This window comes from Micromonospora sp. CPCC 205561 (assembly GCF_036906775.1).
GTDB lineage: Bacteria > Actinomycetota > Actinomycetes > Mycobacteriales > Micromonosporaceae > Micromonospora.
The window spans coordinates 1-56,716 of record NZ_JBAKHV010000040.1; the positions used below are offsets into that span (position 1 = coordinate 1).

General features: G+C 73.3%; 50 protein-coding genes and 1 tRNA gene (1 of these 51 cut by a window edge). 35 read left to right on the forward strand and 16 right to left on the reverse strand.

Annotated elements, in window-relative coordinates; translation table 11 throughout:
* The first annotated feature begins 214 nt into the window (after nt 1-214).
* Nucleotides 215-1,012 (forward strand): ErmE/ErmH/ErmO/ErmR family 23S rRNA (adenine(2058)-N(6))-methyltransferase, encoded by a 798-nt coding sequence (gene erm / locus V6V16_RS20065; RefSeq protein WP_334564223.1) that lies wholly within the window; start codon nt 215-217, stop codon nt 1,010-1,012.
* Between the two features lie 23 nt (nt 1,013-1,035).
* Here the strand turns inward: erm and V6V16_RS20070 are convergent, their stop codons facing one another.
* The gene (locus V6V16_RS20070) at nt 1,036-1,227 is read right to left on the reverse strand and encodes a DUF2795 domain-containing protein (RefSeq protein ID WP_334564224.1); all 192 of its coding nucleotides are present in this window, start codon (nt 1,225-1,227) and stop codon (nt 1,036-1,038) included.
* A 115-nt stretch (nt 1,228-1,342) separates the two neighbouring features.
* Between V6V16_RS20070 and V6V16_RS20075 the strand changes: the two genes are divergently transcribed.
* On the forward strand, nt 1,343-2,599 hold the full coding sequence (locus tag V6V16_RS20075; RefSeq protein WP_334564226.1) for an erythromycin esterase family protein: 1,257 nt from the start codon (nt 1,343-1,345) through the stop codon (nt 2,597-2,599).
* A 115-nt stretch (nt 2,600-2,714) separates the two neighbouring features.
* On the opposite strand, the gene V6V16_RS20080 is transcribed toward V6V16_RS20075, so the two are convergent.
* The 3 genes from V6V16_RS20080 to V6V16_RS20090 form a co-directional block, all read right to left on the reverse strand.
* On the reverse strand, nt 2,715-4,919 hold the full coding sequence (locus V6V16_RS20080) for an MMPL family transporter (protein WP_334564228.1): 2,205 nt from the start codon (nt 4,917-4,919) through the stop codon (nt 2,715-2,717).
* A gap of 37 nt (nt 4,920-4,956) precedes the next feature.
* Nucleotides 4,957-5,502 (reverse strand): TetR/AcrR family transcriptional regulator, encoded by a 546-nt coding sequence (locus V6V16_RS20085; RefSeq protein WP_334564231.1) that lies wholly within the window; start codon nt 5,500-5,502, stop codon nt 4,957-4,959.
* Nucleotides 5,503-5,602: 100 nt separating this feature from the next.
* Nucleotides 5,603-6,076, reverse strand: a complete 474-nt coding sequence (locus V6V16_RS20090; protein WP_442934113.1) for a winged helix-turn-helix transcriptional regulator — start codon at nt 6,074-6,076, stop codon at nt 5,603-5,605.
* A gap of 562 nt (nt 6,077-6,638) precedes the next feature.
* Here V6V16_RS20090 and ligD point away from each other — a divergent pair.
* Entirely contained in the window at nt 6,639-7,598 is a 960-nt protein-coding gene (gene ligD / locus V6V16_RS20095; RefSeq protein WP_334564235.1) for a non-homologous end-joining DNA ligase, read from the forward strand.
* Between the two features lie 234 nt (nt 7,599-7,832).
* Nucleotides 7,833-8,351, forward strand: a complete 519-nt coding sequence (locus V6V16_RS20100; protein WP_334564237.1) for a DUF1772 domain-containing protein — start codon at nt 7,833-7,835, stop codon at nt 8,349-8,351.
* Between the two features lie 134 nt (nt 8,352-8,485).
* Here V6V16_RS20100 and V6V16_RS20105 read toward each other — a convergent pair.
* From V6V16_RS20105 to V6V16_RS20120, 4 genes are all read right to left on the reverse strand, one after another.
* Nucleotides 8,486-8,560: transfer RNA gene (locus V6V16_RS20105), tRNA-Arg, on the reverse strand.
* A 181-nt stretch (nt 8,561-8,741) separates the two neighbouring features.
* Complete coding sequence (locus V6V16_RS20110; protein ID WP_334564322.1) at nt 8,742-9,434, reverse strand: winged helix-turn-helix domain-containing protein; 693 nt, start codon at nt 9,432-9,434, stop codon at nt 8,742-8,744.
* Between the two features lie 210 nt (nt 9,435-9,644).
* Nucleotides 9,645-10,307 (reverse strand): DUF305 domain-containing protein, encoded by a 663-nt coding sequence (locus tag V6V16_RS20115; protein WP_442934114.1) that lies wholly within the window; start codon nt 10,305-10,307, stop codon nt 9,645-9,647.
* A gap of 8 nt (nt 10,308-10,315) precedes the next feature.
* The gene (locus V6V16_RS20120; protein WP_334564240.1) at nt 10,316-11,116 is read right to left on the reverse strand and encodes a DUF3105 domain-containing protein; all 801 of its coding nucleotides are present in this window, start codon (nt 11,114-11,116) and stop codon (nt 10,316-10,318) included.
* 100 nt (nt 11,117-11,216) lie between these two features.
* On the opposite strand from V6V16_RS20120, the gene argS reads away from it, so the two are divergent.
* The 6 genes from argS (at nt 11,217) to V6V16_RS20150 (ending at nt 21,768) form a co-directional block, all read left to right on the forward strand.
* Nucleotides 11,217-12,881, forward strand: a complete 1,665-nt coding sequence (gene argS, locus V6V16_RS20125) for an arginine--tRNA ligase (RefSeq protein ID WP_334564243.1) — start codon at nt 11,217-11,219, stop codon at nt 12,879-12,881.
* A gap of 117 nt (nt 12,882-12,998) precedes the next feature.
* Nucleotides 12,999-14,411 (forward strand): diaminopimelate decarboxylase, encoded by a 1,413-nt coding sequence (lysA, locus tag V6V16_RS20130; protein WP_334564245.1) that lies wholly within the window; start codon nt 12,999-13,001, stop codon nt 14,409-14,411.
* 8 nt (nt 14,412-14,419) lie between these two features.
* On the forward strand, nt 14,420-15,733 hold the full coding sequence (locus V6V16_RS20135) for a homoserine dehydrogenase (RefSeq protein ID WP_334564326.1): 1,314 nt from the start codon (nt 14,420-14,422) through the stop codon (nt 15,731-15,733).
* A gap of 147 nt (nt 15,734-15,880) precedes the next feature.
* Nucleotides 15,881-16,930 carry a threonine synthase gene (gene thrC, locus V6V16_RS20140; protein ID WP_334564247.1) on the forward strand — a complete coding sequence of 350 codons (1,050 nt, stop codon included), beginning with the start codon at nt 15,881-15,883 and terminating at the stop codon, nt 16,928-16,930.
* A gap of 187 nt (nt 16,931-17,117) precedes the next feature.
* Nucleotides 17,118-20,423: an efflux RND transporter permease subunit gene (locus tag V6V16_RS20145; protein WP_334564250.1), complete on the forward strand. Its 3,306-nt coding sequence runs from the start codon at nt 17,118-17,120 to the stop codon at nt 20,421-20,423.
* A 112-nt stretch (nt 20,424-20,535) separates the two neighbouring features.
* Nucleotides 20,536-21,768, forward strand: a complete 1,233-nt coding sequence (locus tag V6V16_RS20150; RefSeq protein WP_334564252.1) for an MFS transporter — start codon at nt 20,536-20,538, stop codon at nt 21,766-21,768.
* A 12-nt stretch (nt 21,769-21,780) separates the two neighbouring features.
* On the opposite strand, the gene V6V16_RS20155 is transcribed toward V6V16_RS20150, so the two are convergent.
* Complete coding sequence (locus tag V6V16_RS20155) at nt 21,781-22,260, reverse strand: hypothetical protein (RefSeq protein WP_334564254.1); 480 nt, start codon at nt 22,258-22,260, stop codon at nt 21,781-21,783.
* A gap of 116 nt (nt 22,261-22,376) precedes the next feature.
* On the opposite strand from V6V16_RS20155, the gene thrB reads away from it, so the two are divergent.
* The 3 genes from thrB to V6V16_RS20170 all read left to right on the forward strand — a co-directional run bounded on the left by thrB (nt 22,377) and on the right by V6V16_RS20170 (nt 29,978).
* Nucleotides 22,377-23,321, forward strand: a complete 945-nt coding sequence (gene thrB, locus V6V16_RS20160) for a homoserine kinase (protein WP_334564255.1) — start codon at nt 22,377-22,379, stop codon at nt 23,319-23,321.
* Between the two features lie 296 nt (nt 23,322-23,617).
* Nucleotides 23,618-25,792: a transcription termination factor Rho gene (rho, locus tag V6V16_RS20165; protein WP_334564256.1), complete on the forward strand. Its 2,175-nt coding sequence runs from the start codon at nt 23,618-23,620 to the stop codon at nt 25,790-25,792.
* 688 nt (nt 25,793-26,480) lie between these two features.
* On the forward strand, nt 26,481-29,978 hold the full coding sequence (locus V6V16_RS20170; protein ID WP_334564257.1) for a phosphodiester glycosidase family protein: 3,498 nt from the start codon (nt 26,481-26,483) through the stop codon (nt 29,976-29,978).
* Between the two features lie 42 nt (nt 29,979-30,020).
* On the opposite strand, the gene V6V16_RS20175 is transcribed toward V6V16_RS20170, so the two are convergent.
* Entirely contained in the window at nt 30,021-30,917 is an 897-nt protein-coding gene (locus V6V16_RS20175; RefSeq protein ID WP_334564259.1) for a phosphatase domain-containing protein, read from the reverse strand.
* Nucleotides 30,918-31,213: 296 nt separating this feature from the next.
* Here V6V16_RS20175 and rpmE point away from each other — a divergent pair, with 296 nt between their 5' ends.
* Nucleotides 31,214-31,438, forward strand: a complete 225-nt coding sequence (rpmE, locus tag V6V16_RS20180; protein WP_088998650.1) for a 50S ribosomal protein L31 — start codon at nt 31,214-31,216, stop codon at nt 31,436-31,438.
* Between the two features lie 97 nt (nt 31,439-31,535).
* Nucleotides 31,536-32,624, forward strand: a complete 1,089-nt coding sequence (gene prfA, locus V6V16_RS20185; RefSeq protein WP_334564264.1) for a peptide chain release factor 1 — start codon at nt 31,536-31,538, stop codon at nt 32,622-32,624.
* Between the two features lie 75 nt (nt 32,625-32,699).
* Here prfA and V6V16_RS20190 read toward each other — a convergent pair whose 3' ends face one another.
* A complete protein-coding gene (locus V6V16_RS20190) occupies nt 32,700-34,250 on the reverse strand; it encodes a GGDEF domain-containing protein (protein WP_334564266.1) in 1,551 nt (516 codons plus the stop codon).
* Nucleotides 34,251-34,331: 81 nt separating this feature from the next.
* Here V6V16_RS20190 and prmC point away from each other — a divergent pair, with 81 nt between their 5' ends.
* From prmC to V6V16_RS20210, 4 genes are all read left to right on the forward strand, one after another.
* Nucleotides 34,332-35,270, forward strand: a complete 939-nt coding sequence (prmC, locus tag V6V16_RS20195; protein WP_442934116.1) for a peptide chain release factor N(5)-glutamine methyltransferase — start codon at nt 34,332-34,334, stop codon at nt 35,268-35,270.
* Nucleotides 35,270-35,914 carry an L-threonylcarbamoyladenylate synthase gene (locus V6V16_RS20200; RefSeq protein ID WP_334564328.1) on the forward strand — a complete coding sequence of 215 codons (645 nt, stop codon included), beginning with the start codon at nt 35,270-35,272 and terminating at the stop codon, nt 35,912-35,914. The genes prmC and V6V16_RS20200 overlap by 1 nt, the downstream gene beginning before the upstream one ends.
* Nucleotides 35,915-36,526: an arsenate reductase/protein-tyrosine-phosphatase family protein gene (locus V6V16_RS20205; protein ID WP_334564270.1), complete on the forward strand. Its 612-nt coding sequence runs from the start codon at nt 35,915-35,917 to the stop codon at nt 36,524-36,526.
* Between the two features lie 116 nt (nt 36,527-36,642).
* A complete protein-coding gene (locus tag V6V16_RS20210) occupies nt 36,643-38,754 on the forward strand; it encodes a transglycosylase domain-containing protein (RefSeq protein ID WP_334564272.1) in 2,112 nt (703 codons plus the stop codon).
* A gap of 13 nt (nt 38,755-38,767) precedes the next feature.
* Here the strand turns inward: V6V16_RS20210 and V6V16_RS20215 are convergent, their stop codons facing one another.
* Nucleotides 38,768-40,261, reverse strand: a complete 1,494-nt coding sequence (locus V6V16_RS20215) for an SDR family oxidoreductase (RefSeq protein WP_334564274.1) — start codon at nt 40,259-40,261, stop codon at nt 38,768-38,770.
* 35 nt (nt 40,262-40,296) lie between these two features.
* Here V6V16_RS20215 and V6V16_RS20220 point away from each other — a divergent pair, with 35 nt between their 5' ends.
* The 13 genes from V6V16_RS20220 (at nt 40,297) to V6V16_RS20280 (ending at nt 50,167) form a co-directional block, all read left to right on the forward strand.
* Nucleotides 40,297-40,494, forward strand: coding sequence for a hypothetical protein (locus V6V16_RS20220; protein WP_334564276.1), 198 nt, complete (start codon nt 40,297-40,299; stop codon nt 40,492-40,494).
* On the forward strand, nt 40,491-40,922 hold the full coding sequence (locus V6V16_RS20225; protein WP_334564277.1) for a hypothetical protein: 432 nt from the start codon (nt 40,491-40,493) through the stop codon (nt 40,920-40,922). Before V6V16_RS20220 ends, V6V16_RS20225 begins: the two co-directional genes overlap by 4 nt.
* Before the next feature lie 164 nt (nt 40,923-41,086).
* On the forward strand, nt 41,087-41,308 hold the full coding sequence (locus tag V6V16_RS20230) for a hypothetical protein (protein ID WP_121399596.1): 222 nt from the start codon (nt 41,087-41,089) through the stop codon (nt 41,306-41,308).
* On the forward strand, nt 41,309-42,130 hold the full coding sequence (atpB, locus tag V6V16_RS20235; RefSeq protein WP_334564280.1) for a F0F1 ATP synthase subunit A: 822 nt from the start codon (nt 41,309-41,311) through the stop codon (nt 42,128-42,130).
* Between the two features lie 92 nt (nt 42,131-42,222).
* Complete coding sequence (gene atpE / locus V6V16_RS20240) at nt 42,223-42,450, forward strand: ATP synthase F0 subunit C (RefSeq protein ID WP_121399594.1); 228 nt, start codon at nt 42,223-42,225, stop codon at nt 42,448-42,450.
* A gap of 31 nt (nt 42,451-42,481) precedes the next feature.
* The gene (locus V6V16_RS20245; protein WP_334564284.1) at nt 42,482-43,012 is read left to right on the forward strand and encodes a F0F1 ATP synthase subunit B; all 531 of its coding nucleotides are present in this window, start codon (nt 42,482-42,484) and stop codon (nt 43,010-43,012) included.
* Nucleotides 43,012-43,833, forward strand: a complete 822-nt coding sequence (locus V6V16_RS20250; protein WP_334564286.1) for a F0F1 ATP synthase subunit delta — start codon at nt 43,012-43,014, stop codon at nt 43,831-43,833. The genes V6V16_RS20245 and V6V16_RS20250 overlap by 1 nt, the downstream gene beginning before the upstream one ends.
* Nucleotides 43,834-43,922: 89 nt before the next feature.
* Complete coding sequence (gene atpA / locus V6V16_RS20255; RefSeq protein ID WP_334564289.1) at nt 43,923-45,578, forward strand: F0F1 ATP synthase subunit alpha; 1,656 nt, start codon at nt 43,923-43,925, stop codon at nt 45,576-45,578.
* A 10-nt stretch (nt 45,579-45,588) separates the two neighbouring features.
* Nucleotides 45,589-46,518: a F0F1 ATP synthase subunit gamma gene (locus V6V16_RS20260; protein WP_334564291.1), complete on the forward strand. Its 930-nt coding sequence runs from the start codon at nt 45,589-45,591 to the stop codon at nt 46,516-46,518.
* Nucleotides 46,518-47,972 carry a F0F1 ATP synthase subunit beta gene (gene atpD, locus V6V16_RS20265; RefSeq protein ID WP_334564294.1) on the forward strand — a complete coding sequence of 485 codons (1,455 nt, stop codon included), beginning with the start codon at nt 46,518-46,520 and terminating at the stop codon, nt 47,970-47,972. The genes V6V16_RS20260 and atpD overlap by 1 nt, the downstream gene beginning before the upstream one ends.
* 213 nt (nt 47,973-48,185) lie before the next feature.
* The gene (locus V6V16_RS20270; protein ID WP_334564296.1) at nt 48,186-49,325 is read left to right on the forward strand and encodes an LCP family protein; all 1,140 of its coding nucleotides are present in this window, start codon (nt 48,186-48,188) and stop codon (nt 49,323-49,325) included.
* A gap of 89 nt (nt 49,326-49,414) precedes the next feature.
* Nucleotides 49,415-49,699, forward strand: coding sequence for a F0F1 ATP synthase subunit epsilon (locus V6V16_RS20275; protein ID WP_334564299.1), 285 nt, complete (start codon nt 49,415-49,417; stop codon nt 49,697-49,699).
* 12 nt (nt 49,700-49,711) lie between these two features.
* A complete protein-coding gene (locus V6V16_RS20280; RefSeq protein ID WP_334564302.1) occupies nt 49,712-50,167 on the forward strand; it encodes a DUF2550 domain-containing protein in 456 nt (151 codons plus the stop codon).
* A 58-nt stretch (nt 50,168-50,225) separates the two neighbouring features.
* Here the strand turns inward: V6V16_RS20280 and V6V16_RS27920 are convergent, their stop codons facing one another.
* Both V6V16_RS27920 and V6V16_RS20290 read right to left on the reverse strand, forming a co-directional pair.
* Entirely contained in the window at nt 50,226-50,426 is a 201-nt protein-coding gene (locus V6V16_RS27920; RefSeq protein WP_442934115.1) for a hypothetical protein, read from the reverse strand.
* A gap of 201 nt (nt 50,427-50,627) precedes the next feature.
* Nucleotides 50,628-51,200, reverse strand: a complete 573-nt coding sequence (locus V6V16_RS20290; RefSeq protein ID WP_334564305.1) for a cob(I)yrinic acid a,c-diamide adenosyltransferase — start codon at nt 51,198-51,200, stop codon at nt 50,628-50,630.
* On the opposite strand from V6V16_RS20290, the gene murA reads away from it, so the two are divergent.
* Both murA and V6V16_RS20300 read left to right on the forward strand, forming a co-directional pair.
* Nucleotides 51,199-52,641 (forward strand): UDP-N-acetylglucosamine 1-carboxyvinyltransferase, encoded by a 1,443-nt coding sequence (gene murA / locus V6V16_RS20295; RefSeq protein WP_334564307.1) that lies wholly within the window; start codon nt 51,199-51,201, stop codon nt 52,639-52,641. The genes V6V16_RS20290 and murA overlap by 2 nt on opposite strands.
* 98 nt (nt 52,642-52,739) lie before the next feature.
* Nucleotides 52,740-53,588 carry a 3-hydroxyacyl-CoA dehydrogenase family protein gene (locus V6V16_RS20300; protein WP_334564309.1) on the forward strand — a complete coding sequence of 283 codons (849 nt, stop codon included), beginning with the start codon at nt 52,740-52,742 and terminating at the stop codon, nt 53,586-53,588.
* Nucleotides 53,589-53,802: 214 nt separating this feature from the next.
* Here the strand turns inward: V6V16_RS20300 and V6V16_RS20305 are convergent, their stop codons facing one another.
* Together V6V16_RS20305 and V6V16_RS20310 are read right to left on the reverse strand one after the other, a co-directional pair.
* Nucleotides 53,803-54,648, reverse strand: coding sequence for an ABC transporter permease (locus V6V16_RS20305; protein WP_334564311.1), 846 nt, complete (start codon nt 54,646-54,648; stop codon nt 53,803-53,805).
* On the reverse strand, nt 54,645-55,493 hold the full coding sequence (locus V6V16_RS20310; protein ID WP_334564313.1) for an ABC transporter ATP-binding protein: 849 nt from the start codon (nt 55,491-55,493) through the stop codon (nt 54,645-54,647). The genes V6V16_RS20305 and V6V16_RS20310 overlap by 4 nt, the downstream gene beginning before the upstream one ends.
* Nucleotides 55,494-55,643: 150 nt before the next feature.
* Between V6V16_RS20310 and V6V16_RS20315 the strand changes: the two genes are divergently transcribed.
* Nucleotides 55,644-56,716, forward strand: partial view of a protein meaA gene (locus V6V16_RS20315; protein ID WP_334564315.1) — the 5' portion only. It continues 934 nt past the right edge of the window; only the first 1,073 of its 2,007 coding nucleotides appear in the window; the start codon lies at nt 55,644-55,646; its stop codon lies off the right edge, out of view.

A 56,716-nucleotide genomic window follows, 5' to 3' on the forward strand; every position in this document is an offset into this window, starting at 1 on the left:
CCCCGCCCGCCCGGGCGCCGACCCGGGGCCGCGCGCCGCCTGCCGGCGCCCGCCCCGCCACCGGCCCCCGGCGTGGCGGTTCCGCGTGCGCCACCGATCCGCGTCCCCGCGCCACGCACAGGGCCGTCCGAGTCCCCGGACCACTCGGACAGGCTCCCGATCGCGGCTGCCTGTCCGCTCCGTCGCCGCACGGCGACAGACAGGACGACGACCCGTGGCGCCCCGCCGTACCCGAGAAACCGAACGCGACCGGTCCCGTCGCGTGCTCTCCCAGAACTTCCTCACCGACCCGGCCGCGATCGCCCGGCTGGTGCACGCCGCCCGCCCCGGGCCCGATCGGCTCCTGCTGGAGGTGGGCGCCGGCCGGGGCCAGCTCACCCGGCCGCTCGCCGCCCGCTGCCGGCGCCTGATCGCGTACGAGGTGGACCCGGCCGCCGGCGTCGAGCTGGCCCGGGTCTGCGCGGCCCTGCCGAACGTGACGCACCGGCAGGCCGACTTCCTGACCGCCGCGCCGCCGCCGGAGCCCTTCGACGTGGTCGGGAACATCCCCTGGTCGCTGACGTCGGCTGTGGTGCGCTGGTGCCTGACCGCGCCCGGCCTGCGCGCGGCCACCCTGCTCACCCAGCTGGAGTACGCCCGCCGGCGCGGCGGCGACTACGGCCGGTGGACCCGGCTGACCGTGCTGACCTGGCCGGAGTTCGGCTGGCGGCTCGCCGGACGGGTGCCCCGCACCGCGTTCCGCCCGGTGCCCGGGGTGGACGCCGGCATCCTGCGGCTGGAGCGGCGGCCCGAACCGCTGCTGGCGGTGGCGGCGCTGCCGGCGTACCGCCGGATGGTGGAGGTCGGCTTCGACGGGGTCGGCGGCTCGCTCGCGGCGTCGCTGGCCCGGCACCACCCCCGCGCGCGGCTGTCGGCGGCGCTGCGGGCGACCCGGCTCGACCCGGCCACCCCGGTCGGCCACGTCTGGCCCGAGCAGTGGCTGGTGCTGTTCCGGCTGCTGCATGCCCGCTGACGGCTGCCGCTCGTGCTGAGCGGTCAGCCCAGCGGGTTGAGGGCCTCGCCCAGCTCGGCGGGGGAGCCGAACCGCTCCGCCGGCAGCGCCCGGAGCGCCCGGAGCGTCTCCGTGTCGACCCCGTTCTCCTGGCCCCACCGGACCAGGTCCTCCCGGGAGACCGGGTAGTCGAGCCCGGCCAGGTACTCCTGCAACTGAGCGCCGGTGACGGTCATGCCGGCGGGCTACCCGCTCAGCCCGCCGGCACACCGCCGTGTCGTACGCCCGCCCGGCCGCCCGGTGGATCGACGGCGGACGGTTTGCCCGGCGGCGCGCCGGGTAGCCGCCGGCATGCTGGTTCAGCGGCTCGGCGCGCCGAGCGACTTCGACCCGTTGCTGGAGCGCGTCCGGAACGCCCGGATCGTGATGATCGGCGAGGCGACGCACGGCAACCACGACTACTACCGGCTGCGCGAACAGCTCACCCGGCGGCTGGTCGCCGAGTGCGGGTTCTCCTTCGTCGCGGTGGAGGGGGACTGGCCCGACTGCGACCGGGTGCACCGCTCGGTGGTCGCCGCGCCGGGCGGGGCCGTCGAGCCGCGCACCGCGCTGGAGCGCTTCGAGCGCTGGCCGACCTGGATGTGGGCGAACGCCGAGGTGGCCCGGTTCTGCGACTGGCTGCGCGCCTGGAACGTCGAGCGGCCCGCGGACTCGCGCGCGGGCTTCCACGGCCTGGACGTCTACAGCCTCTGGGAGTCGATGCAGGCGATCTTCGACTACCTCGGCGAGGAGGATCCGGCCTCGCTGGAGGCGGCGCAGGACGCGTACCGCTGCTTCGAGCCGTACGGCAAGCGGGTCGAGGAGTACGGCATGGCCAGCCGGTTCGTCTCCGCCCGTTGCGAGGAGGAGGTCGTGCGGCTGCTGGCGCGTACCCGCGAACAGGCCACCGGGGACGGCCCCGACAGCTTCTCGGCCTGGCAGAACGCGGAGGTGGTGGCCGGCGCGGAGCGCTACTACCGGGCGATGGTGCGCGGCGGCCCGGAGTCGTGGAACATCCGGGACACGCACATGGCGGACACCCTGGACCGGCTGCTGGAGCGCTACGGGCCGGGCGCGCGGGGCGTCGTCTGGGCGCACAACACGCACGTCGGCGACGCCCGGGCCACCGACATGACGGCCGACGGAATGGTCAACATCGGCCAGCTGGCCCGCGAGCGGCACGGCGCCGACGAGGTGGTCCTGGTCGGCTTCGGCGGCTACCGGGGCACGACCATCGCCGCGCCCCGCTGGGGTTCGCCGGCCGAGGCGATGGTGGTACCGCCGGCCCGCCCCGGCTCGGTCGAGCACCGGCTGCACGAGCTGCTGCCGGAACGGGCCGTGCTGGTCTTCGGCGGCGACGACCAGCCCGGCTGGGTCACCGGGACCGCCGACCACCGGGCCATCGGGGTGGTCTACGACCCGTCCTTCGAGGCGTGGGGCAACTACGTGCCGACCCGGCTGGGGGAGCGCTACGACGCCTTCGTCTGGTGCGACGAGACGACCCCCCTGCACCCACTGCCGGCCTCGACCGCCCCGGGCGAGATGGAGACGTACCCGGCCGGCGTCTGAGCGGTCTGCCCGCGCCGCCCGTTCCGCCCGCGACGGGCACGCGGTCGTGGTGCCGGTTCCGCCCGGTGGGGCGGGACACCACGACCGCGCGCCCGGCAGGGGCGTGCGTACGGGGTCAGGCCGGGGTCGCGGCCCTGTCGTCCAGGTGGGCGCGCAGGCCCTCGCCCTCGATGTCGACGTTGGGCAGCGCCTTGTCCAGCCAGCGCGGGAGCCACCAGGCGCGCCTGCCGAGCAGCGACATCACGGCCGGCACGATGGTCATCCGCACCACGAAGGCGTCGATGGCGACGCCGACGGCGAGCGCGAAGCCCATCGACTTGATGACCGGGTCCTCAAGGAAGACGAAGCCGCCGAACACCGAGATCATGATCAGCGCGGCGGCGGTCACCACCCGGGCGCCGTGCCCCATCCCGCTGATGGTCGCCTCCTGCGCGGTGTCGCCGTGCACGAAGTCCTCCCGCATCCGGGAGACCAGGAAGACCTCGTAGTCCATCGCCAGGCCGAACAGGATGCCGATCAGCAGGATCGGCAGGAAGCTGACCAGCGGGCCGGGCGTGTCCAGCCCGACCAGTTCGGCGAGGTGGCCCTGCTGGAACACCGCCACGGTGATGCCGAACGTGGCGGCGACGGTGAGCAGGAAGCCCAGCGCGGCCTTGACCGGCACCAGCAGCGAACGGAAGACCAGCATCAGCAGCAGCACCGAGAGCCCGACCACCAGCAGCAGGTAGACCGGCAGGGCGTCGGAGAGCTTCTCGGAGACGTCGATGCCGATCGCGGTCGCCCCGGTCAGCAGCACGTCGACGTCGGGGAGGTCGCCCACCGCCGCGCGGACGTCGTTCACCAGCGTCTCCGTGGCCTCCTCGGTGGGGCCGGTCTTCGGCACCACCCCGAGCAGCGCGGTGCGGCCGTCCGGGCTGAGCTGCGGCGGCGCCACCGCGAGCACGTTCTCCGTGCGCTGGATCAGCGCGGTCACCTGGGGGATGGCGGCCGAGGTGGCCTGCGGGGTGTCACCGGCGACCACCACCGCGAGCCGGCCGGTGAAGCCGGGCCCGAAGCCCTCGGTGATCACGTCGTTCGACTCCCGGGCGGGCGAGTCGACCGGCGCGGTGCCCGCGTCGGGCAGCGCCAGGCGCATGTCGGGCGCGGGCAGCGCCAGCAGCCCCAGCCCGAGCAGCCCGACGAGGATGACCGGCACCCGGAACCGGGTGACGAGGCGCGCCCAGCGGAACCCGAAGCCGGACCGGTCCTCGGCCCGCGGGGTGACCGCCTCGCCGGCGTCGGCCCCGGCGTCCCCCGCCGACACCGTCGAGCGCAGCTTGCGGGGCAGGACCCGGCGGCCGGCGAAGCCGAGCAGGGCCGGCTGGAGCGTGATCGCGACCAGCACCGCGACGGTGACCGTGCCGGCGGCGGCGAGACCCATGACGGTCAGGAACGGGATGTTCACCACGGCCAGCCCCGCCAGCGCGATGACCACGGTGGCCCCGGCGAAGACCACGGCCGACCCGGCGGTGCCCACCGCGCGGCCGACCGCCTCGTCCGGCGGCAACCCCTCGATCAGGTTCTGCCGGTAGCGGGAGGTGATGAAGAGCGAGTAGTCGATGCCGACCGCGAGGCCGAGCATCAGGGCCAGGATCGGGGCGGTGCTGCTCAGCTCCACCACGCTGCTGAGCGCGAAGAGGCCGGCCATGCCGACGCCCACGCCGATCAGCGCGTTCAGCATGGTCATGCCGGCCGCCACCAGGGAGCCGAACGTGATCACCAGGACGACGGCGGCGACGGCGACGCCGATCGCCTCGGTCGAGCCGACCTCCGGCACGCTGCTGAGCACCTCGCCGCCGGGCGAGACCTGCCAGCCCTGGGCCTCGGCCCGCTCGCCCACCCGCTCGTAGGCCTCGCGCTGGGCGTCGGTCACCTCGTCGGCGCCGGTGGCGAACTGGACCTGGACCAGCGCGTACCGGCCGTCGGGGGAGACCGCCCCCACCTGGAACGGGTCGACGGCGCCGACCACGCCGGGCAGCGTCGCAGCCTCCTGGGCGAGTTCCTTCACCACGGCCTGCCCCTGCGGGCTGCCGAGGGCGCCGGCGGCCGGTGCCTTGACGGCGATCGTGCCGGTCGCGCCGCTGGCCGCCGGGAACTGCTCGGTGAGCAGGTCCAGGGCACGCTGTGACTCCGTGCCGGGCATGGTGAAGTTGTCGGCGATCGGGCCGCGCAGGGTCGCGGCGGCGAGTCCGAGGCCGACGAGTACGACGAGCCAGATCGCCGCGACGAGTCGCCGCCGGCGCATCGAGCCCCGGCCGAGCCGGTAGAGCAGGGTGGCCATGAGTTCCTTGTCCTCGGTCGTGGTTGTTGGGAACGGATCAGTCGACGGGCTCCAGTGCCCGGCGCGCGAGTGCCAGCAGGGCGCAGCGGAGTTCCTCGTCGGGTACGTCGACAAACTGCCCGCACGTCTCGGAGATGCCGGCGAGCAGCACCAGCGCGGCGATCCGGGCGGACGGGCGTTCCGACTGCCCGGCGAGGGCCTCGACAAGCCGTTCGGAGATCCGCTGGATGTGCGCGAAGGCGGGCTGCTGGAGCAGCTCCGGGAACTCGCCCCGGAGCAGGGCGATCTCGCGCCGGAACCGGACCGCGAGGTCGACGAAGCCCTCGGCGGCGACCCGTTGGGCGGGCGCGCCGCGGTGCGCGGCGATCCGCTCGTCGAGCGCCTGGAGGACGGCGATCGCCGGGGCCATCAGCTCGGTGAGGATGGCCTCCTTGTTGGCGAAGTGGTAGAGCACCGTGGCCTTGGAACAGCCCACCTCGCGGGCGATGTCCTGCAACGAGGTGCCCCGGTAGCCGGTCAGCGCGAAGCGCCGGCCCGCCGCCGCGAGGATGTCGTCGTGCGTCTCCGGAACCACCCGTGCCATGCCGGTCCACCTCCCCGCACCAGCATGCCTGACCGATCGGTCAGCATCTGACCGATCGGTCAGATCGGTGACGTGGCGTTCCCCACACGCCGCCCGTGGTTTACCGCCGCGGGGCGCCCGGCGGCGGGGAGGCCGTCGGCCGGTCGGCCGCGTCGCGCGCCCGGTCGTAGGTGGCCCGGGCGTCGGCGATCGCGCCGCGGTGCCGCTCCGCCCAGCTGGTCAGGGCGACCAGCGACTCGTAGAGCTCAAGCGCGATCGGGGTGGCGGTGTACTCCACCTTCGGCGGGACGGTCGGATGGACCCTCCGGTGCAGCAGGCCGTCGCGTTCCAGGTTGCGCAGGGTCAGGGTGAGCATCCGGCGGCTGATCCCCTCCACGCAGCGCTCCAGCTCGGTGAAGCGCACCGGGCCCTGGGAGGCGGCCACGAGGATGCCGATGCTCCACTTGCCGCCAACCCGGTCGAGCACCTCGCGGACCGTGCAGGCCCTGGCCTGGCCGGGGGTGAAGGGCCCGCCGGCCGCCCCGCACGCCTGGGGCGCCCGCCCGGCGGTCACATCGCTGTTCCCCTGGGACATCAAAGTGCCTCCTTACGCTCCGCCTCATGGTCACAGAGATGGCCCTGGTAACAAACCGGGCACCTGAGGGGCGTCCGATGTCCACCCGTACCGACGGTTCCGCTGGCCGGCGCTGTTTCTGCTCTGCGCCGGCAGCCTGACGAGCATCCCTCACCCTGGCCTCGCTGCTCTGCGCGGTCGCCACCGGCCCGGCGGTGCTCGTGGCGGCGCGCTTCGGCCAGGGCGTCGGTGGGGCGCTGACCGTGGCGGTCCGCCTCGGCACGATCGCCGGCTCTTCCCCGCCCCGGCCGAGCGGGCCCGGGCCGTCGTCGTCTTCAGTTTCACCGGCGCCGCCGGCTCCTCGGTCGGCATGCTCGCCGGGGGGCGTCCGCACCGTCCTCGCCGGCTGGCCCGCCATCTTCGGGATCAACCTGCCGATCGGGCCGGGGATCCTGCTGGGCGCCGTACGTCTGCTCGACGCCGACCGCGGCGCCCGGCTGCGCGGGGGGCCTGGACCTGCTCGGCGCGGATCGCCCCGCCGCGTCCGGTTGACCGCCGGCCCCCGGGCCGCGAAGGTGATCGGATGAGTCGCGCTGACGAGACCCGGGACGGGGTGTCGCTCACCAACCTCGACCAGCCGCTGTTCGACGACGCCGACGCGACGAAGCGGGACCTGGTCGACTACCTCGACGCCGTCCACGAGCGGATCCTGCCGCCCCTGCGCGACCGGCCGCTGTCGGTGGTCCGGGTCCGGCCGGGACAGCCCCCGTTCATGCAGAAGAACCTGCCGAAGTACACCCCGGACTGGGTGCGCCGCACGTCGGTGTGGGCCGAGGCGTCCCACCGCGAGATCTCGTACGCGCTCTGCGACGACCGGCGCACCCTGCTCTGGTTAGCCAACCAGCGCGCGGTGGAGTACCACCCCACCCTGGCCACGGCCGACGAGCCGCACCGCCCCACCCACCTGGTGCTCGACCTCGACCCGCCGGAGGGCGACTCGTTCGGGCTGGCGGTCGCCGCCGCCCTGCTGGTTCGCCAGGCCCTCGCCGACGCCGGGCTCTCCGGCGCGGTCAAGACCAGCGGCGCCAAGGGCGTGCACGTCTTCGTGCCGGTGGCGGCGGGCGCCGCCGTGGCGGACCTGGCCGCCGCGACCCGGGCGGTGGCGGCCCGCGCCGAACGGCTCGACCCGGCGCTGGCCACCACGGCCTTCATCCGCGAGGACCGGGGCGGCCGGGTCTTCGTCGACTCCACCCGCGCGGGCGGGGCCACCGTGGTGGCCGCCTACAGCCCTCGGCTGCGGCCGGGCGTGCCGGTCTCCTTCCCGGTGGACTGGGCCGACCTGGGCGACGTCGCCCCGGCGGACTTCACGATCCGGACCGCCCCGGCGCTGGTCGCCGACCGGGACCCGTGGGCCGAGCGGATGCCCGCGCCGCAGCGGCTCCCGGCGGACCTGGTCACCGAGGGGCACACCATCCCGGTCGCCCGGGTGCAGGCCATGCACGAGGGCAAGCGCCGGGCCCGCGCCCGCCGCGCCGCCGGCTGACGTACGCACAACACGTCGCCGGCCCGGTCACCGCGCCGCCCATCCGCCGCCGACAGCACCACCGTGTCGACCCGCACTGTCGCCTCCGGCCGTACCCGGGCCGCGCCCGCGTACGCGTGCAGGCGTCCCGTACGCGCGCCGGCAGGCGGCAGACGGTGCCCGGTGGCCCCCCTAGCGTCGGGGAGGACCAGACGCAGGGGCGCCGGGGCGGTGCCACGGGCAGCAGGAGGAGCCATGACCCGCAGCAGACTGACCTGGGCGGCGGCCGTCGTCTTCGTGTTCGCGGCGATGATGTCGTTCGGCGGTGTCGCCGCCGAGAGCGTGATGCTCTACCCGAACATCTTCGGTGACGCGCCGGCCTCACTGGACCGGGCGCGCGAGTTCCTGGTGGCCGGCGGCCCGAGCGACTACTTCCCGCCGCTGGGGGCCTCGGTGGTCCTCAGCGGCGTCGCAGCGGTGCTGCTCACGTGGCGGGACCGCCGGCTCCGCTGGTGGTTCGCCGGCGCGGCGGCGGTCTTCATCGCCTGCGAGTTCCTGTTCTCGGTCTTCTTCTTCTGGCCGCGCAACGAGATCATGTTCGTCGACCCGGTCGGAACGCACTCGCCGGAGTACCTGCGCCAGATCGCCGAGGAGTTCGTCGCCGGGCACTGGGTGCGCCTCGCCGGCGGCGCGGTAACGGCGGTGCTGGGCCTCACCGCCCTGCTCAGGTGGGCCCGGGCCACCGCACCGGGGGCCGTCGGGGCCGGGCGGTGAGGCAGGCCACCGGCCGGCCGGGCCGCCGCTGACGGGGGCCCGCGTGCCGGTGGGCGTCGCACGCACCAGCGGACGCACGACAAAGGCCGCTGATCAGGTTGCCCTGGTCAGCGGCCTTTCGTGCTGCTCATCGGTGGTGCCCCCGGCAGGATTCGAACCTGCGCCCCCGCCTCCGGAGGGCGGTGCTCTATCCCCTGAGCTACGGGGGCTCAGCGACTGGAGAAGAGTAGCAAACGCCCCCTGCGATCATCGAATCGGTATCCGCCGCCCCGCCGTGTCGGGCATCAGCGGCCGAACTTCGGCTTCGCTCCGGCGGACCGCCGACCGGGGCCGGGTACGCCGCCGGTCACCGGCCGGTCCGGGCGGTCACCCGGCCGACCCGTCGCGGGGTCAGGCGGCGAGCGCCCGGCCGCAGCTCGGCAGCGGGTGCAGCACGATGCGGCGGGGCAGCCGGCGGGGCCACTCGCTGCGCGGCCAGGAGCCGTCGACGATCAGGTGCACCGTGCGCTGCTCCGCGCCGCTGAGGCGCAGCACGAAGTCGCGCGGGAGTGGCGGGTCGACCGACGGTGTGGTGATCATGAAGCGGACCCGGCCCCGGGACGAGACGGCGGAGATGACGTCCGCCGCCGGCATCGTGCCGCGCAGGCGTACCCGGCCGATCCAGTAGACCTCGGCGAGGTGCTCCTGCGCCGCCCGGGTGATGGCGGGGTACTCGCTGCGCACCCAGCGCTCCACCGCGCCGACGCAGAGCCCGCAGGCCCGCTCCCGGGGTTCCCTCGGGCCCAACCCCCAGGCCCGCAGGTACGCCCCGACCGCCCCGGCGTCCATCGGCAGGTCGAAGCGGCGCTGGATGAGGGTGTGCAGGCTCTGCCGCGTCCACAGCTCCTCGTCCAGGCCCAGCGCGTCGGGGTAGACGCCCCGCAGGACGTCGATCAGTTCGAGTTCCTGTTCGCGACTGAGCGATCCCGGCTCGCCCTGCCGCTGTCCGCGACGGACGGCTGCCACCGCCCCGTCACCGCCGATGGTGTGGCGCCGGCACCAGCTGGTGACCGAACGCCGTGCGTCTCTCAGTGCGACCCCCACGTCCTGCGCAACGAGCCCGAATCGCAACTGGTCACGATATGTGTGCAGAAAACTCTCTTAGAGCCGTAATCGGGTCAACACCGCGAAGACGGTACGAGAGGGAGTAAACGGGCAAGTCCTCGCCCCCGGACCGGCGCGGGGCCCGCGTCGGCCCGGCGAACCGGGTGGTGACGCGGGCCCCGCGGAGGACCGGGGTGCGGCGGAGACGGGTCAGCCGCCCAGGCGCTTCAGCGCGTTCTGGAGGTTGGTGAGGTCCTTGCGCTGGGTGTTCTTCATGGTCTGCGCCGTCTTCACGACGTCGTCCTCGTCGCTGACGTCGAGGATGCCGTCGATCATGTGGATCCCGCCCAGGTGGTGCTTGATCATCAGTTGCAGGAAGAGGACGTCCAGCTCCCGGCCCTCGGCCGCGCGTAGCCTGGCCATCTCCTCGGGGGTGGCCATGCCCGGCATGAGACCGTTCCTGACCAGGCCGGCGCCGTCGGACATCCACGACATCGACGGCTCACTTCCCGCCGGGTCGAGGCCCCACGAGCGCAGCCAGGTGTGCATGGTGCCGATCTCGCCCTGCTGGGCGGTGGCGATGTCGCCGCCGATGGTGCGGACCTCAGGGTCCGCGCCCTCGTCGAAGGCGATCATGCCCATCTCCACCGCCTGCGCGTGGTGGGTCAACATGTCCCGCGTGAAGCCGGCCTCCGCCGAGGCGTCGCCCGGCCGGGTCAGCCGGGGCGCCAGCAGGCCACCGGCGTACCCGAGGAGCAGCCCGACCACGACGGCCAGGGCCAGCGCGGCCGTCCCCCAGCGGACCGGGGGCCGCCGCTCCTGCGCAGCGGGACCGGCCGGCTCGCCGGTCTGGGTCATGGTCGAGGTGCTCATCGCTCTCCTCAGCCCTGCGGCATCTGCTGTGCGTCGTCACGGGGCGTCTTGCCGGTGGCGGTGATGCCCTGGCTGCACAGCGCGGTCGGGCCCTCCACCGAGGCGTTCACCTTCAGCGTCTTGATGAACTCGTCGATCCGGCTGTCGTCGGCGTTGTCGACCTTGAGCTGGTAGCCCCACGCCTGGAGCGAGATCGGCTTGTCCAGCCCCTCGAACGGGCTGAGCATCAGCTTCTCCTTGCCGCGCACCCTGTCGGCGAGCTTGGTCACCTGGTCGGCGGGCAGGTCGGGGCGGTAGGTGATCCAGACCGTGCCGTGCTCCAGGCTGTGCACCGCGTGCTCGTTGGCGATCTGGGCGGGGTAGACGTCGCCCATGCAGTTCTGCCAGGCCGCGTTGTGCGGGCCGGCCACCGGCGGCAGCACCGTGTAGGTGATGGGGCCCGCCTTGTGGTTGCCGCCCGCCACGAGGTCCTTGTCCTTCTCGCGGAAGTTGACGATGCCGTCGATCGCGTCCGCCCGGTCCTCCCAGGGCTTGGCGCCCTGGAAGGTGGCCCACGCGCCGTAGCCGATGATCGCCACGGCCAGCACACCCACGGCGACGAAGAGCGCGATCGGGCCCCACGAGCGGCCCTGGCTCACCTTCACCGGGGTCACGGGCTTGCGGCCCTTGCCCCCGGCGCCGGGACGGGGACCCGTCGGCTTGCCGGACCCGGCCTTGGCGCCGGCGGCCGGCCGGCCCGCAGCCGGCTTCTTGCCGGTGCTGACCACGTTCGGGCGGCGCTCGGGGCCGCCCGGGGTGCTGATGCTCATGGTGCCTCGTCAGGTCGGTCGGTCAGGGGATCCGGCGGGCCGGTCTCACACACTGGGTCGCCGCCGCGGGTGCCGAGTCTACCCCCGATAACATGGATCGGTGACTCCCGCAGAACTCGCCGAGGTCGTCCTATCCGCAGCCCACGCAGTCTTCACCGAGCGTGGCCTGGACCGCTCCGCCCTGCCGGAGCGCACGGCGGTCGAGCGACCCCGCAATCCCGAGCACGGCGACTACGCCTCCACGCTGGCGCTCCAGCTCAGCAAGAAGGTGGGCGTCCCGCCGCGTGAGCTGGCCACGGCCCTCGCCGACCAGCTCGGCCGGGCCCCGGGGGTCAAGTCGGTGGAGATCGCCGGCCCGGGCTTCCTCAACATCCGGCTCGACGCCGCCGCCGCCGGCCAGCTGGCCCGCGCGATCGTCGAGACCGGCGAGGAGTACGGCCGCAGCGACCGGCTCGCCGGGCAGCGGATCAACCTGGAGTTCGTCTCGGCCAACCCCACCGGCCCCGTGCACATCGGCGGGGTCCGCTGGGCGGCCGTCGGCGACGCGCTCAGCCGGCTCCTGCGCGCCACCGGCGCCGACGTGGGCACGGAATACTACTTCAACGACGCGGGCTCGCAGATCGACCGCTTCGCCCGCTCGCTGCTCGCCGCCGCGAAGGGCGAGCCGGCCCCCGAGGACGGCTACGCCGGGGCGTACATCACCGAGATCGCCGACGCCGTGCGGGGTGCCCGCCCCGACGTGCTGGAGCTGGACGAAGCCGCCGCCCAGGAGGTCTTCCGGGTCGAGGGCGTGCAGCTGATGTTCGCCGAGATCAAGTCCTCGCTGCGCGGCTTCGGGGTCGAGTTCGACACCTACTTCAACGAGAAGGACCTGCACGACCGGGGCGAGCTGGAGCTGGCCCTCCGGCGGCTGCGCGAGCAGGGCCGGGTCTTCGAGTCCGACGGCGCGACCTGGCTGCGCACCACCGACTTCGGCGACGACAAGGACCGGGTGCTGCGCAAGTCCAACGGCGAGTGGACCTACTTCGCCGCCGACTGCGCCTACTACCTGGACAAGCGGGAGCGCGGCTTCGAGCGGGTCGTGATCATGCTCGGCGCCGACCACCACGGCTACATCGGCCGGATGAAGGCCATGTCGGCGTGCTTCGGCGACGACCCGGAGCGCAACCTGGAGATCCTGATCGGCCAGCTGGTCAACCTGGTCCGCGACGGGGCCCCGGTCCGGATGAGCAAGCGGGCCGGCACCGTGGTGACCCTGGAGGACCTGGTCGACGCGATCGGCGTGGACGCCGCCCGGTACGCGCTGGCCCGCTACTCCAGCGACTCCCCGATCGACATCGACGTGGAGCTGTGGACCCGGGCAACCCGCGACAACCCGGTCTACTACGTGCAGTACGTGGCGGCCCGGACGGCCAGCGTCGGCCGCAACGCGGCCGAGGTGGGGCTGACCCGCGGCGACGCGGACGCGTTCCGTCCCGAGCTGCTCGGGCACGAGAAGGAGAACGAGCTGCTCAAGGCGCTGGCCGAGTTCCCCGCCGTGGTCGCCGCGGCGGCGGAGCTGCGCGGCCCGCACCGGGTGGCGCGCTACCTGGAGGAGCTGGCCGGGGCCTACCACCGGTTCTACGACGAGTGCCGGATCCTGCCGCGCGGCGACGAGGAGGCCACCGACCTGCACCGGGCCCGGCTCTGGCTGAACGACGCCACCCGCACCGTGATCGCCAACGGCCTGCGCCTGCTCGGCGTCTCGGCCCCGGAGAGGATGTGAGCGCCGTGCGAGCGCGAGGAGTGAGCTTGCGAGCCCCGCAGTCGCGAAGCGGAGACAGCGTGCGAGCGCGAGGAGTGAGCTTGCGAGCCCCGCAGTCGCGAAGCGGAGACAGCTGAGATGCGAGCTCACGAGGCCGGTGCCCTGCACGGTGACATGGGCAGCCGGGGGCCGTCCTGGCTGCGCACCCCGGCCGACGTCAACGCCCTGGTGCCGCAGCTCTGGCCCCGCAACGTCACGCGCGGCGGCGACGGCGTGCTCGCCGTGGGCGGGCTCGGCGTCCGCGACATCGCGGCCGAGTTCGGCACCCCGGTGTACGTCCTCGACGAGGACGACCTGCGCTCGCGCGCCCGCGACTTCCGCGCCGCCTTCGAGGGCGCCGACGTCTACTACGCCGGCAAGGCGTTCCTCTGCCGGGCGGTGGTGCGGATGATCGCCGAGGAGGGCCTGCACCTCGACGTCTGCACCGGCGGCGAGCTGGCCACCGCGCTCTCGGCCGGGATGGCGCCCGAGCGGATCGGCTTCCACGGCAACAACAAGTCGGCGAGCGAGCTGACCCGGGCGCTGGACGCCGGCGTCGGGCGGATCATCGTCGACTCGTTCGCCGAGATCGACCGGCTCACCGCGCTCGCCCGCGAGCGGGGCGTCCGCCCCCGGGTGATGATCCGGGTCACCGTCGGCGTCGAGGCGCACACCCACGAGTTCATCGCCACCGCGCACGAGGACCAGAAGTTCGGCTTCTCGCTCGCGGGCGGGGCGGCGGCCGAGGCGGCCTTCCGGGTGCTCGACGAGGGCGTGCTGGAGCTGCGCGGCCTGCACTCGCACATCGGCTCGCAGATCTTCGACGCCAGCGGCTTCGAGGTCTCCGCCCGCCGGGTGCTGGGCCTGCAGGCACAGATCCGCGACGCGCGCGGGGTGGAACTGCCCGAGCTGGACCTCGGCGGCGGCTTCGGCATCGCGTACACCACCCAGGACGACCCGGCGACGCCGCAGGACCTGGCGAAGCGGCTGCGCCGGATCGTCGAGGCCGAGTGCGCGGCGGAGCGGCTGGCCGTGCCGCACCTGTCGATCGAGCCGGGCCGGGCGATCGTCGGGCCCGCCGTGTTCACCCTCTACGAGGTCGGCACGGTCAAGTCCGTGCCGGTGGGCACCGGGGGCGACGGGGCGCACGGGCGTCGTGCCTATGTGAGCGTCGACGGCGGGATGAGCGACAACATCCGTACCGCCCTCTACGACGCGTCCTACTCCGCGACGCTGGCGTCCCGGGCGTCGACCGCCGAGCCGCTGCTCGCCCGCGTGGTGGGAAAGCACTGTGAGTCCGGGGACATCGTGGTGAAGGATGAATTCCTGCCCGCCGACGTGCAGCCCGGAGATCTTGTCGCGGTGCCCGGCACCGGCGCCTACTGCCGGAGCATGGCCAGCAACTACAACCACGTGCCCCGCCCCCCGGTGGTGGCGGTGCGGGGCGGCCAGGCGCGCCTGATCGTCCGGCGGGAGACCGAAGAGGACCTGCTGGCATTGGATGTGGGATGACGTCACCTGTGCGCCTGGCACTGCTCGGCTGCGGCACGGTCGGCAGTGAGGTGGTCCGGCTGCTGCACGAGCAGGCCGCCGACCTCGCCGCCCGGATCGGCGCCCCGCTGGAGATCGCCGGCATCGCCGTACGCCGTCCCGGCCGCGACCGGGGTGACCTGCCGGTCGACCCGGCCCTCTTCACCACCGACGCGCTCGGCCTGGTCAAGTCCGACGACGTGGACGTGGTCGTCGAGGTGGTCGGCGGCATCGAGCCGGCGCGGAGCTGGCTGGTGGAGGCGCTGCGGGCCGGCAAGAGTGTGGTGACCGCGAACAAGGCGCTGCTCGCCGAGGACGGCGCGGCCCTGCACGACGCGGCGGCCGAGGGCGGCGGCGACCTCTACTACGAGGCGTCCGTGGCGGGCGCGATCCCGCTGCTGCGCCCCCTGCGCGAGTCGCTGCACGGCGACCGGATCAACCGGGTCACCGGCATCGTCAACGGCACCACCAACTTCATCCTCTCCGCCATGGACGCCACCGGCGCCGGCTTCACCGAGGCGCTGGAGGAGGCCACCGAGCTGGGCTACGCCGAGGCCGACCCGACCGCCGACGTGGAGGGCTTCGACGCGGCGGCCAAGGCGGCCATCCTCGCCTCGCTGGCCTTCCACACCCGGGTGGGCGCGGCCGACGTGCACCGCGAGGGCATCACCGAGGTCACCGCCGCCGACGTGGCCAGCGCCAAGGCGATGGGCTGCACCATCAAGCTGCTCTGCATCGCCGCCCGGGGCGCCGACGCCGCCGGCCGGGAGACGGTCAGCGTGCGGGTGCACCCCGCAATGATCCCGCTGACCCACCCGCTGGCCGGCGTCGGCGACGCGTTCAACGCGGTCTTCGTCGAGGCCGAGGCGGCCGGGCCCCTGATGTTCTACGGCCGCGGCGCGGGTGGCGCACCGACCGCCAGCGCCGTGCTCGGTGACGTGGTGGCGGTCTCCCGCAACCGGCTCGCCGGGGTGCGTTCGGCCAGCGAGAGCGTGTACGCCGACCTGGCGGTGCGGCCGATGGGCGAGGCGCTGACCCGCTACCACGTCAGCCTCGACGTGGCCGACCGGCCGGGCGTGCTGGCGGCGGTGGCCGGGGTGTTCGCCCGGCACGAGGTGTCGATCGCCACCGTGCGGCAGGGCCCGGCGGGCGGCGGCACGGCGGGCCGGGGCGAGGACGCCGACCTGGTCATCGTCACCCACGTGGCGCCGGACGCGGCGCTCGCCGCCACCGTGCGCGAGCTGCGCGGGCTGGACATCGTCCGCTCGGTGGCCAGTGTGCTGCGGGTGGAGGGCGGCCCGTGAGCGGCCTGCCCGCCGCCCCGGCGGGGCGGGCGCCTGACCGTCTCGCCTGATGGTTAACTGCGGGTGCGCCCGGGGTCGGCCGGCGAGACTGGTCCAGGCTGGAGGCACACCGACTCCGCGGGGCGGTCCAGAGGCGAGGAGAGCGACATGTGGCGGGGCCTGATCGACGCGTACCGGGACCGGCTGCCGGTCACCGACGCCACCCCGGTCGTGACCCTGCACGAGGGGAACACCCCGCTGCTGCCCGCGCCCGTGCTCTCCGCCCGGCTCGGCTGCGACGTGCACCTGAAGGTGGAGGGCGCCAACCCGACCGGCTCGTTCAAGGACCGGGGCATGACGCTCGCGGTCTCCAAGGCGGTCGAGGCGGGCAACAAGGCGATCATCTGCGCCTCCACCGGCAACACCAGCGCCTCCGCGGCGGCGTACGCGGCCCGCGCCGGGTTGACCTGCGCGGTGCTCGTGCCGCAGGGCAAGATCGCGCTGGGCAAGCTGGCCCAGGCGCTCGTGCACGGCGCGAAGCTGCTCCAGGTCACCGGCAACTTCGACGACTGCCTGTCGCTGGCCGCGAAGCTCGCCCAGGACTACCCGGTCGCCCTGGTCAACTCCGTCAACGTCGACCGGCTGCACGGCCAGAAGACGGCCGCCTTCGAGATCGTCGAGGCCCTGGGCGACGCGCCCGACATCCACTGCCTGCCGGTCGGCAACGCCGGCAACATCTCCGCCTACTGGATGGGCTACTCGGAGGAGCTGCGGGACGGCAACGCCACCCGGGCCCCCAGGATGTACGGCTTCCAGGCGGCCGGCGCCGCCCCGATCGTCACCGGCGAGGTGGTCCGGGAGCCGTCCACGATCGCCACCGCCATCCGGATCGGCAACCCGGCGAGCTGGACCAGGGCGCTCGACGCCCGGGATTCCTCCGGCGGCCTGATCGCCGCCGTCACCGACCGGGAGATCCTGGCCGCGTACCGGCTGCTGGCCCGCGAGGTCGGGGTCTTCGTCGAGCTGGGCAGCGCGGCCAGCGTGGCCGGCCTGCTCCAGCAGGCCGCCGCCGGCCTGGTGCCGGCCGGCTCGACCGTGGTCTGCACGGTGACCGGCCACGGTCTGAAGGACCCGGAGTGGGCGATCACCACCGCCCCCGCGCCCACCACCATCGCCAACGACGCCCTGGCCGCCGCCCGCCTCCTCGACCTCGCCTGAGCCGCCCGGCCCGGCGGAGCGTCGCCCCGTCGGACCGGGCGGCGGCGGCACCGCCCGGTCCGGCGGGAGGGCGGGGCGCTCCGGTCCCGCGCGGCGAGCACGGCCGGGGCCGACAGTTCCCGGCCAGGGGGGGTGGGGGAGAATCCGTGCCGCCGCCCGTCGCCTTTTTCAGGAGTGAGTCACGCCGATGTCGCTGCTCGCCAGATTCAGCCTCGCCAACCGAGGGCTGATCGCCCTCATCGCGGTGGTGACCACGCTGTTCGGAGTGTTCGCCGTACCGTCACTGAAGCAGCAGCTCCTGCCGTCGTTGGAGTTCCCGGCCGCGTTCATCGTGGCGCCCTACCCCGGCGCCGGGCCCGAGGTCGTCGAGTCGCAGGTCACCGAGCCGATCGAGACCAGTCTCCAGGGCATCCCGGGGCTGGAGCAGATCACCTCGACCTCCCGTGAGGGCTCGGCGAGCGTGCAGGTCCAGTTCGAGTTCGGCACCGACCTGGACGACGTGGTCAACAAGATGCAGACCGCGCTCAGCCGGATCGACGCCCAGCTGCCGGAGGGGGTCGACCCTCAGGTCATCGCGGGCAGCACCGACGACCTGCCCGCGGTGGTGCTCGCCGCCTCCGGCGGGGACGACCAGCGGGTGCTCGCGGAGAAGCTGCGCGCCACGGTCGTCTCCGAGCTGGAGACGATCGAGGGGGTACGGACGGTCGACCTGACCGGCGCCCGTGACGACGTCGTGGTGGTCACCCCGGATCCGGCGAAGCTGGCGGCGGCGAAGCTCCCGCCGACGGCCCTCGGCGCGGCGCTGAAGACCAACGGCGTGACAGTGCCGGCGGGCGCGGTGACCGACGGCACCCGTGCGCTCCCGGTGCAGGTCGGCAGCCGGCTGGCGACGCTCGACGACCTGCGCGGTGTTGTTGTCGCGCCCTCCACGGGCAAGGCGGCCCCCGTCCGCCTCGGCGACGTGGCCACGGTCGAGCAGCAGCTCGCCCCGGCCACCGCGATCACCCGCACCAACGGCAAGGACAGCCTGGGCATCGCGGTCACCGCCTCCCCGGACGGCAACGCGGTGCAGATCTCCCACGAGATCCGCGACCGGCTGGCCGACCTCCGGGAGGCCTCCGGGGCCGAGCTGACCGTCGTCTTCGACCAGGCGCCGTTCGTCGAGAAGTCGATCGAGAGCCTGACCACCGAGGGCCTGCTGGGCCTGGTCATGGCCGTCGTGGTCATCCTGGTCTTCCTGCTGTCGATCCGCTCCACCGTGGTCACCGCCGTCTCCATCCCGCTGTCGGTGGTGGTCGCCCTGATCGCCCTCTGGGTCGGCGACTACTCGCTCAACCTGCTCACCCTCGGCGCGCTCACCATCGCGGTCGGCCGGGTGGTCGACGACTCGATCGTCGTGCTGGAGAACGTCAAACGGCATCTGGAGTACGGCGAGCCGAAGCGGCAGGCGATCCTCACCGCCGTCCGCGAGGTGGCCGGTGCGGTGACCGCGTCCACCCTCACCACGGTCGCCGTCTTCGCGCCGATCGCGCTGGTGGGTGGCTTCGTCGGGCAGCTCTTCGCGCCGTTCGCGATCACCGTCACGGTGGCCCTGCTCGCCTCGCTGCTGGTCTCGCTGACCGTCATCCCGGTGCTGGCGTACTGGTTCCTCAAGCCCTCCGACGGCACGGTGGACGACGCCGCCGTGCGCCGGGAGGCGGAGGAGAAGGAGCTGCGCAACCCGTTGCAGCGGGCGTACCTGCCGGTGATCGGGTTCGCCACCCGTAAGCGGGCGACCCGGTGGATCACCCTGGGGCTCGGCCTGCTCGTGCTCCTGGGCACCTTCGGGCTGTCCCGTCAGCTGGAGACCAACTTCATCGACGACTCAGGCCAGGACACCCTGAGCATCACCCAGGAGCTCCCCCCGGGCACCGGGCTGGCCGGCACCGACGCCGCGGCGCGGCAGATCGAGGCGGTGCTGGAGCGCACCGGGGACATCGAGACGTACCAGGTCACCGCGGGCAGCGGCGACAACCCGTTCGGCGGGGGCGGCGGCAACAACGTCGCCAACTGGTCGCTGGCCCTCGGGGAGGGCACCGACGCCCAGGAGATGCGGGAGGTCCTGCGCCGGGAGTTCGACGCGCTGGGCGCGTCCGTCGGCGAGGTCAGCTTCGGTGCCGGGCAGGGCGGGGCGGCGGCCAACCAGTTGCAGGTGATCGTCCAGGCCACCGAGCCGGAGGCGCTGACCCGCGCCGCCGAGGAGGTCCGGTCGGCGATGGCCGGTCTGGCGGGCGTCGAGGACGTCTCCACAAGCCTCGCCACCCGGGTGCCGCGCGTGGAGGTCACCGTCGACCGGGTCGCCGCCGGGCGGGCCGGGCTCACCGAGGCCGCCGTCGGCCAGCTGGTGGCCCAGGCGTTCCGGGGCTCGCCGCTGGGGCAGGTGACGCTGGACGACGGGCAGCGGGACGTGGTGCTGCGGTTCGCCGGCAAGCCGCCGGTCTCCGTGGAGGAGCTGCGCGCGCTGCCGGTCGGGCCGCTGAAGCTCGACGACATCGCCGACGTCACCCAGACCGAGGGCCCGCAGCAGGTGAGCCGCATCGACGGCGAGCGCAGCGTCACCGTCACCGGTACGGCCACCGGCTCGAACCTCGGGGCCATCTCGCAGGAGCTGCAGAAGAAGCTGGACGGCATCGACGTGCCGGGGGCGACCTTCGCCATCGGCGGGGTGAGCGCGGACCAGGAGGAGGCCTTCGCCGACCTGGGCCTGGCGGTGCTCGCGGCCATCGCGATCGTCTTCCTGATCATGGTCGCGACGTTCCGCAGCCTGACCCAGGCGCTGATCCTGCTGATCTCCATCCCGTTCGCGGCGACCGGCGCGATCGGCCTGCTGCTCGCCACCGGCACCCCGCTGGGCGTGCCGGCGCTGATCGGCGTGCTCATGCTGGTCGGCATCGTGGTGACCAACGCGATCGTGCTGCTGGACCTGGTGAACCAGTACCGGGCCCAGGGAATGGGGGTCCAGGAGGCGGTGGTCGAGGGCGGCCGGCGCCGCCTGCGCCCCATCCTGATGACCGCGGTCGCCACCATCTTCGCGCTGCTGCCGATGGCGTTCGGCCTCACCGGGGAGGGCGGCTTCATCTCCAAGCCGCTGGCGATCGTGGTGATCGGCGGCCTGCTCAGCTCGACGCTGCTCACCCTGGTCCTGGTGCCGACGCTCTACGCGATGGCGGAGAACACCAAGGAGTCGTTGCGGGCCCGGCGGGCCCGCCGCTCCGGTCGGGCGACCCCGGTGGATGACGAGGGGGCGACCGACGGCGCCGGTGACGCCGCCGAGGCGCCCGCCGCCGAGCCCGTCCCGGTGCCCGCCGCCGGTTCCGCGTCCACCGGTGCGGACGGCTCCGACGCCCCGGCCGCGCGACCCGCGCCGTCGGGCGCGCTGATGGACGGCACCGACCAGTTCGAGGTGCTGCGGCTGCCGAGGAGCCGCAAGTCGCCGCTGCCGCCGACCGAGTAACGCACGGCCGCGAACGCCCCCGACGGGTCCCGCCCGCCGGGGGCGTTCGCGTTCGCGCAGCTACCCGCCGTCCGTCCCGGCCCGCCGACCGCCGCCCGGTAGGGTCTCGGTCGTGCCGTCCACCCTCTCGGTCCTCACCCGGAACCGGAACTTCCGCAATCTCTTCCTCGCCGAGCTCGTGGTCTTCGGTGCCGACTGGTTCGTGATGGTGCCACTGCTGGTGCTGCTGCCGACCCTGACGGGCAGCGGCGTGTGGGGCGCCCTGGTGCTCGCGGTCGACACCGGCATCGTGGCGTTGCTGCTGCCCTACACGGGCACGATCGCGGACCGGTTCGACCGACGCAAGATCATGATCACCTCGAACGTCGCGGCCCTGCTCGGCGTACTGCTGCTGCTCGGGGTCCGCAGCGCCGGGACCGCCTGGCTGGCGATGGTCGGGATCGGCGTGGTGGCGGTCGCCAAGGCGTTCTACTCGCCGGCGGCGCAGGCCGCCCTGCCCAACGTGCTCGACCCCGACGAGTTGGCCGCCGGCAACGCCGTCGCGGGTTCCGCCTGGGGCACCATGACCGTCGTCGGCGCCTCCCTCGGCGGCGTGCTCAGCGCCGCCGTCGGCCCGTACGCCTGCTTCTGGGTGGCGGCCGTCGGCCTGGTCGTCGCCGCCGGCCTGGCCGTGCTGATCCGCCGACCGTTGCAGGCGCCCCGCGACGCGGAGCTGCCCGCGCAGCGGACCTGGCCGGCGATCCGCGAGGCGCTGGGCTACATCGGACACCGGCCGAGGGTGCTGGCGCTGGTCACCGTGAAGTCGGCGGTCGGCCTGGGCAACGGCGTGCTGACGGTGTTCCCGCTGCTCGCCGCGGTGTACGGCGTGGGCCCCGTCGGCACCGGGCTGCTCTTCGCGGTGCGCGGGGCGGGGGCGCTGGTCGGCCCGATCCTGATGCGCCGGGTGCTGACCAACCGGGCCTGGCTGCTGCCCGGGTTGGCGCTCTCCATGTCCCTCTACGGACTGGCCTACATCGGCACCTCCGTCGCCGACTGGTTCCCGCTGGTGCTGGTCCTGGTCTTCGTCGCCCACTTCGCGGGCGGCAGCAACTGGGTGTTGTCCAACTTCGCCCTCCAGGGCGAGGTCCCGGACCGGCTGCGGGGCCGCGTCTTCGCCACCGACATGATGCTGGCGACCCTCGCGGTCTCGGTCAGCCAGCTCGTGGTGGCCGGCGTGGTGGACGCGGTCGACGAGCGGGTGGTGCTGGCCAGCTGCGGCCTGGTCACGGTGCTCTACGCGGTCGGCTGGCGGATCGCCACCCGCCGGCTCTCCCTCACGGAGCCCGCCCCGACCGCCCCCCGCTGACCCGGCCGCCGGTCAGGGCCGCTCCGGCCCGGTCTCCGCCGGCGCGTCCGGCCGGGACCGGCCGTCCCACGGCGCCGGCTGGGTCGACGGCGTCGGCTGGGCCGACGGCATCGGTGCGCCGCCGCCGAACGACCCGCCGCCGGACGGGCCGGCGTCCGCGCCGCCCGCCCGCCGCCCGCCCAGCAGCGCCGCGATCAGCAGGCCCGTCCCGAGCGGGTACGCCAGGGCCAGCACGCCGCTGTAGGCCAGGTTCACCAGATGGAAGTTCGACCGCCCCCAGTCGGAGCCGTACACGCGGTGCAACAGCAGGGTCCAGGCAGCGCTGAGCACCGCGCTGGCCAGCAGCACACCGAGCCCGGAGAGCGCCAGCAGCCGGGGCCCGCGGGGCAGCCGCCGCCCGGCCGTGGCGGTCAGTACGAGGCCGACGAGCAGCACCACCACCGTGGGCATCTCGAAGGCGACCGCCGTCGCCACGTACCCGAGTTCGCGCATTCCGTCTCCAGCCGCCGTCGGTCGGGTCAGGCTAACGGAACGGGTGGGGCCGCACCGTCCGGCCGAACGGGCGGGCGCTGACCCGCGTCGTCGGTCGGGAGCCCTAGCATGAGCCCGTGCCGACGACATTCAACTCCGGCCCGGTCCGGGTTCGGGTTCCCGCCACCAGCGCCAACCTGGGGCCGGGCTTCGACGCACTGGGGCTCGCCCTGGCGCTGCACGACGACGTGGCCGCCGAGGTGACGGCGGCCGGGGTCACCGTGACGGTGGCGGGGCAGGGCGCCGGCGAGCTGCCGGCCGACGAGCGGCACCTGGTCGTCCGCGCGATGCGGGCCGCCTTCGACGTGCTCGGCGGGCAGCCGCCGGGGCTGGCCGTGGAGTGCGTCAACCGCATCCCGCAGGCCCGTGGCCTGGGCTCCTCGTCCGCCGCGATCGTCGCGGGGGTGCTGCTGGCCCGCGCGTTGGTGACCGACGGCGAGACCCGGCTCGACGACGCCGCCGCGCTGCGCCTCGCCGCCGACATCGAGGGCCACCCGGACAACGTCGCGCCGTGTCTGCTCGGCGGCTTCACCCTGGCCTGGACGGAGCCCTCCGGCGCCCGGGCGGTGTCGCTGCGGGTCGCCGACGGCGTACGGCCGACGGTCTTCGTGCCGGCCGAGCGCGGCCTCACGGCGACCGCGCGGGCGGCGCTGCCCGCCGCCGTGCCGCACGGCGACGCGGCGCTGAACGCCGGTCGGGCGGCGCTGCTGGTGCACGCCCTGACCGCGGAGCCGGGTCTGCTGCTGCCGGCCACCGTCGACCGGCTGCACCAGGACTACCGCGCCGACGGCATGCCGGGCAGTGCGGCACTGGTGAAGGCGCTGCGTGCGGCCGGTGTGGCGGCTGTGATCAGTGGGGCGGGGCCGACGGTGCTGGCCCTGACCGGCCCGCCGGAGGACTTCGTTCCGGGAACAGGCTGGCAGGTCTGGCGGTTGGACCCAGACGGGCGCGGTGCGCGGGTTGGTCGGGGTAGACTGGGACACGCAGAGCGGGACCCTGTTGCCGCAGGTCGGAAGAGTTGATTACGCTCTAGACTTAGCACAGCCGCGAAGCATGCGATCTCCCTGCGGGTCGGCGCACCCCCGAAGCTCTCGGCGGTCAGCCCGTCACCCCTGCCTAGGCCCACGCCGCACCGCAGTCTCCACAGGTCGCCGCAGACGGCGAGACCTGCTCACCGACGTTGGTGAGTCGGGAAACCGACCGGCTGCTGTGTCACAGACTCCCGCGACGCGTCCTTGCGAGGCGGGTGCACCGAGGCCGCCCGGCCACCTTGTTTTTCGACTCCGGGCAGTCCCGGCCTATCGAGGGAAGGAATCCATTGAGCGACACCACCGACGTGACGTCGGATGTTTCCAACGTCGCTGGCGATGCCACCACCGCCGCCCCTGCCCGTCGTCGGCGCAGCGGCACCGGCCTGTCGGCGATGCTGCTGCCGGAGCTGCAGAGCCTGGCCGCGTCGCTCGGCATCTCGGGCACGGCTCGTATGCGTAAGGGCGAGCTGATCAGCGCGATCTCCGAGCGGCAGGGCGGCGCCGCCGGGACCCCTCGACCGCGGGCCGAGGTCGCGACCGCTGCCGCTCCCGCCCGGGAGGAGGTCCAGACGGAGGTTCGCGAGGCCACCGACCGGCCGGCGGCCGAGCGGCGGACCGCGCAGCAGCCCTCGGCGGAGCCGGCGGCTGCCGGCGAGACCGAGGGCCGCGGCCGGACCCGGCGCAGCCGGGCCGCCACCGCCGAGGCGCGGGCCACCGAGTCCCGTCCCGCGGAGGCCCCCGCCGCCGAGGCCCGTCCCGCCGAGACGCGCACGGACGAGGTTGAGGCCGGCGAGCGTGCCGACCGGGCCGAGGGCCGTGGCCGTGAGCGCGGCGATCGTGCCGAGCGTGGCGGTGAGCGGTCCGAGCGCGGTGACCGGGCCGAGCGCGGCGGTGACCGGGCCGAGCGCGGTGACCGTGGCGCTGACCGTGGTGACCGTAACGAGCGGGGCGATCGTGCGGAGCGCGGTGAGCGTGCCGACCGCGGTGACCGTGCCGAGCGTGGTGACCGTGTCGAGCGCGGTGACCGTGCCGAGCGCGGTGACCGTGCCGAGCGTGGTGACCGTGCCGAGCGCGGTGACCGTAACGAGCGGGGCGATCGTGCCGAGCGGGGCGACCGCAACGAGCGCGCCGAGCGGGGCGACCGCAACGAGCGCGGCGACCGTAACGAGCGGGGTCAGCGCGTCGAGCGTGACAGCGACGACGACGACGAGAGCGGCGGCCGGCGCGGCCGGCGCAGCCGGTTCCGGGACCGTCGCCGGGGTCGCGGCGAGCGGGCCGAGGAAGGCGGCGGCCGCGACACGGGTGGCCGTGAGCCGCAGGTCGGCGAGGACGACGTGCTCGTCCCGGTGGCCGGCATCATCGACGTGCTGGACAACTACGCCTTCGTCCGCACCACCGGCTACCTCGCCGGCGCGAACGACGTCTACGTCTCGATGTCGCAGATCAAGAAGTACGGTCTGCGGCGCGGCGACGCCATCACCGGTGCGGTGCGCGCCTCGCGCGACGGCGAGCAGCGGCGGGACAAGTACAACCCGCTGGTGCGGCTGGACACCATCAACGGGATGGAGCCGGACGAGGCGAAGCGCCGGCCGGAGTTCTACAAGCTCACGCCGCTCTACCCGCAGGAGCGCCTGCGGCTGGAGACGGAGCCGCACATCCTCACCACCCGGGTGATCGACCTGGTCATGCCGCTCGGCAAGGGCCAGCGTGCGCTGATCGTGTCGCCGCCGAAGGCGGGTAAGACGATGGTGCTGCAGGCCATCGCGAACGCGATCACGCACAACAACCCGGAGTGCCACCTGATGGTGGTGCTGGTGGACGAGCGGCCCGAAGAGGTCACCGACATGCAGCGGTCGGTGAAGGGCGAGGTCATCGCGGCGACGTTCGACCGTCCGCCGCAGGACCACACCACGGTGGCGGAGCTGGCGATCGAGCGGGCGAAGCGCCTGGTCGAGCTGGGGCACGACGTGGTCGTGCTGCTCGACTCGGTGACCCGGCTCGGACGGTCCTACAACCTGGCGGCGCCGGCCAGCGGCCGGATCATGTCGGGTGGTATTGACTCCACCGCGCTCTACCCGCCGAAGCGCTTCCTGGGTGCGGCCCGCAACATCGAGAACGGCGGCTCGCTGACCATCCTCGCCACCGCGCTGGTGGAGACCGGGTCCATGGCGGACACGGTCATCTTCGAGGAGTTCAAGGGCACCGGCAACGCGGAGCTGAAGCTGGATCGGAAGATCGCCGACAAGCGCACCTTCCCGGCCATCGACATCCACCCGTCCGGCACGCGCAAGGAGGAGATCCTGCTCGCGCCGGAGGAGCTGGCCATCATCCACAAGCTCCGCAAGGTCCTGCACTCGCTGGACTCGCAGGCGGCGCTGGACCTGCTGCTCGACAAGCTCAAGCAGACCCGCACCAACATCGAGTTCCTGATGCAGATCGCCAAGTCGACGCCGGGGGAGTGACCCTCCCCGGGTGAGACGAGCGAGAGGGGCACGGCCACGAGGCTGTGCCCCTCTCGCGTCGGGGCCCGGGCTCCCGCCTCCGGTGCCGTCCGATTCGCGGCGAGCCCCCGCCCGGCACCCGGACCGGCCCCGGTCCCGGCCCAGCCCCCGGACCCGCCCCGGACCCGGCTCTGGCCCCGAACGGCCGGCGATGCACCGTTACAGCCCTGGCAGTGACGGTCCGTTACCGATCCCGATCGGCCCTGCTTGGTGACCCTGTGTGAACGATGCCGGCCGGCCCCGGCGCAGTCCATCGCCCGCCTGCCCTCTGGCTTCTGCCTGACCAGCCACTTCGTCGCTGAGGTCGTTCGGGTGCCGCGACCCCTCCGCCCCCCTTTGCTCTGCAGCCGCCGACGCACCAGTTACCAAATGTGTCTGGTGCGGATTTGGCTGCAGAGCAAAGGGGGGCGCAGCGAGGGGGCGCGGCCCGCCCGGCCCGGCCACTCTGCGTGATCGGATGCTGATCCTGCCGCGGCCCCGGCTCCGCCGGCAAGCGCGGCGCGGCGTCGGGCCCGGTCGCCATTAGGCCAGCCAGTGCGGGGCGGTGCCGGGCGCAGCCTGGAGGACGGCGGCCCGAAGGGTGGAGTTTTCCTTCGCTTTGGTCGACGGGTATTGAAACTTCTATTCACCGTCCGGTTGACTGTCGTCCATGCGTACCCGCAGACGATCCGCCCGGCTCGCAGGCGTCCTGCTGCTGACGCCAGTGCTCGCCCTGGCCGGCACCGTGCCCGCGACCGCCGGTGCGCCGGCTCCGGCCACCGACCCCTCCGCCACCGCGGCCGAGGACGCGCCACGCGCCTCCTCGTACGCCGCAGACTCCGTGACGCTCGCCGGTGACCCGGCGTCGAGCACGTCCGCCGCCGGGCCCCGGGCCGGCGTGGAGCCGTCCGGCGGCCTGGAGACCGCCAAGGCCACCCGCCCGGTCGCCCCGGGCCTCGTCCTGACCTCCTTCGACCGGTACGACGCCGACGGGTGGCTGCGCGCCGACGCGCTCACCGCCGACCTCACCGGCGGCGTCACCGTGGACTACGTCAACTCCGGCGCGGTGAGCCGGGCCGAGCCGCTGCGCGGCGCGGTCGACGCCTCCCGCGCGGTCGCGGCGGTGAACGGCGACTTCTTCGACATCAACAACTCCGGTGCCGCCCAGGGCGTCGGCATCCGCGACGGCCAACTGGTCCAGTCCGCGGTCAGCGGGCACCGCAACGCCGTCGCGATCACCACCGAGGGGCTCGGCCGGGTGATCGAGGTGAACTTCGACGGCACCGCCACGCTGCCCACCGGCCCGGTGACGTTGACGCAGTTCAACAACATGATCCAGGCGAACGGTACCGGCGTGTTCACCTCGCTCTGGGGGTCGTACACCCGGGAGCGTGCGGTCGCCGGCGCCGCCCGCGTCACGGAGGTCACGGTGGTGGACGGCCGCGTCGCCGCCGTCGGCGGCACTGCCGGAAGCGGGGCGATCCCGGCCGGCACCACCGTGCTGCTCGGCCGCGACGCCGGCGCGGACGCCCTCGCCGGGCTGCGCCCCGGCGACCCGGTGACGGTCGCCTGGCAGCCCAAGCCGGCCGACGGCAGCAAGCTGCACGCGGCGGTGGGCGGCGGAAACGTGCTGGTCCGCGACGGGGCGGTGCAGAGCATCGCCGACACGTCGCTGGCCCCGCGTACGTCCGTCGGTTTCTCCGCCGACGGCCGGCGCATGATCATGCTCACGGTCGACGGCCGGCAGGTCGACAGCCGCGGCGTCACGCAGACCGAGATGGGCCGCATGATGGTCGAACTCGGCGCGCACCACGCGCTCAACCTCGACGGCGGCGGCTCCTCGACGCTGCTCGCCCGCGAGCCGGGCGCGGCGGCCGTGCAGGTGGAGAACAGCCCGTCCGACGGCAGCGAGCGCGCGGTCCCCAACGGCCTGGCCATCTACGCGCCCAAGGGCAGCGGCCGGCTCACCGGGTACTGGCTGGAGACCGCCAGCGACCCGACCAGCGCCCCCGGCGTCGCGCCGGTGCGCGGCGGCCGCCCCGACCGCGTCTTTCCCGGCCTGACCCGGCAACTCACCGCCGCCGGCCATGATGAGACGTACGGCCCGGCGGCCGGCGCGCCGACGTGGCGGGCCAACCCGGCGGTGCACGGCGTCGTCGACGGCAAGGGCCGCTTCCGGGCCCTCCTGCCCGGAAGCACCACGGTCACCGCCTCGCGGGGCGCGGCCCGTGGCACCCTCGACCTGACCGTGCTCGGGCCGCTGGCCCGGGTCGACTCCACCGTGGACCGGGTCGGCCTGACCGGCGCGCAGGGCAGCGCCCGCTTCGGCGTGGTCGGCTACGACGCCGAGGGCAACACCGCGCCGATCGAGCCCGCCGATCTGAAGCTCGACTACGACAGGGACCTGCTGAGGATCACCCCGACCGCCGACGGCAACCTCTCCGTCACCGCGTTGCGGGACGTCGGCTCCGCACTGGTCACGGTCCACGTCGGCCGGAGCAGCACCGTCCTGCCGGTCACCGTCGGCCTCGCCGACGTGCCGGTGGCCGGCTTCGACGACGCGGCGGCCTGGAAGTTCAGCCAGGCCCGGGCCAGCGGCGCCGTCGCCCCGGCGCCGGGCCGCACCGGCACCGGCCTGAAGATGACGTACGACTTCAGCCAGTCCACCGGCACCCGGGCCGCGTACGCGGACCCGCCGGCCTGGATCGAGGTGGCCGGTCAGCCGCAGGCGTTCGGCATGTGGATCCACGGCAACGGCACGGGGGAGTGGCCCAGCCTGCACCTGCACGACGCGCAGGACACCCAGCACGTGCTGCGCGGCCCCCTGGTCACCTGGACGGGCTGGAAGTACGTCGAGTTCGCCGTGCCCGCCGGGGTGCAGTACCCGGTGCGGATCCGCCGGTTCTACGTGGCCGAGACCAACGCCGCCGCGCAGTACCGCAGCGAGGTGGTCATCGACGACCTGGTGGCCAAGGTGCCGCCGGCGGTCGACGTGCCGGCCGAGAAGCCGCGCACCGACCGGGTGGTGCTGCGCGACGGCACGGTGGACGGTGCGCCCTGGCGCTTCGCGGTGATGTCCGACGCGCAGTTCGTCGCGGCCAACCCGGACAGCGATTTGGTCGCCCAGGCCCGCCGTACGCTCCGCGAGGTCAGGGCCGCGAAGCCGGACTTCCTGGTGATCAACGGCGACTTCGTGGACACCGCCTACCCGGCCGACTTCGCGCTCGCCAGGCGGCTGCTGGACGAGGAGCTCGGCGGGGAGCTGCCGTACTACTACGTGCCCGGCAACCACGAGATCATGGGCGCCCCGATCGCCAACTTCAAGGCCGCCTTCGGCGACACCGAGCGGACCTTCGACCACAAGGGCACCCGGTTCGTCACGCTGAACTCGTCGACCGGCTCGCTGCGCGGCGGCGGCTTCGACCAGGTGCGGATGCTGCGCGAGGCGCTCGACTCGGCGGCCGGCGACCCGGCGGTCAACTCGGTCGTCGTGCTGCACCACCACCCGCCGCGCGACCCCAGCCCGGCCAAGGCCAGCCAGCTCAACGACCGGAAGGAGGCGGCGCTGCTGGAGCAGTGGCTGGCCGACTTCCAGCACCGCACCGGCAAGGGCGCGGCGTTCGTCGGCGGGCACGTCGGCACCTTCCACGCCGACCGCGTCGACGGGGTGCCGTACCTGATCAACGGCAACTCGGGCAAGAACCCCTCCACCCCGGCCGACCAGGGCGGCTTCACCGGGTGGACGGAGTTCGGGGTGGATCCGGTGAGCCCGGCCGAGGCCGACCGGGCCCGGCGCAACCCCCTCGTCGAGGGCCCGCGCTGGGTCGCCGCCGAGTTCCACGCGCACGTCGACAGTCTCGCGTTGACCGCCCCGGCCAGCGTCGCGGTCGGCGCCCCGGCCACGGTCACCGCCGCGGTGACCCAGCCCGGCGGCCGTACGGTGCCGGTGGCGGCGCCGGTGAGCGCGGACTGGTCCGCCTCGCCGAACGTGCACGTCGGCTCGGTCCTCGGGCTGCGGCCCTGGCACGTGGCCCGCTTCGACCCGGCCACCGGCAAGCTCACCGCCCTGCGCCCCGGCGCGCAGGTCAAGCTCGCCGTCGCGGTGAACGGGGCGCGGGCCGAGGCCACCGTCACCCTGACGGCCGCCGCCCAGGCCCCGGCCGCCTAGCCGACACCCTGCTGAGGCCCGCACCGGATCCCGGTGCGGGCCTCAGAAGTCGCCCTCGGCCACCTGGAAGACGGTGAGACCGAGGGCGCGCCACATCCGCACCACCTGCTGCCGGTCGTCGAAGACGCCGGCCACCCGGTAGCGGCCGGCGATCTCGCGCTCGTAGATCTCCCGCTTGACCACGGAGTCCTTCCGGTTGTCCCCGACGGCACGCAGGTGCAGCCCGAGGTGGGGGACGGTTACGTGCCGGGCCAGCCACGCCTCGGTGGCGGCGCGGGCGGTACCGTCCCGGCCCGAGCAGAACACCACCCCGTACCCGGCCGCGTGCATCGCCCGCACCGCCGCGATCACCGCCGGGTTCGGCTCGTCCTCGCCGACCCGGGTCATGTCGTACGGGCTGCGCGAGACGTTCAGCGCCACCGTGCCGTCGATGTCGACCAGGACGATCTCCGGCGGCTCGCTCGACGGGGCGTGCACGGTGGCGGGCCGCCCCGTCCGCGCCCGCGGCACGGGCAGTGGCAGCGTACGACCCTCCAGGTAGCGATCGTGCAGCCGGCGGATCCACGCCTCGCCGACCCGGTCGGCCTCGGGGCGGGCGGCGTCGCGGCGCAGGCACTCCGCCAGCGGGACGTCGGTGAAGTCGTGCACCTCGAATCCGGCGCCGTGCCGTGCGGCCAGCTCGGCCCAGTCCCGCAGCGTGCGCGAGCGCAGGTTGGTGTCGTCGACGCAGACGTCGGCCGCGGTCCGGAGCAGCGCCTCGACCTGGGCCCGCTGGGCGACGGTGACCTGCCACTCCGCCCGCTGGGTGAAGAGCCGCTCGCCGTGCAGCATCCGGCGCAGATCGTCCCGGTTGACCCGGACCACGGAGGGCTGGAGGGTCCGGGCGAACGTCGTCTTGCCCGAGGCGGGCAGCCCCCGGGTGGCGATCAGTCGGGCCATCAGGTCCTCCGTGTCGTACGTCTCGGCGGGCCGGTACGGCCGCCGTCGCCGTGCCCCGGGCGGGGCACCCGGGCGGCGGCCGTGCCGGGTGAATGCCCGGCGGGTCGGCGGGAATGCGGCAGGTGCGGCGGGCGTTGTCGATGCCGGACCAGCCGTGCGGCCCGAATGCCGGGTCGGCGTACGCCCATGGCAGACTGGTCAGTCGGCCACCGGTTCCGGTTCACGCCCGAGCCCGTCGCGCGCGCGACGGACACCGACGGCGACCCGGCGACCACCCACGAGAGGACCGAGGCGAGATGAAGTCCAACATCCACCCGGAGTACGTGACCACCGAGGTCAGCTGCTCCTGCGGCAACACGTTCACCACCCGCAGCACCGCCAAGGGCGGCTCGATCCACGTCGAGACCTGCAGCGCCTGCCACCCGTTCTACACCGGCAAGCAGCGCGTCCTGGACACCGCGGGCCGGGTGGCGAAGTTCCAGCAGAAGTACGCCAAGGTTCAGGCCAAGAAGGCCAAGTAGCTCCTCGTTCGGCGCCCGCTCCCGGTTTCGTACCGGGCGCGGGCGTCGTCCGTATCGCCCCGGTTGCCCGTCCCGCCGTCGAAGGAGCCCTCCCCGCATGAGCAGCGAGCGTCTGGCCGCCCTCCTCGACGAGTACGCCGAGCTGGAGAAGCGGCTGGCGGACCCGGCGATCCACGCCGACCAGGGCACCGCCCGCCGGATCGGTCGCCGGTACGCCGAGCTGGTGCCGCTGCACAAGGCCGCCGGGGAGCTCGAACAGGCCCGCGCCGACCTCACCGCGGCCCGGGAGTTGGCCGCCGAGGACCCGTCCTTCGCCGCCGAGGCGGAGTCGATCGCGGCGGCCCTGCCGGCGCTGGAGCAGCGGCTGTCGGAGCTGCTGATCCCGCGCGACCCGCACGACGCCAAGGACGTGATCGTCGAGATCAAGGCCGGCGAGGGCGGCGAGGAGTCGGCGCTCTTCGCCGGCGACCTGCTGCGGATGTACACCCGGTACGCCGAGCGGCGCGGCTGGCTCACCGAGGTGCTCGACGCCCAGGACTCGGACCTCGGCGGGGTGAAGGACGTCTCGCTGGCGATCAAGACCAAGGGCGTGCCCGAGGGCGGCAACGGCGTCTGGTCGCGGCTCAAGTGGGAGGGCGGCGTGCACCGCGTGCAGCGCGTACCGGTCACCGAGTCGCAGGGGCGCATCCACACCAGCGCCGCCGGCGTCCTGGTGCTGCCGGAGGCCGAGGACGTCGACGTCACCATCGACCCGAACGAGCTGCGCATCGACGTGTTCCGCTCGTCGGGGCCGGGCGGGCAGTCGGTGAACACCACCGACTCGGCGGTCCGGATCACGCACGTACCGACCGGCATCGTGGTCTCCTGCCAGAACGAGAAGTCCCAGTTGCAGAACCGGGAGCAGGCGATGCGGATCCTGCGCGCCCGGCTGCTGGCGGCGGCCCAGGAGCAGGCCGACGCGGCCGCCTCGGACGCCCGCAAGGCGCAGGTGCGTACGGTGGACCGCTCGGAGCGGATCCGCACCTACAACTTCCCGCAGAACCGGATCACCGACCACCGGATCGGCTACACCGCCTACAACCTGGACCTGGCGCTCGCCGGTGACCTGGACGGCGTCCTCGACGCCCTCGTCGAGGCCGACCGTGGCGCCCGCCTCGCCGGCGACACCGAGCTGACCCGGCGCTGACCCACCCGACACCGCCGCGACCCGCCGGTCCCGGCGGAACTCCCGCCGGCAACGGGCGCGGGCCGAACGCCGGGATCAGCAGCCGCGGGGGCGGCTCTTCGCGCGGAGCATCTCGCGGTCGGCGGCCTCGAAGGCGGTGCTGAGGGCGTCGCGCAGGCCCGGCCCGGTGGCGCTCACCTCGGCGAAGCCGACGCTGACCCCGACCGGGGTGCCCGGCACCAGCGACTCCCAGTCCTCCGTGCGCACCGCCGCGTCGATGCGGCGGCCCACCTCGCCCGCCTCGGTCATCCCGGCGTTGGGGAGCACCACCACGAACTCGTCCCCGCCGTAGCGGGCCACGAAGTCGCCCCGGCGCATGACCCGGTTGATGACCCCGGCGACGCGCTGGAGCACCAGGTCGCCGGAGTGGTGCCCGTGCCGGGTGTTGACCGCCTTGAAGCCGTCGAGGTCGCAGACGCCGATCACCACCCGGTCGCCCCGGGCGACCACGGTGGCGATGTAGCGCTCCAGCCGGCGCCGGTTGGGCAGCCCGGTCAGCGGGTCGGTCAACGCCTCGCCCTCGAAGCGGGCCGCCTCCCGGCGCATCTCCTCGTGGTCGATGCGGGCGGCGATGCCGTCGATGTAGACGTCCCGGAGCCGGTCGTTGCGCTGGGCGGCCAGCCGGAACGCGAGCCGGTCGGCCCGGTGCGCCCCCGCGTGGTCGCCGGAGCGGGCCAGGGCGATGCTGCGCAGCCGGGCCGGTTCCGCCGCGCCGAGCGTCTCGGTGGAGACCTGGACGGTCTCCAGCCGGGTGACCGCCTCGATCGGCCGCCCCTCGGCGACGGCGAGGCAGACCTGACCGAGCTGGCGCATGTCCCGGGCCCGGGCGCTGTCCCCGCCGTGGCCGAGCAGCCGGGCCGGGGCGGCGTCGGTGTCGACGTCCAGCCGGTCGCCCAGGGCCGCGCGGCGGGCGGCGGCGTAGCCGTACGCGGCCAGGCTGCTCGGGCGCAGCCTGCCGCCGCGCCCGGCGCGCAGGAACCGGTCCAGGTCGGCGGCGACGTCACGCAGCACCCGCAGGCAGCCGTCACCGTCGCCGTTGTGGTCCAGCGCGACGGCGTTGCGCAGCCGGATGCCGGGGGCGGCGAAGGTCTCCTCGGGGATGCCGGAGGCCGTGCCGAGCTGCCGGGCCCGCTCGATCGCGCCGAGGGCGTAGCCGTGGAAGCTGAGGTAGGAGTAGGCCATCGCCAGGTCGTGCCAGCCCCAGGCGGTGTCCCGGTCCGGGTCCGCCACCGCGCCCAGCGCGCGGGCGGCCTTCACCAGGTGGGTGACGCAGCGGTCCGGCGCGCCCTGGTGGTGCGCGGCGAGCGCGGCCAGCGCGTTGAGGTGGCCGAGCAGGTAGGGCTCGGCGAGATCGCGGACGGCGGTGGAGGCCTCCTCGACAGCCCGGGTGTACTCCGCCGTCCGGCCGAGGTTGATCACCGCGGAGAGGCGCTGCACCAGGGCGTCGGCCCGCGCGTACGGGTCGGTGGTGGTGGCGATGATCCGGTCGAGGATCGCGTACGCCTCGGCGGAGCGGCTGGACTCCTGCAGGGCGCGCGCCCGCGTCAGGGCGGCAACCTGGTCGGTGACCCGGTCGAGCCAACCCACGCGACCTCCCTGTCGGTGTGCGTCCGGACGCATCCGCTCGTGATGTCCAGCGCGACGCCCCATGATTATCTCGTGACCACCGTGCCGCAACACCCGTCCGAAGGGACGAGACGGCAGCGCCCTTCCGTGGCGGTGTCCCGGGCGTCCCGGGCCCTCGCCGACGCGGGGATCGCCTCCGCCCGCGCCGAGGCGGAGCAGCTGGCCGCGTACGTGCTGGCGGTGCCCCGGGGGCGGCTGGCCCTGGCCGACGGCTTCACCGTCGACCAGCTAGACCGGCTCGACGAGCTGGTCGCCCGGCGGGCCCGGCGGGAGCCGTTGCAGCACCTCACCGGGCACGCCGGCTTCCGGCTCCTGGAGTTGGCCGTCGGGCCGGGCGTGTTCGTGCCCCGGCCGGAGACCGAGCTGCTCGCCGGCTGGGGGATCGCGCAGGGCCGGCGCCTGGGCGCCGGGCTGGTGGTGGACCTGTGCAGCGGCTCCGGCGCGATCGCCCTCTCGGTCGCCCAGGAGTTGCCCGCGGCCCGGGTGGTGGCGGTGGAACGCTCGGCGGCGGCGCTGTCCTGGCTGCGGCGCAACGCGGCGGCCCGCGCCGCCGCGGGGGACCGGCCGATCGAGGTGGTGGCGGCGGACGTCACCGCCCCCGATCTGCTCGCCGACTTCGTGGGCCGGGTCGACGTGCTGCTCTGCAACCCGCCGTACGTGCCGTCGGACGTCTCCGTGCCCCCGGAGGTGGACCGGCACGACCCGGCGAACGCGGTCTTCGGCGGCGCGGACGGCCTGGCGGTGATCCGCCCGGTGGTGGCGCGGGCGGCGGCGCTGCTGCGCCCGGGCGGGGTGCTCGGCGTCGAGCACGACGACACGCACGGCACGGCGGTGCCCGACCTGCTCGCCGCGGACGGCCGCTTCGAGGCGGTCGCCGACCACCCGGACCTGGCCGGGCGGCCCCGCTTCGCCACCGCGTCCCGGCGGACGGACGGCCAGCAGGCCGGGTCCGACGCGACGTGGCAGACTGACTCCTCGTGATGCTCTACGACTGCCGGTCGCCCGCCGACCGGGACCGCGGCATCGCCGCTGCCATCGAGGCGGTCAAGAACGGCGAGCTGGTCGTCCTGCCGACCGACACCGTCTACGGGGTCGGCGCCGACGCGTTCACGCCGTACGCCGTCAAGGCCCTGCTGGACGCCAAGGGCGGCCACCAGGTGCCGCCGCCGGTGCTGATCGGCTCCCGGCACACCCTCGACGGCCTGGTCTACTCGCTGCCGCAGGCGGCCCGCGACCTCGTGGAGGCGTTCTGGCCCGGGGCGTTGACGATCATCGTGACGCACTCGCCGAGCCTGCGCTGGGACCTCGGCGACTCCTCGGGGACGGTGGCGGTGCGGATGCCCCTGCACCCGGTGGCGCTGGAGGTGCTGCGCGAGACCGGCCCGATGGCGGTCGCCTCGGCGAACAAGACCGGCCAGCCGGCCGCCCTCACCGCCGAGGAGGCCCGCGACCAGCTCGCCTACTCGGTGCGGGCCTACCTGGAGGCCGGTCCCTGCCCTGACCCGGTGCCGAGCACGATCGTGGACCTCACCGGCGACCGGCCGCGGGTCCTCCGCCAGGGCGCCGTCGGGCTGGAGAAGCTGCGCGACGTGGTGCCCGACATCCTCACCGGCCAGGAGTTCTGAGTGCCTCCGTTCACGGTGCTGCACGTCTGCATGGGCAACATCTGCCGCTCCCCGATGGCCGAGCGGCTGCTGGCCGTCGCGCTGCGGGAGCGGTTGGCCCGCCGGGAGGTGGACCCGGCGCGCGCCGACGAGCTGCTGCACAGCCACAGCGCCGGCACCGGCGGCTGGCACGCGGGGGAGGGGATGAACCCGCCCGCGGCCCGCCAGGTGACCACCCGCGGCGGCGGCGTCGACGGCTTCGCCGCGCGCAAGCTCCGCTCGGACCACATCGACGCCGCCGACCTCGTCCTCACCGCGACCGCCGACCAGCAGGAGTACGTGGTGGCGCTGCGGCCCGACGCCGCTTCCCGCACGTTCGTGCTGGGCGAGTTCGGCCGGCTGCTCGCCGGGGTGGACGCCGCCGGGCTACCGCCGGCCGGGGCCACCCCCGACGCGGTGTACGCCCGCGGCGTGGCCCTGGTGGCGGCCGCGCACGCCGCCCGGCAGGGCACCACCGCACTGCCCACCGACGATCTCGACGACCCGTGGGGGCGCGGCGACCAGTGCTTCAGCCGGGTCGCCGACGAGATCGAGGAGACCGTCCACCCCCTCGCCCAGGCGCTGCTGCCGTAACCCGCCCGAGGTACCCCCGCGCGTGAGTTTTCTGCGGGTTTGGGGGAAAGGGGCGGTGAAGAGGGGCTTCCGGGTCATTCTGGGTGGGTCCTGACCGGCTCCTGCGGGGAGAGCTGATGACCCGGGCACGCCTCGACAAACTGTTCACGGTGCTGATCGCCGGCGTACTGGCCGGGCTGGTGCTCGCGGTGGCGGCCCTGCCGGCCGCGCTGGTCTTCGGGCTGGGGTTCTCGGCGTTCGCCGCGCCGTACGCGGAGCTGCCGAACTCGCTGCGTACGCCGCCCACGGCCCAGCGCTCGAACCTCTACGCCAACGACGGCACCACCCTGATCACCTCCTTCTACCAGGAGGACCGGGTCGACGTGCCGCTGGCGGGGGTGGCGCCGGTGATGCGGCAGGCGATCATCGCCGCCGAGGACGCCCGGTTCCACGAGCACAGCGGGGTGGACCTGCGCGGCGTGGTGCGGGCCTTCACGGTCAACCAGCGCGACGGGACGACCCGGCAGGGCGCGTCCACGCTGACCATGCAGTACGTCCGCAACGTGCTCAGCAGCGATCCCCGGCTCAGCGAGCGGCAGCGGGCCGCCGCCACCGAGCTGACCACCGCCCGCAAGCTCCAGGAGATGCGGTACGCGCTGGCCCTGGAGCGGGAGCTGTCCAAGGACGAGATCCTCGCCCGCTACCTCAACATCGCCTACTTCGGCGCGGGCGCGTACGGGGTGGCCGCCGCGAGCAGGCGCTACTTCTCCAAGCCGCCGGCGCAGCTCAGCCTGGCCGAGGCGGCACTGCTGGCCGGTCTGGTCCGCTCCCCGCACACCGACGACCCGATCGACGGCGACGCGGACGCGGCGCTCGCCCGCCGGGCGTACGTGCTGGACCGGCTGGTGGAGTCCGGGCAGGTCCCGGCCGAGGCGGCGGAGCGGGCCCGGGCCGAGCAGTTGCGGCTGCGCCCGAGCCAGACGCCGAACGACTGCACGGCGGTCCCGGCGGCGCAGAACGACTGGGGCTTCTTCTGCGACTGGTTCACCCGCTGGTGGAACGCCCAGCCCGCGTTCGGCGCCACGGTCGACGAGCGGCAGCTCACGCTGCGCCGGGGCGGCTTCTCCATCATCTCCTCGCTCGACCCCGCGGTGCAGCGCACCACCACCGAGCAGGTCCACCGGATCTACTCGGTGGACGACCGCCGGGCGGCGCCGACGGCGGTGGTCCAGCCCGGCACGGGGCGGGTGCTCGCCATGGCGGTGAACCGGAACTACGGGGTGGGCGCCAACCCGGCCGGGCAGAAGAACCACCCGAACACGGTCAACCAGCTGGTCGCGGGCGGCGGGGCCATCGAGGGCTACCAGGCCGGCTCCACCTTCAAGCTCTTCACGCTGCTGGCCGCGCTGGAGGCCGGACTGCCGCTGGACACGGAGTTCGACGCGCCGGGGCGGATCCTGACCGACTTCCCGGTGACCGGCAGTGCGAGCTGCGACGGGTACTGGTGCCCGGCGAACGCCAGCGCCGCCATGGACGGCCGGCACACCATGTGGTCCGCGTTCGGCGAGTCGGTCAACACGTACTTCGCCTGGCTGACCGAGCGGATCGGGGCGGACCGGGTGGTGGAGATGGCCGAGCGGCTCGGGATCGTCTTCCGGGCCGAGGAGGACGCCCGGCTGGCCCGCCACGGCGCCCGCGAGTGGGGACCGTTCACCCTCGGCGTCTCCGCCACCACCCCGCTCGACCTGGCCGGCGCGTATGCGGCGGTGGCGGCGGAGGGAACGTGGTGCGCGCCGCTGCCGGTGGTGTCCGTGACCGACGCGGCGGGCCGGCCGGTCGCCGCCGCCCAGCCGAGCTGCCGGCAGGCGGTCGACGCGGAGGTGGCCCGGGCGGCCGCCGACGCGGCCCGCTGCCCCGTCGGCGACCAGTCGATGTACCGGGAGTGCGCCCGCAGCACCGCCGAGGGGCTGCACCGGCAGCTCGGCCGCCCGGTTGCGGGCAAGACCGGCAGCTCGGACGGGTACGCGACGGAGACCGTGGTCGCCTTCACCCCGCAGCTCGCGGTCGCCACGATCGCCGCGAACCCCGACGAACCGGGCGACGCGGTCGGCCAGCGGGTGCAGGGGCGACTGGTCGAGCTGGTCGGCGAGGTGCTCGCCTTCGCGCTGCGCGACGAGCCGGTCCGTGACTTCGTGCCGCCCGGCGAGACGACCGCCTACCGGCTCACCGGCGCCCGCGCCGGCAACTGAGAGCCGCGAGGGCTCAGCTGCGCACGTCCGGCACGGCGGGGCGGCGGGCCGCCTGCTCGGCGCGGCGGGCGATGTTGCGGGCCATCCCGCCGAAGACCACCGCGTGGAAGGGCGCCACCCCGCCCCAGTAGACGTGTCCCGGCAGCCCGCGCGGCAGGAACACCGCCCGCTGCTGGTAGCGGCTGTGGCCGCCGTCCAGCGGGGCCACCCGCATCTCCAGCCAGGCCCGGCCGGGCAGTCGCATCTCGGCGCGCAGCCGCAGCAGCTCGCCGGGCACGATCTCCTCCACCCGCCAGAAGTCAAGCGCCTCGCCGACCTGGAGGCGGTGCGGATCGCGCCGGCCGCGCCGCAGCCCCACGCCGCCGACCAGCCGGTCCAGCCAGCCCCGTACGGACCAGGCCAGCGGGAACGAGTACCAGCCGTGCTCACCGCCGACGCCCTCGACGACCCGCCACAGGTCCTCCGGCGGCGCGTGGACCGTCCGCTCCCGGACGTCGGTGTAGGCGGTCCCGCCGGACCACCCCGGGTCGCTGGGCAGGGGTTCGGCGGGCGCGTCGGGGCCGCTCGCGGTCGACCAGCGGGTCTCCACCTCGCCGTCGCGGACCTTCGCCAGCGCCAGCGCGACCGCCTGCTCGAAGCTGGCCAACCCGTCGGGCGGGTCCGGGACGTACGCCGCGATGTCGTGCTCGTGGGCGACGGCCTCGTGGACCAGGCTCTCCACCAGCGGCCGGGCGATCGCGCTCGGCACGGGGGTGACCACCCCGACCCAGTGCGAGGAGAGCGACGGCGTCAGCGCGCGCACCGGCACGATGATCCGCCGGCGTAGCCCGGCCACCCGGGCGTACCGCCGCATCATCTCCTCGAAGGTGAGCACGTCCGGGCCGCCGATGTCGAAGGCCCGGTTCACCTCCGGCGGCAGGCTCGCGCAGCCGGCCAGGTAGCGCAGCACGTCGCGGACGGCGATCGGCTGGATCCGGTTGCGTACCCAGCGCGGGGTGACCATGGCCGGCAGCCGCTCGGTCAGGTAGCGCAGCATCTCGAACGAGGCCGAGCCCGAACCGATGATCACGGCCGCCCGCAGCACCGCCGTCGGCACCCCGCTGCCGAGCAGGATCCGCCCCACCTCGGCCCGGGAGCGCAGGTGCGCCGACGGGACCTCCCCGCCCGCCGCGGGCTCGGGACCACCCAGGTAGACGATCCGGCGTACGCCCGCGGCGCGCGCGGCCTCGGCGAACCGGGTGGCGGCCTCCCGGTCGGCGGCCTCGAAGCCGGCCTGCCCGAGCGAGTGCACCAGGTAGTAGGCCACCTCCACGCCCTCGAACGCGGCCGGCAGCGTGTCCGGCTTGCGCAGGTCGCCCTCGGCTATCTCGGTCCGCGCCGCCCAGGGCACGTCCCGCAGCCGGCCCGCCTTGCGGGCCAGGCAGCGCACCGTGTGCCCCTCGGCCAGCAGCCGGGGCGCCAGCCGACCGCCGATGTAACCCGTCGCTCCGGTGACCAGGCATCTCACGGTCTCCAGTGTGCGGCCCAATAGACTCTGGCGCTGTGGCTACTGAGACGAGCACCTTCTGGGGGGCGGACTCCGACCAGCTCCGCGCGACCGACCCGGAGCTCGCCGGGGCGGTGCTCGGCGAGCCGGACCGGTGCCGGGGCGGCCGGCACCCGTTCGCCGGCGGGCACCTCACCTCGTCGGCGGTCCTGGCCGCGTCCGGCTCGACCCTGACCGACAAGTACCCCCGATGAGCGCGCCACGCGCGGGCGAGCCGGGCGCCATCCGGGCCCGGCTGCCGCACCTGCGCCTGCCGCTGCTGGCCTGCGCGCTGCTCGCGCTGGTGGCGGTCCCGGCCGCGGCGGCGCTGCGGGGTGCCACCGGCGCGGCCGGCGTGGCCGCCGGCATCGCGCTGGTCGTCGCCAGCTACCTGGTCTCGGGTGTCTCGGTGGCCTGGGCCGACGCGGTCAATCCTCGGTTGATCATGTCGGTGGGGCTGGTCACCTACGCCACGAAGATCGTGGTGCTCGGGGTGACGATGGCCGCCGTCGCGGCCACCGGCTGGCCCGGCCTGCCGGACATGGGGGTCGCGATCATCGCGGCCGTGGTGGTCTGGACGGGCGCCCACCTGACGTGGGCCCTGCGCTCGCCGCTGCCCACCTTCGGGCGAGGCGGTGAGTGAGCGCGCTGTCGGATCCGCGTCCGGCATTTCGGGCTGCCACGGCGGGCCCCACCGGAGTAACCTGACCAACGAATCACGCGCCCGCACCACGGCCCGCACGCTGTCCGCAGTGTGGGGGGTGCCGCACACTCCCGCGCGTCCCTGCTGATATTGTTCGCCACGTCATGGCCGAAGACCCACACCCCCGCAGGTCCGACGAGCACTCGTCGGAAGGCGTGGCAGGGGCCGTTCTGGGCTACCTCCTCGCCGGCATCGTGGTGTGGGGCTTCCTCGGGTGGTTGGCGGAGCGACTTCTCGATCTGCCAACCGGCGTCGGGGCCGCCGTCGGCATGATCTTCGGCGCGGCCGGAGCGATTTACCTGATCATGAAGAGGCTCAGTGCTTGAGTGCCAGCACGCGCGGGTCTGTCGAGTGCGGAGGATGACACGGTGAGTGGACAGCTCGTCGCCGCAGAGGGGCTTCCCTGGCCCCCCAGCGTCGGAGATTTCTACCCGCCGGACGTGGCTGGCCCCTGGGTCACCAAGTTCGGGATCATGGTCTGGCTCGCGGTCGCGTTGCTGATCATCTTCTTCATGCTCGCCTACCGGAAGCCCAAGCTGGTCCCCGGCAAGGCCCAGTGGTACGCGGAGTCGGTCTACGGCCTGGTCCGGGACAACATCGCCCGCGAGCAGATGGGCAACGCGGGCATCCGCTTCGCGCCCTACTTCACGGTGCTGTTCAGCTTCATCGTGCTGACCAACTTCTTCGCCATCGTGCCCGGCCTGCAGATCTCGCCGAACTCGCACATCGCCTTCCCGATCGTGCTCGCGGCGATCTCCTACGTGATGTACCTCTACATCGGCGCGCGCAAGCACGGCCTCGGCAAGTACCTCAAGATGAGCCTGGTCATCCCGGGCGTGCCGTGGCCCATGCACATCCTGCTGATCCCGATCGAGTTCCTGCAGACGTTCATCGTCCGGCCGGTCACCCTGGCCCTGCGGCTCTTCGCCAACCTGTTCGCCGGCCACCTGCTCCTGCTGGTCTTCACCGTCGGCGGCTTCGTGATGCTGAACTCGAGCAGCCTGTTCATCCAGGTGACCTCGGTCTTCTCCTTCCTGATGGCGATCGTGATGGCCTTCTTCGAGGTTCTGGTCGCCGTGCTGCAGGCCTACGTCTTCGTCACGCTGAGCGCGAACTACATCGGAAGTTCGCTCGCCGACGAGCACTGATCGGGCTCGGCGGGCCGTCCGGCCCGACCAAGCTTCTGGTACCGACCGCGTACGCGTGAGACCTCACGCGTCGAACAGGAGGAATACCCGCAATGACTGTTCTTGCCGAAATCGGCGGCAGCGTCAACACCATCGGCTACGGCCTCGCCGCCATCGGCCCCGGTATCGGTGTCGCCCTGGTCTTCGCGGCCTACATCCAGTCGAGCGCGCGTCAGCCGGAGTCCGCCGGCTACAACCGCACCTGGCTGGTCCTGGGCTTCGCCCTGGTCGAGGCGCTCGCACTCTTCGGCCTGGTGCTCGCCTTCGCCGTCCAGGGCTGACGAGAGCTCTCTCCCGACCCGGAGGTCTGACATGTTCATCGCCGCAGAAGGTGTGGAGCACAACCCGATCCTGCCCATCTGGCAGGAGATGGTCATCGGGACCATCGCCTTCGCCCTGCTCTGCTTCGTCCTGCTGAAGTTCGTCATGCCCCGCATGGAGGCGATGTACCAGGCGCGGGTCGACGCGATCGAGGGTGGCCTCAAGCGGGCCGAGGCCGCCCAGGCCGAGGCGAACCAGGTGCTGGAGCAGTACCGCGCCCAGCTCGCCGAGGTACGCACCGAGGCGGCGCGGATCCGGGACGACGCCCGGGCCGACGCCGAGGGCATCCGCCAGGACATCCTCGCCAAGGCGCGGGAGGAGTCCGACCGGATCATCGCGGCCGGCAAGGACCAGCTCGCCGCCGAGCGGGCCACCATCGTGCGCGAGCTGCGCACGGAGGTCGGCACGATCGCGGTCGACCTGGCCAGCAAGATCGTCGGTGAGTCGCTGGCCGACGAGGCCCGTCGTAAGGGCACCGTCGACCGGTTCCTGAGCAACCTCGAGAGCGCGGGGGCCCGCTGATGCAGGCCGCCAGCCGGGAGTCGTACAAGGTCGCGGCCGAGCGCCTCGACGCGTACGTCCGCGGTGCGGAGCCGTCGGCGGTGGCCAACACCGCCGCCGACATCCTCTCCGTGGCCGACCTGCTGCGGCGCGAGCCGCGGCTGCGCCGGGCGCTCTCCGACCCGGCCCGCTCGGGCGCCGACCGTGCCGCGCTCCTCGGCGAGCTGCTCCGCGACAAGATCGGCGCGGAGCCGCTGGACCTGCTCGCCTCGATGGTCGCCGGCCGCTGGTCGGCGCCGTCGGAGCTGCTCGGCGGCACCGAGCGGCTCGGCGTGGAGGCGCTGCTGGCCAGCGCCGACGCCGCCGGCGACCTCGGTGAGGTCGAGGACGAGCTGTTCCGCTTCGGTCAGGTGGTCGCCGGTCAGTCCGCGCTCTCCAACGCGCTGGCCGACTCGATGGCCCCGATCGGGCAGCGGGCCGCACTGGCCCGTGAGCTGCTCGCCGGCAAGGCCCGCCCGGTCACCGTCAGCCTCGTCGAGGTGGCGTTGAGCGGGTTCGGGGGACGCTCCTTCATCGGGGCGCTCACCCGGCTGGTCGAGCTCGCCGCCGACCGGCGGGACCGGCAGGTGGCGTACGTGACCGCCGCGGCCCCGTTGAGTGAAGAGGACGAGCGCCGGCTGGGCGCCAGCCTGTCCGCGATATACGGTCGGGAGGTCTCCGTCAAGCAGACGGTGGACCCCTCGGTTCTCGGTGGCGTGAGCGTCCGGGTCGGCTCCGACCTGTACGACGGCACCGTCCTGCGCCGCCTCAACGAGAGCCGCAACGCGCTCACGAAGCGCTGACCGGCCCCGCCGCCCAGCGCCCTGATAGACGCCATTCGGACCGGTCGGTACTAGGTATCCCGGGCCCCTGATACTTAAGGAAGCAGAGGATGGCCGAGCTGACCATCTCGACGGAGGAGATCCGCGGCGCCCTGGAGCGCTACGTCTCCTCCTACTCGTCCGAACTCTCCCGCGAGGAGGTCGGCACCGTCGCCGACACCGGCGACGGCATCGCCCACGTCGAGGGCCTCCCCTCGACCATGACCAACGAGCTCCTGGAGTTCGAGGACGGCACCCTGGGTGTGGCGCTGAACCTCGACGTCCGGGAGATCGGTGTCGTCGTTCTCGGTGACTCCGCCAAGCTCGAAGAGGGGCAGCGCGTCAAGCGCACCGGCCGGGTGCTCTCCGTGCCGGTCGGCGACGCCTTCCTCGGCCGCGTGGTCAACGCGCTCGGCCAGCCGATCGACGGGCTCGGCGACATCGCCGACGAGGGCTACCGCGAGCTGGAGCTCCAGGCCCCGAACGTGATGTCCCGGCAGTCCGTCGACGAGCCGCTGCAGACCGGCCTCAAGGCCGTCGACGCCATGACCCCGATCGGCCGCGGCCAGCGCCAGCTGATCATCGGCGACCGGAAGACCGGCAAGACCACCGTCGCGCTGGACACGATCCTCAACCAGCGGGACAACTGGCGCTCCGGCGACCCCAAGAAGCAGGTCCGCTGCATCTACGTCGCCATCGGCCAGAAGGCCTCCACGGTCGCCTCGATCAAGGGCATCCTGGAGGAGGCGGGCGCGATGGAGTACACGACCATCGTCGCCTCCCCGGCCTCCGACCCGGCCGGCTTCAAGTACCTCGCCCCCTACACCGGCTCGTCCATCGGGCAGCACTGGATGTACGGCGGCAAGCACGTCCTGATCGTCTTCGACGACCTGAGCAAGCAGGCCGAGGCGTACCGCGCCGTGTCCCTGCTGCTGCGTCGCCCGCCGGGCCGCGAGGCGTACCCGGGTGACGTCTTCTACCTGCACTCCCGCCTGCTGGAGCGCTGCGCGAAGCTCTCGGACGAGCTGGGCGGCGGCTCGATGACCGGCCTGCCGATCATCGAGACGAAGGCCAACGACATCTCGGCCTTCATCCCGACCAACGTCATCTCCATCACCGACGGCCAGATCTTCCTGGAGACCGACCTGTTCAACCAGGGCGTCCGGCCGGCCATCAACGTCGGCACCTCGGTCTCCCGGGTCGGCGGCGCCGCGCAGGTGAAGCCGATGAAGAAGGTCGCCGGTTCGCTGCGGCTCAACCTGGCCCAGTACCGCGAGCTGGAGGCGTTCGCCGCCTTCGCCTCGGACCTGGACCGCGCCTCCCGCGCGCAGCTGGACCGCGGCTCCCGCCTGGTCGAGCTGCTCAAGCAGGCCAACTACTCGCCGTACCCGGTGCAGGAGCAGGTCGTCTCGGTCTGGGCCGGCACCGAGGGCAAGCTGGACGACGTCCCGGTCGGCGAGGTCCGCCGCTTCGAGTCGGAGTTCCTCCAGTACCTGCGCCACAAGCACGAGGGTGTGCTGGCGAGTATCGCCGACCACCAGTGGAACGACGACATCATCAACTCCCTCGACGCCGCCATCTCCGACTTCAAGCAGGTCTTCCTGGGCAAGGAGGACGAGCGGCGGATCAACGACGCCCCGGCCACCCCGCTCGAGGGCGAGGAGAACCGCGAGACGGTCAGCCGCTTCCGTGACGGCGCGGGCGACCGCCCGGCCGAGAACCGGTAAGGGCTGACTCATGGCGGCCCAGGTTCGCGTTCTTCGTCAACGGATCCGCTCGGCGAAGGGGATGAAGAAGATCACCAAGGCGATGGAGCTCGTGGCGACGAGCCGGATCGCCAAGGCCCAGGCCCGGGTGGAGGCGTCCCTGCCGTACGCCCAGGCGGTCACCGGTGTGCTCACGGCGCTGGCGTCCAACGCGCGGATCGACCACCCGCTGCTCACCCCGCGCGAGCGGGTGCGGCGGGCGGGCGTCCTGCTGGTCACCTCCGACCGCGGCCTCGCCGGCGGCTACAGCTCCAACGCCATCCGGATGGCCGAGTCGCTGATCGCCCGGCTGCGGGCCGACGGCAAGGAGCCGGTGCTCTACGTCATCGGACGCAAGGGCGTCGGGTTCTTCCGGTTCCGTGACCGGCCGATCGAGGCCAACTGGACCGGCTTCTCGGAGCAGCCGACGTTCGCCGACGCCCGCGCCGTGGGCGAGACGCTGATCAAGGCGTTCACCGCCGGTGCGGACGACGTCGACGGCGGCGCCGGGGCGGACGGGGTGCTCGGCGTGGACGAGCTGCACATCGTCTACACCGAGTTCCACTCCCTGATGACCCAGACCCCGGTCACCCGGATCATGGGCCCCATGCAGGTGGAGGACCGGCCCCGGTCCGAGGGCGCGCTGCCGGCGTACGAGTTCGAGCCGGACGCGGAGGCGCTGCTCGACGCGCTGCTGCCCAAGTACATCAACACGCGGATCTACGCGGCGTTGCTGGAGTCGGCGGCGAGCGAGTCGGCGGCCCGTCGGCGGGCGATGAAGAGCGCCACCGACAACGCGGAAGAGATGATCGAGAAGTACACGCGTGAGATGAACTCGGCCCGCCAGGCCGGGATCACCCAGGAGATCAGCGAGATCGTCGGCGGCGCGAACGCGCTGGCCGCGTCGGGAAGTGAAGTGTGATGACTGTTTCCGCAGTTGCTGGTGGGCCAGCTGAGACCAGGACGGCCACGGGTCGCGTGGTCCGGGTCATCGGCCCGGTCGTCGACGCCGAGTTCCCGCGCGACGCCATGCCGGCCCTGTTCAACGCCCTGCACGTGGACGTGACGCTCTCCGGCGGTGAGAAGACGCTGACCCTCGAGGTCGCCCAGCACCTGGGCGACAACATGGTCCGCGCCATCTCGATGCAGCCGACCGACGGCCTGGTCCGGGGCACCGAGGTGCGCGACACCGGTTCCCCGATCATGGTTCCGGTGGGCGACACGGTCAAGGGCCACGTGTTCAACGCGATCGGCGAGTGCCTCAACCTGACCGAGGGCGAGACGCTCCAGCCCGACGACCACTGGGGCATCCACCGCAAGGCTCCGGCCTTCGCGGACCTGGAGCCGAAGACCGAGATGCTGGAGACCGGCATCAAGGTCATCGACCTGCTCGCCCCGTACGTCAAGGGCGGCAAGATCGGCCTGTTCGGCGGCGCCGGCGTGGGCAAGACGGTGCTCATCCAGGAGATGATCACCCGTGTCGCCCGGAACTTCGGTGGTACGTCCGTCTTCGCCGGGGTGGGTGAGCGTACCCGCGAGGGCAACGACCTCATCGCCGAGATGACCGAGTCCGGCGTCATCGACAAGACCGCGCTGGTCTACGGCCAGATGGACGAGCCGCCGGGCACCCGGCTGCGGGTCGCCCTGTCGGCGCTGACCATGGCGGAGTACTTCCGCGACGTCAAGAAGCAGGAGGTGCTGCTCTTCATCGACAACATCTTCCGCTTCACCCAGGCGGGTTCGGAGGTCTCCACCCTGCTCGGCCGGATGCCGAGCGCGGTGGGTTACCAGCCGACCCTGGCCGACGAGATGGGCGAGCTCCAGGAGCGGATCACCTCCGTCCGGGGCCAGGCCATCACCTCGATGCAGGCGATCTACGTGCCGGCGGACGACTACACCGACCCGGCCCCGGCCACCACGTTCGCGCACCTCGACGCCACCACCAACCTGGAGCGGTCGATCTCCGACAAGGGCATCTACCCGGCGGTGGACCCGCTGGCGTCCTCGTCCCGGATCCTCGCCCCGGAGTTCGTCGGCGCCGAGCACTTCGCGGTCGCGACCGAGGTGAAGCGGATCCTGCAGAAGTACAAGGACCTGCAGGACATCATCGCCATCCTCGGTATCGAGGAGCTCTCCGAGGAAGACAAGATCACCGTGCAGCGCGCGCGGCGGATCGAGCGCTTCCTGTCGCAGAACACCTACGCGGCGGAGCAGTTCACCGGCGTGCCGGGCTCGACGGTCCCGATCGAGGAGACCATCGAGGCCTTCAAGAAGATCAGCGAGGGCGAGTACGACCACTTCCCCGAGCAGGCCTTCTTCATGTGCGGCGGTCTGGAGGACCTGGAGCGCAAGGCGGCGGAGCTGATGAAGAGCTGACCTGTCGGCCCCGACGAAAGGCCACCCCGGCAATGCCGGGGTGGCCTTTCGTTCATCTTCGGGTTCTATGATCACGGCCGTCCGGTTCCCGTGGTCGGCGATCATGCCGCGCCCGAGGTACCGTCGACCCGCCCACGCGCCACGTGGGCGTCGATCTGTGCAACCAGTCGGCTGCCTGCGCCCGTCTCCTTCTCGTGGGCGTGACGAACGGAGATGATCGTGGGTAAGGCCGGCAAGAGCGGCAGGTCGTCCAGGTGGTCCCGGGTGCCGCGCTGGGCCCGGGTCTGCACCGTCTTCGGTGCCGTCCTGATGCTGCTCAGCGGCGTGGTGCTGGTCGGCGCCGAGGCGCTGATGTCCCGTTACGAGGGCGCCGTCGGCAAGGCCGACCTCTTCGGTGACCAGGCCGCGGGCGCGAAGGAGCGCAAGAGCGACATCAAGGGCCCGCTGAACATACTGCTCGTCGGCATCGACCCGCGTAACCCGGAGGCCCCGCCGCTGGCCGACTCGGTCATGGTGCTGCACGTGCCGGCCGAGATGGACCGGGCCTATCTCTTCTCGATGCCCCGCGACCTGCTGGTGGAGATCCCCCGGTTCAGCCGGGCGCAGTTCGACGGCGGCAGCGACAAGCTCAACGCGGCGATGTCGTACGGCAGCCGGGTGCCCGGCGGCAACCCGGACGTCGCCGGCGGCTTCGAACTGCTGGCGTTGACGGTGCAGAAGGTCACCGGGATCACGCGCTTCGACGCCGGCGCGATCATCAACTTCAACGGCTTCCAGAAGATCGTCGACGCGATGGGCGGCGTCGACATGTACATCGAGCGCGAGGTGCGCTCCGAGCACCGCGAGCCCGACGGCAAGCACCGCAAGGGCAACCCGCACGGCGACGGTTACGTCGGCCCGCAGGCGGTCTACAAGAAGGGCAACCAGCACCTCAGCGGCTGGCAGGCGCTCGACTACGTCCGCCAACGCTATCCGAAGAACGGCGTCCCGGACGGCGACTACGGTCGCCAGCGGCACCAGCAGCAGTTCGTCAAGGCCATGGCGGGTCAGGCGCTGAGCGCCGACGTGGTGACCAACCCGATCAAGCTGGACAAGGTGTTGCGCGCGGCCGGGCAGTCGTTGATCTTCAGCGGCCGAGGCAACGGCGTGGTCGACTTCGGCCTGGCGCTCAAGGACATCCGCCCGGAGACGATCCAGATGATCAAGCTGCCGGGCGGTTCGGTCATCGAGAACGGCAGGTACCGGGGCGAGAAGTTCCAGCCCGAGGTGGACGACTTCTTCGCCGCCCTGAAGAAGGCGCAGCTGGACGCGTTCCTGGTGGAGCACCCCGACTTCCAGAACAAGTCGAAATAGCCGTGGCGCAGCTCTCGCCACCCGCCTTGGGGGCGGGGCGGGGCCACGACTAGACTTCCGAGAATCCGCCGCCGCAGCAAGGAGACAGCGTGGCAAAGCAGTTTCACGTCGAGCTCGTAGCCGTCGAGGAGAAGGTCTGGTCCGGCGAGGCCGAGATGGTCGTCGCCCGCACGACCGAGGGCGAGCTGGGTGTGCTGGCGGGGCACGCGCCCCTGCTCGGTCAGCTCGCCGAGCCCGGCCAGGTGCGCATCAAGCTCGCCGGCGGCGAGCAGGTCTCCTACGAGGTCGCCGGTGGCTTCCTGTCGGTGACCGGTGAGCGCGTCACCGTCTTGGCCGAGAGCGCCACCCCGGTGTCCGCCGCACAGAGCCGCTGAGCCGAAACGCCGATGGAGATCGTCGAAGGGATCGGAATCGGCGTCGCCGTCATCCTCGGCGCACTTCTGGTCCTCTTCGCCCGGCGAGCCGTCGTCACCCGTAGCGGGGGCATCATCCGGCTCGGCGTCCGGACCTCCACCATGCTCGACGGCCGAGGCTGGTCTCCCGGCTTCGGCCGCTTCGCCGGCGACGAACTCCGCTGGTACCGGCTGTTCAGCTTCGCCATCCGGCCCACCCGGGTGCTCTCCCGCAAGGAACTCGCGGTGGAGCGGCGTCGCCTCCCGGAAGGGCAGGAGCGCCTCTCCATGCCCGCCGACTGGGTCATCCTCCGCTGTACGAGCGAACACGCCCCGGTGGAGATCGCGATGGCCCGGTCGACCGTCACCGGATTCCTCTCCTGGCTCGAGGCCGCCCCACCGGGGGCGGCCTCGCCGCGTCTGGCCTCCCAGGACTGGCCGGCCGCCTGAACCACGCCTCGCGCCCGCGCGGCCCGTCGTCCCGGGCGACCGCCGCCTCGCGGTCCCATCAGGCCCCGGCGGCCACGAGTTCGACCTGGTAACCCTGCTTGTCCGCCAGATGGGCGGCGTAACTCCGCGGGCCGCCGGCGTGGGGGTGGCGATCCGGAGAGAGCAGCGTCCAGCCGTACGTCGGCGCGGCCTCGACCAGTCGGTCCACGGCCGTCGGCGGGCCCGCCTGGAAGGCCAGGTGGTCGAGGCCGGGAGTCAACCGGTCGTGCCGCCGCCTGCGACTGCTCCAGCACCGGACACGTCGGGCCGAGCCGCCAGGAGCGGCCGTCCGGCCACTCCTGGAACGGCGTCCAGCCCAGCTCGCCGAGCAGCCAGCCCCAGCGGCGTGTGGCGGCGCTCAGATCGGGCACCCGGACCTCGACGTGATGCGGCGTGCCCACCGGGTACGCGGGCCCCGTGGTCAGCGGTTGCCGCCCGGCACCCATAGCACGTCTCCGGCCGGATTTGCCGTTCTTGACAGGATAAAGAGCAGATCGGAGAGCCGGTTGAGATACTTTGCCGGGAGCGAGCTGGTCCGATCGGGGTCGTGCGCGACCAGGGCCCACGCCGCCCGCTCGGCGCGTCGGGCGACCGTCCGCGCCACGTGCAGCAGCGCCGCGCCCGCGGTGCCGCCGGGGAGGATGAAGGAGTCGAGCTTGCCCAGGCGTGCGTTGTACTCGTCGCACCAGCCCTCCAGCCGCTCGACGTACGCCTCGGTGACCCGCAGCGGCGGGTACTTCGGATCGGGTTCGACCGGGGTGGCCAGGTCGGCGCCCACGTCGAACATGTCGTTCTGGATCGACGCCAGGACGGCCCGCAGCTCGTCGTCGAGCTGCCCCAGGGCGAGCGCCACGCCGATCGCGGCGTTGCACTCGTCGACGTCCGCGTACGCGGAGATGCGCGGATCGGTCTTCGGCACCTGCTCGTTGTTGCTCAGCCTGGTCATGCCGGCATCGCCGGCCTTGGTGTAGATGCGCGTGAGGTGGACGGCCATGACGCACAGCCTACGGATACCGGACCTGACCGTCCCGGCGCGCCCGGGCGGCACCGCCGTCCGACCGGTGGGGACGGGATCCGGCGACGCCGGCGATCCGGCGCTCAACGACCTCGACGTCATCCGGGTGCGCGGTGACGCCCGGCTGGCCGGCACGGTGCACGTGGTCGGCGCCAAGAACTCGGCGCTGAAGCTGATGGCCGCGGCGCTGCTCGCCCCGGGGCGCAGCGTGATCACCAACGTGCCGAGGATCACCGACATCGCGATCATGGGCGAGGTGCTCCGCAGGCTCGGCTGCGGCGTGCGCTTCGACGCCGACGACCCGGTCGACCCGATGGTGGCGCGCGGCGGGGTCGCCCGCTCGCGGTCGGTCGTCATCGACGTGCCCGAGCGGCCCGGCGCCGAGGCCGACTACGACCTGGTACGCCGCCTGCGCGCGTCGATCTGCGTGCTGGGCCCGCTGCTGGCCCGCCGGGGGTACGTGCGGGTGGCCCACCCCGGCGGCGACGCCATCGGCTCGCGGGGGCTGGACATGCACGTCTCGGGCCTGACCCGGATGGGCGCCGAGATCTCCGGTGAGCACGGCTTCGTGGTCGCGTCGGCGCCGCACGGCCTGCACGGCGCGGAGATCGTGCTCGACTTCCCCAGCGTCGGGGCGACGGAGAACCTGGTCATGGCGGCGGTGCTGGCACGGGGGGCCAGCCTCATCGAGAACGCCGCGCGGGAGCCGGAGATCGTCGACATCTGCACGATGCTCAACCAGATGGGTGCCCGGATCTCCGGCGCCGGCACCTCGACCCTGTACGTCGAGGGGGTGCCGGGGCTGCGGCCGGTGCGACACGCGACGGTGGGCGACCGGATCGTGGCCGGCACCTGGGCCTTCGGCGCGGCGATGACCCGGGGGGACGTCACGGTGACCGGGGTGGAGCCGGCGTTCCTGGAGGTCGCGCTCGACAAGCTGGTCTCCGCCGGGGGCCTGGTGGAAACCCGGGGCGACGCGTTCCGCGTCCGCATGCACGACCGCCCGAAGGCGGTGGACGTCGTGACGCTTCCCTATCCGGGCTTCGCCACCGACCTGCTACCGATGGCGATCGGGCTGGCCGCGGTCAGCGACGGGGCCTCCCTGATCACCGAGAACATCTTCGACGGGCGGTTCATGTTCGCCAACGAGATGATGCGGCTGGGCGCGGACATCAAGACCGACGGCCACCACGCGGTGGTCCGGGGCCGGGAGGTGCTCTCCGGCGCCCCCGTACGCGCCACCGACATCCGGGCCGGCGCCGGCCTGATCATCGCCGGGCTCCGCGCCGAGGGGATCACCGAGGTCTCGCACGTGCACCACGTGGACCGGGGCTACCCGGACTTCGCGGCCGACCTGCGCGCGCTCGGCGTCGAGGTGGAGCGGGGCACCGCCCCCGAGGAGCCCGACCTCACCATCTGAGCGTTCCGCCCGGCCCGTCGCCCCGGCCGCGCCTTAGCATCCGTTCAGGCCCGCCGATAGGGTGCTGGCAGACACTCAATCAGGCGAGGGGGAGAGAGATGGCGGGTCGACTCGCGGTCGTCGGTGCCGGGCTGATGGGCTCGGGCATCGCCCAGGTGGCGGCGCAGGCGGGCTGGCAGGTGACCCTGCGGGACCTGGACGACGCGGCCACCGGGCGCGGCATGGCCGGGATCCGGAAGTCGCTGGAGAAGTTCGCCGAGAAGGGGAAGATCGAGGCGTCCGACGTCGAGGCGACCCTCGGTCGGATCACCCCGACCACCGAGCTGGAGGCGGCGGCCGACGCGGACATCGTGGTGGAGGCGGTCTTCGAGCGGCTGGAGATCAAGCACGAGGTGTTCCGGGCGCTGGACAAGATCTGCAGGTCGGACGCGGTGCTGGCCACCAACACCTCGGCCATCCCGGTGACCCAGATCGCCGCGGTGACCGGGCGCCCGGAGGCCGTCGTCGGCACCCACTTCTTCTCGCCGGTGCCGATGATGAAGCTCTGCGAGCTGGTGCGCGGCTACAAGACCAGCGACGCGACGCTGGCGACGGCGAAGACCTTCGCCGAGGAGATCGGCAAGACCGTCGTGGTGGTCAACCGGGACATCGCGGGCTTCGTCACCACCCGGCTGATCTCGGCGCTGCTCGTCGAGGCCGTCAAGCTGGTCGAGGCGGGCGTGGTGTCGGCCGAGGACCTGGACACCGCCTGCCGGCTCGGCTTCGGCCACGCCATGGGGCCGTTGGCCACCGCCGACCTGACCGGCGTGGACGTCCTGATGCACGCCTCGAAGAACATCCACACCGACACCGCGGACGAGAAGTTCTTCCCCCCGGAGCTGCTCCAGCGCATGGTCACCGCGGGCGACCTCGGCCGCAAGAGCGGCAAGGGCTTCTACTCGTACTGAGGGGCGGCCCCGGGCGCCGAGTTTCCCCTACCGCTCAACGGACCGCCTCCGCCGGGCGCGGGGGCGGTCCGCTCCAGCCCGCGGTGAGCACGAGCGTGGCGGCCAGCGCCGCGGTCGGCAGGCGGCGGTCCGGGCCCGAGGCGCTCCACGGGCGTACGCGGCCTGCCGCCGGCGGGTGGGCGGGGCCGCCCGGCCGCCAGCAGGCGCGTCCGGCTCAGCCGTCGCGCCTGGTCGTCCAGCGGAACGTGGTCAGGCAGAGCACCAGGCCGATCACGCACCACGCGACGAGCACGAGGGCGACCCGGTCCAGCTCGAACGAGCCGCCGGGCTCGCGGGCGCCGAAGGCCTCCGGCAGGAAGACCGAGCGCAGGCCCTGGCACATCCACTTCAGCGGGAAGAGCGCCGCCACCTGCTGCATCCAGGTCGGCAGCTCGGTGAAGACGAAGAACACCCCGGAGATGAACTGGAGCACCAGCGCGACCGGGGTGACCACCGCCGAGCCGCTGCGGGCGGTGCGGGCCAGCGACGAGATGGCGATGCCGCAGAGCGTGCAGGCGGTGACGCCGAGCACCGACACCCAGCCGAAGGTCAGCCACTTCGCGGCGGTGCCGGGCAGTTCCAGGTCGAACAGCGCCACCGAGACCGCGAGCAGCAGCACGGTCTCGGCGATGCCGATCGCCACCACCATGATCACCTTGCCGGCGAACCAGACCCACTTCGGCATCGGCGTGCCCCGGTAGCGCTTGAGCACCCCCCGGTCCCGCTCGATCGGGATCCAGATGCCGAGGTTCTGGAAGCTCACCGTCATCAGGCCGGTGGCGATCATGCCGGTGACGAAGTACTGGGTGTAGCTGACCCCGGGGGCGATCTCGTCGCTGAAGATCGCCGCGAAGATCAGAATCATGATCACCGGAAAGCCCATCGTGAAGACGACGGATTCCCGGCTGCGCAGGAACTGGGTGATCTCCAGCCGGCCCTGACGCAGGCTGAGGGCGGCCGGACCGAGCCGTCGGGCCGGTGCCGCGGTGGCCGGCGCGGCCGGCGTGGTCGTGGTGGTCATCGGTGTCCGATCATGCTCAGGTAGATGTCCTCCAGGGTCGGCCTGGTCACCGTCAAGCCCGGGACCTCGCCGCCGAAGCGCGCGGCCAGTTCGGCCACCAGCGCCGTCGGCGTCGCGCTCGTCGCCGTCTGTGAGGTCCCCTCCGGCGTACGCCAGGAGACCGTCGCGAGCGCCTGCTGCCGGTTGCCCAGCTGGTCCGGCGCGGAGACCTCGACCAGCCGGCCGCCCGAGATCACGCCGACCCGGTCCGCGAGGGACTCGGCCTCGTCGAGGTAGTGGGTGGTCAGCACGATGGTGGTGCCGGCGGCGGCCAGGTCCCGGATCAGCTCCCAGAACTCCCGGCGCGCCTCCGGGTCGAAGCCGGTGGTCGGCTCGTCCAGGAAGAGCAGCTCCGGGCGGCCGACGATGCCGAGGGCCACGTCGAGCCGGCGCTTCTGGCCGCCGGAGAGGGTGTGCGTGCGGGCCTTCGCCTTGGCGGCCAGCCCGACCCGCTCGACGACCTTGTCCGGGTCGTCGGCGTCGGCGTAGAAGCCGGAGAAGTGCCGCACCACCTCGGCCACCGTCAACTCGTCGAACTCGCCGGTGCCCTGGAGCACGATGCCGACCCGGGAGCGCCACTGCGGGGTCGCCTGCGCCGGGTCGCTGCCGAGCACCAGGACGTCGCCGGCGTCGCGCCGCCGGTAGCCCTCCAGGATCTCCACGGTGGTGGTCTTGCCCGCCCCGTTCGGGCCGAGCAGGGCGAAGATCTCGCCGCGGCGGACGTCGAGGTCCACGCCCGCCACCGCCACCGTGTCGCCGTAGGTCTTGCGCAGCCCCCGGACGGAGATCGCGAGCTCGTCATCCATGCGTCAAGTGTGCGACGTCGCCACGGCGGTGGCCCGGCCGGGGTGTGGCGGTCGCGCCCATCCCGGGTGCTTCGCACCGGGGCGTCCACTCCATGGAGCTGTGTGGTTTTGCACAGCTCTGGTGACTGAACGGTAACTTAGACTCCGGCCATGGACGAGAAGGCTCTCTCCGGCCGGCTACCCGAGCGCGACCGGCCGTGGGTGATGCGCACCTACGCCGGGCACAGCTCGGCCGCCGCGACCAACGCGCTCTTCCGCCGCAACCTGACCAAGGGGCAGACCGGCCTGTCGGTGGCGTTCGACCTGCCGACGCAGACCGGCTACGACCCCGACCACGAGCTCGCCACCGGCGAGGTGGGCCGCGTCGGCGTGCCGGTGGCGCACCTCGGCGACATGCGGGCCCTCTTCGACGGCATCCCGCTGGCCGACATGAACACGTCCATGACCATCAACGCGCCGGCGATGTGGCTGCTCGCCCTCTACGGCACGGTCGGCACGGAGCAGGGCGCGGAGCTGGCCCGCTGCGCCGGGACCACCCAGAACGACATCATCAAGGAGTATCTCTCCCGGGGGACCCACATCTTCCCGCCGGCGGCGTCGCTGCGGCTGACCGCCGACGTCATCGCGTACACGCTGCGCGAGATGCCGCGCTGGAACCCGGTGAACATCTGTTCGTACCACCTCCAGGAGGCCGGCGCGACGCCGGTGCAGGAGGTCGGCTTCGCGCTCTCCACCGCGGTCGCGGTGCTCGACACGGTCCGCGACTCGGGGCAGGTGCCCGCCGAGCGGATGGGCGACGTGGTGCAGCGGATCTCCTTCTTCGTCAACTCCGGGGTGCGCTTCGTCGAGGAGATCGCCAAGATGCGCGCCTTCGGCGCGCTCTGGGACGAGATCACCCGCGAGCGCTACGGCGTGGCGGACCCGAAGCAGCGGCGCTTCCGCTACGGGGTGCAGGTCAACTCGCTGGGCCTGACCGAGGCGCAGCCGGAGAACAACATCCAGCGCATCGTGCTGGAGATGCTCGGCGTGACCCTCTCCCGGGACGCCCGGGCCCGCGCCGTCCAGCTGCCCGCCTGGAACGAGGCCCTCGGCCTGCCCCGGCCGTGGGACCAGCAGTGGTCGCTGCGGATGCAGCAGGTGCTCGCGTACGAGTCGGACCTGCTGGAGTACCCGGACATCTTCGAGGGCTCGCACGTGATGACCGCGCTGGTCGACGGGATCGT

What these genes read in the sequence shown, in the direction of transcription:
- V6V16_RS20305 (WP_334564311.1), bottom strand. Translation starts at nt 54,648, where the DNA reads ATGACCACCACGACCACGCCGGCCGCGCCGGCCACCGCGGCACCGGCC.
- atpA (WP_334564289.1), top strand. Translation starts at nt 43,923, where the DNA reads ATGGCCGAGCTGACCATCTCGACGGAGGAGATCCGCGGCGCCCTGGAG.
- V6V16_RS20070 (WP_334564224.1), bottom strand. Translation starts at nt 1,227, where the DNA reads ATGACCGTCACCGGCGCTCAGTTGCAGGAGTACCTGGCCGGGCTCGAC.
- V6V16_RS20250 (WP_334564286.1), top strand. Translation starts at nt 43,012, where the DNA reads ATGCAGGCCGCCAGCCGGGAGTCGTACAAGGTCGCGGCCGAGCGCCTC.
- V6V16_RS20155 (WP_334564254.1), bottom strand. Translation starts at nt 22,260, where the DNA reads ATGCGCGAACTCGGGTACGTGGCGACGGCGGTCGCCTTCGAGATGCCC.
- V6V16_RS20115 (WP_442934114.1), bottom strand. Translation starts at nt 10,307, where the DNA reads ATGAGCACCTCGACCATGACCCAGACCGGCGAGCCGGCCGGTCCCGCT.
- V6V16_RS20120 (WP_334564240.1), bottom strand. Translation starts at nt 11,116, where the DNA reads ATGAGCATCAGCACCCCGGGCGGCCCCGAGCGCCGCCCGAACGTGGTC.
- V6V16_RS20260 (WP_334564291.1), top strand. Translation starts at nt 45,589, where the DNA reads ATGGCGGCCCAGGTTCGCGTTCTTCGTCAACGGATCCGCTCGGCGAAG.
- atpD (WP_334564294.1), top strand. Translation starts at nt 46,518, where the DNA reads ATGACTGTTTCCGCAGTTGCTGGTGGGCCAGCTGAGACCAGGACGGCC.
- prfA (WP_334564264.1), top strand. Translation starts at nt 31,536, where the DNA reads ATGAGCAGCGAGCGTCTGGCCGCCCTCCTCGACGAGTACGCCGAGCTG.
- V6V16_RS20085 (WP_334564231.1), bottom strand. Translation starts at nt 5,502, where the DNA reads ATGGCACGGGTGGTTCCGGAGACGCACGACGACATCCTCGCGGCGGCG.
- V6V16_RS20080 (WP_334564228.1), bottom strand. Translation starts at nt 4,919, where the DNA reads ATGGCCACCCTGCTCTACCGGCTCGGCCGGGGCTCGATGCGCCGGCGG.
- V6V16_RS20280 (WP_334564302.1), top strand. Translation starts at nt 49,712, where the DNA reads ATGGAGATCGTCGAAGGGATCGGAATCGGCGTCGCCGTCATCCTCGGC.
- V6V16_RS20230 (WP_121399596.1), top strand. Translation starts at nt 41,087, where the DNA reads ATGGCCGAAGACCCACACCCCCGCAGGTCCGACGAGCACTCGTCGGAA.
- V6V16_RS20090 (WP_442934113.1), bottom strand. Translation starts at nt 6,076, where the DNA reads ATGTCCCAGGGGAACAGCGATGTGACCGCCGGGCGGGCGCCCCAGGCG.
- V6V16_RS20075 (WP_334564226.1), top strand. Translation starts at nt 1,343, where the DNA reads ATGCTGGTTCAGCGGCTCGGCGCGCCGAGCGACTTCGACCCGTTGCTG.
- V6V16_RS20310 (WP_334564313.1), bottom strand. Translation starts at nt 55,493, where the DNA reads ATGGATGACGAGCTCGCGATCTCCGTCCGGGGGCTGCGCAAGACCTAC.
- atpE (WP_121399594.1), top strand. Translation starts at nt 42,223, where the DNA reads ATGACTGTTCTTGCCGAAATCGGCGGCAGCGTCAACACCATCGGCTAC.
- V6V16_RS20290 (WP_334564305.1), bottom strand. Translation starts at nt 51,200, where the DNA reads ATGGCCGTCCACCTCACGCGCATCTACACCAAGGCCGGCGATGCCGGC.
- murA (WP_334564307.1), top strand. Translation starts at nt 51,199, where the DNA reads ATGACGCACAGCCTACGGATACCGGACCTGACCGTCCCGGCGCGCCCG.
- V6V16_RS20100 (WP_334564237.1), top strand. Translation starts at nt 7,833, where the DNA reads ATGACCCGCAGCAGACTGACCTGGGCGGCGGCCGTCGTCTTCGTGTTC.
- V6V16_RS20210 (WP_334564272.1), top strand. Translation starts at nt 36,643, where the DNA reads ATGACCCGGGCACGCCTCGACAAACTGTTCACGGTGCTGATCGCCGGC.
- V6V16_RS20175 (WP_334564259.1), bottom strand. Translation starts at nt 30,917, where the DNA reads ATGGCCCGACTGATCGCCACCCGGGGGCTGCCCGCCTCGGGCAAGACG.
- V6V16_RS20300 (WP_334564309.1), top strand. Translation starts at nt 52,740, where the DNA reads ATGGCGGGTCGACTCGCGGTCGTCGGTGCCGGGCTGATGGGCTCGGGC.
- lysA (WP_334564245.1), top strand. Translation starts at nt 12,999, where the DNA reads ATGCGAGCTCACGAGGCCGGTGCCCTGCACGGTGACATGGGCAGCCGG.
- ligD (WP_334564235.1), top strand. Translation starts at nt 6,639, where the DNA reads ATGAGTCGCGCTGACGAGACCCGGGACGGGGTGTCGCTCACCAACCTC.
- thrC (WP_334564247.1), top strand. Translation starts at nt 15,881, where the DNA reads ATGTGGCGGGGCCTGATCGACGCGTACCGGGACCGGCTGCCGGTCACC.
- V6V16_RS20170 (WP_334564257.1), top strand. Translation starts at nt 26,481, where the DNA reads ATGCGTACCCGCAGACGATCCGCCCGGCTCGCAGGCGTCCTGCTGCTG.
- rpmE (WP_088998650.1), top strand. Translation starts at nt 31,214, where the DNA reads ATGAAGTCCAACATCCACCCGGAGTACGTGACCACCGAGGTCAGCTGC.
- V6V16_RS20270 (WP_334564296.1), top strand. Translation starts at nt 48,186, where the DNA reads ATGATCGTGGGTAAGGCCGGCAAGAGCGGCAGGTCGTCCAGGTGGTCC.
- V6V16_RS20245 (WP_334564284.1), top strand. Translation starts at nt 42,482, where the DNA reads ATGTTCATCGCCGCAGAAGGTGTGGAGCACAACCCGATCCTGCCCATC.
- V6V16_RS20145 (WP_334564250.1), top strand. Translation starts at nt 17,118, where the DNA reads ATGTCGCTGCTCGCCAGATTCAGCCTCGCCAACCGAGGGCTGATCGCC.
- V6V16_RS20225 (WP_334564277.1), top strand. Translation starts at nt 40,491, where the DNA reads ATGAGCGCGCCACGCGCGGGCGAGCCGGGCGCCATCCGGGCCCGGCTG.
- V6V16_RS20200 (WP_334564328.1), top strand. Translation starts at nt 35,270, where the DNA reads ATGCTCTACGACTGCCGGTCGCCCGCCGACCGGGACCGCGGCATCGCC.